Origin of the sequence: Scytonema hofmannii PCC 7110 (assembly GCF_000346485.2) — a bacterium.
Lineage (GTDB): Bacteria > Cyanobacteriota > Cyanobacteriia > Cyanobacteriales > Nostocaceae > Scytonema > Scytonema hofmannii.
Map to the genome: position 1 here is coordinate 3698433 of NZ_KQ976354.1, position 41402 is coordinate 3739834.

Annotated in this window: 15 protein-coding genes (1 of these 15 only partly in view); 13 read left to right on the forward strand and 2 right to left on the reverse strand. The window is 42.0% G+C overall.

The window, feature by feature from the left end; genetic code table 11:
- From WA1_RS15435 to WA1_RS15450, 4 genes are all read left to right on the forward strand, one after another.
- On the forward strand, positions 1-2017 hold the 3' portion of the coding sequence (locus WA1_RS15435) for a non-ribosomal peptide synthetase (protein ID WP_017742658.1). The gene continues 2330 nt to the left of window position 1, outside the view; the window shows 2017 of its 4347 coding nt (coding positions 2331-4347); its start codon lies beyond the left edge, outside the window; it ends in the stop codon at positions 2015-2017.
- Positions 2018-2109: 92 nt separating this feature from the next.
- Positions 2110-2898, forward strand: coding sequence for a class I SAM-dependent methyltransferase (locus tag WA1_RS15440; RefSeq protein ID WP_017742659.1), 789 nt, complete (start codon positions 2110-2112; stop codon positions 2896-2898).
- A 56-nt stretch (positions 2899-2954) separates the two neighbouring features.
- Positions 2955-3692, forward strand: coding sequence for an SDR family oxidoreductase (locus WA1_RS15445; protein ID WP_017742660.1), 738 nt, complete (start codon positions 2955-2957; stop codon positions 3690-3692).
- Between the two features lie 108 nt (positions 3693-3800).
- Positions 3801-5816 (forward strand): ABC transporter ATP-binding protein/permease, encoded by a 2016-nt coding sequence (locus tag WA1_RS15450; RefSeq protein WP_017742661.1) that lies wholly within the window; start codon positions 3801-3803, stop codon positions 5814-5816.
- A 159-nt stretch (positions 5817-5975) separates the two neighbouring features.
- Here the strand turns inward: WA1_RS15450 and WA1_RS15455 are convergent, their stop codons facing one another.
- Positions 5976-6779, reverse strand: coding sequence for a phytanoyl-CoA dioxygenase family protein (locus tag WA1_RS15455; RefSeq protein ID WP_017742662.1), 804 nt, complete (start codon positions 6777-6779; stop codon positions 5976-5978).
- Positions 6780-7539: 760 nt separating this feature from the next.
- Between WA1_RS15455 and WA1_RS15460 the strand changes: the two genes are divergently transcribed.
- The 6 genes from WA1_RS15460 to WA1_RS15485 all read left to right on the forward strand — a co-directional run bounded on the left by WA1_RS15460 (position 7540) and on the right by WA1_RS15485 (position 14072).
- Positions 7540-7731, forward strand: a complete 192-nt coding sequence (locus WA1_RS15460; protein ID WP_017742663.1) for a microviridin/marinostatin family tricyclic proteinase inhibitor — start codon at positions 7540-7542, stop codon at positions 7729-7731.
- A gap of 213 nt (positions 7732-7944) precedes the next feature.
- Positions 7945-8937 carry an MvdC family ATP-grasp ribosomal peptide maturase gene (locus WA1_RS15465; protein WP_017742664.1) on the forward strand — a complete coding sequence of 331 codons (993 nt, stop codon included), beginning with the start codon at positions 7945-7947 and terminating at the stop codon, positions 8935-8937.
- 36 nt (positions 8938-8973) lie between these two features.
- Positions 8974-9966, forward strand: coding sequence for an MvdD family ATP-grasp ribosomal peptide maturase (locus tag WA1_RS15470; RefSeq protein WP_017742665.1), 993 nt, complete (start codon positions 8974-8976; stop codon positions 9964-9966).
- 42 nt (positions 9967-10008) lie between these two features.
- The gene (locus tag WA1_RS15475; RefSeq protein WP_017742666.1) at positions 10009-11838 is read left to right on the forward strand and encodes an ABC transporter ATP-binding protein/permease; all 1830 of its coding nucleotides are present in this window, start codon (positions 10009-10011) and stop codon (positions 11836-11838) included.
- Positions 11839-11952: 114 nt separating this feature from the next.
- Positions 11953-13635, forward strand: coding sequence for a GUN4 domain-containing protein (locus WA1_RS15480; protein ID WP_017742667.1), 1683 nt, complete (start codon positions 11953-11955; stop codon positions 13633-13635).
- On the forward strand, positions 13632-14072 hold the full coding sequence (locus WA1_RS15485) for a hypothetical protein (protein WP_272819146.1): 441 nt from the start codon (positions 13632-13634) through the stop codon (positions 14070-14072). Before WA1_RS15480 ends, WA1_RS15485 begins: the two co-directional genes overlap by 4 nt.
- On the opposite strand, the gene WA1_RS15490 is transcribed toward WA1_RS15485, so the two are convergent.
- Positions 14069-16912 (reverse strand): hypothetical protein, encoded by a 2844-nt coding sequence (locus tag WA1_RS15490; RefSeq protein WP_201789096.1) that lies wholly within the window; start codon positions 16910-16912, stop codon positions 14069-14071. The two genes, WA1_RS15485 and WA1_RS15490, sit on opposite strands and share 4 nt — an antisense overlap.
- 741 nt (positions 16913-17653) lie before the next feature.
- Here WA1_RS15490 and WA1_RS15495 point away from each other — a divergent pair.
- The 3 genes from WA1_RS15495 to WA1_RS15505 form a co-directional block, all read left to right on the forward strand.
- Positions 17654-19801 carry an AMP-binding protein gene (locus WA1_RS15495; protein ID WP_017742670.1) on the forward strand — a complete coding sequence of 716 codons (2148 nt, stop codon included), beginning with the start codon at positions 17654-17656 and terminating at the stop codon, positions 19799-19801.
- Between the two features lie 74 nt (positions 19802-19875).
- Complete coding sequence (locus WA1_RS15500) at positions 19876-21300, forward strand: type I polyketide synthase (protein WP_017742671.1); 1425 nt, start codon at positions 19876-19878, stop codon at positions 21298-21300.
- Positions 21297-41402: non-ribosomal peptide synthase/polyketide synthase (locus WA1_RS15505; RefSeq protein ID WP_201789097.1), on the forward strand; the 20106-nt coding region annotated here is incomplete at its 3' end. The genes WA1_RS15500 and WA1_RS15505, both read left to right, overlap by 4 nt.

The window sequence follows — 41402 nt, forward strand, 5'->3', positions numbered from 1 at the left end:
TAACTCCATAATTGATGATGACGAAAAAGCTCTGTCAGGAATTAAACAGTTACTCATTGGTGGGGAAGCACTTTCAACTGCTCACGTTCAGAAAGCTTTAGCAGCTCTGCCATTGACGCAAATCATTAATGGATACGGACCGACAGAAAGCACAACTTTTACTTGTTGTCACCCTATCTCCAGACAGATTGAGGCAACTATAGAGTCAATCCCCATTGGTCGTCCCATTGCCAACACACAAGTCTACATCTTAGACGAATATCTGCAACCAGTTCCCGTTGGTGTACCAGGAGAATTGCACATTGGTGGTGCAGGATTGGCACGCGGGTATCTCAACCGACCAGAGTTGACACTTGAGAAATTCATCCCCAATCCGTTTAACGGGAGCAGGGAGCAGGGAGCAGGGGAGCAGAGGCGCAGAGGCGTAAAGGAGCAAGAGAGCCAGTGCCGGCGGGTTTCTCAACGTAAGGCGACTGGCGTGAGCACAGGAGAGACAGAAGACCAATTTTTTAATTCCGAGCGGCTTTATAAAACTGGGGATTTAGCACGCTATTTACCAGACGGTAACATTGAATACTTAGGACGACTTGACAATCAAGTAAAAATTCGGGGCTACCGCATTGAGTTGGGAGAAATTGAAACAGTACTGAGCCAACATGACAATGTGCAAGTATCTTGCGTCATTCTCCGTGAAGATACCCCAGGTGAGAAGCGGTTAGTTGCCTACGTGGTGCCGCAAAAACAAATGACACTCACAACAGGCGAACTGCGTCAGTTCCTTGCTAATAAACTGCCTCTCTACATGGTGCCCCAAGCTTTTGTCATCCTGGAGTCCCTACCTTTAACACAAAACGGTAAAGTAGACCACCGTGCATTAAGAGCAATTTCTCACACCAATAACTTAAAAAAATTTGTTGAACCCCGTAACCAATTAGAACTGCAACTCGTACAAATCTGGTCAAAAATTCTTAAGGTTGACTTGGTGGGAGTACAAGATAACTTTTTTGACCTTGGCGGTCATTCCCTTTTAGCTCCTTACTTAATGGCTCAAATTCAGCAGCAGTTTGGGAAAGATTTGCCCTTAACAACCCTTTTTCAAAATCCAACTATTGAACAGTTGGCGACAATTGTGGAAAACGACTCGGGTTACTCTGATTCGTCTTGTTTGGTAGCAATTCAGCCAAACGGTTCAAACTTACCTTTCTTCTGCGTTCCAGGCGCTGGTGGCAAACCTTTCTACTTCTATCACTTAGGGCGTTATTTAGGGATAGACCAACCGTTATATAGTTTTGAAAATAATCTATATGAATTAGAGCCAGCCCCCCGACTTGAAGATATAGCGAGTCATTACATTCAAGCAATGCAAGCTGTACAACCGCAAGGTCCATACTTTTTGGGAGGGCATTCTTATGGAGGTAACGTCGCTTATGAAATGGCGACTCAATTGGTTGAAAAGGGACATGAGGTTGCTCTACTGGTCATGATTGATGCATCTGCATCAACCTATAAAGACAAGCAATTCCTTGCTGATTATATTGATTGGGATGATGCTAGGTGGTTAGCTGAGGTGAGCAAACAAATAAAACTTTATTTAGAAAAAAACGTCGATGTTTCCTACGATACTCTCCAAACTTTGACTACGGAGGAGCAACTAAAATACGTTTTACACTATTTCAAAATGGCTAATATGTTGCCTCCTAATGCTCAAACTACGCAGCTTCAAAATATCGTACAAACTTATAAAACTAGCTGTTTATGTCTAGTTGATTATGTACCAAAACAGATTTATCCTGGTAAACTTACGCTTATACGAGCCAATGAAGATCTCTCGGAAGACCCTAATAGTCATTTAATTGCTGAGGATTCACAGGACTTATCCTTGGGCTGGAGCGAGTTTTGTACCGAACCAGTGGATATCCATTTTTTACTAGGCAATCATATCACGATTATGGCTGAACCCCATGTCCAGGTTTTAGCCGAACGGCTGAAAGCTTGCATTGAGGAAGTGAGGGAGTGAGGGAGTGAGGGAGTGAGGGAGTGAGGGAGTGAGGGCAAGAACGATACCCAATGACAAATGACAAATGACAAATGACAAATAAGTGAGTAAAAATGGATAAAATCGAATACATTAACCAATTTGACAGTTTAATTTTAAATCCGGAGACTAGAAAGATATACGGTCAAAAAGAGTTTTTCAATGTAGGTTATTGGCTCTCGGATACTCAGAATCAGGAGGAAGCCTGTTTTAACCTGATGGAAAAGCTTTTAGCATTTATTCCAGAAAAGAAGGGCACTATCCTTGATGTTGGCTGCGGTTTGGGAGCAACTACCGGTTATCTACTCAAGTATTACTCGCCCCCTGACGTTGTTGGCATTAATATTTCCACTAAGCAACTCGAAAGAAGTGCAGTTAACGCTCCCGGCTGTAACTTAATTTGCATGGATGCCGTGCAGATGGAATTTGAGGATAATTTTTTCGATAACATTATATGTGTTGAAGCAGCATTCTACTTTGATACCAGGGAGCAGTTTCTCAAAGAGGCAGCTCGTGTATTGAAGCCGGGGGGCAATCTGATTCTCTCTGATATCATCTTTGAAAATACACAGTATTTCGGTGATTGGATTGTGACTCCAAAAAATATTGTCAAAGATATTGAGGAGTATAAACATCTTTACCAACAGACAGGATTTCAACTCTTAGAATTTGTAGATTTAACAGATGAATGTTGGAAAAACCACTTCCGCTTTCTAAAATCTTGGTTTGTAAAAGAATTTGAAGTGGGAGATGTAGATGAAGAAACTTATCAGGTAAATGTGGGTGCTATAGATGGTTTGCTAAATACTTCATCTATAGGTTATTTGTTAGTTTCAGCAAAGAAGCCAGTAAAAGTTATTTGATACATAACGGTTTTCTTGATTGAAAAATAGATTGCATACTTTTAGGAGGCAAAACAATGTTTCAGTTGCTATCAGGCAAGAAAGTGGTGATTATTGGCATCAGTTCAGGAGTCGATCTGGCGATCGCCCAAAAAATGGTAGAAGTGGGGGCAAAAGTTATACTTTCCCACTCATCTCAAGAAAAATTAAATGAGGCGATGGCGTTGATTTCTGGAGAAATTGAGGGCAAAACTGTTAATGTGTTGAATGAGGATTCAGTCAATGCTTTTTTTGAGCAGATCGGAAATTTCGATCATTTGGTTGTAACGGCTATGGGAGACAGAAATATGCCGCGATCGCTTTTAGCAGAGATGACTACACAAACTGCTCAAGGTGGGATAGACAAATTCTGGGGAACGTTCTTTGCCGTGCGTGCATCGCTGAAAAATATAGCGACTGACGGCTCCATTACTTTAACATCCAGTGTCACTATGTTCAAATCTTCAAAAATGGGGGGGATTTCAGCGATCGCAGCCGCAAATGGAGCAGTTGCGGCGTTCGGGCGATCGCTGGCGTTAGAAATTTCACCAATTCGGGTCAATGTCATTGCCCCTGGAATAATAGAAGATACAAGTATCTGGAGCAGTCAAAGCGAGTCTGAACGCTCAGATCTAACCAAGTGGGCGATCGCAGCCTTACCTGTCCAGCATCTCGGGCAAGCAGAAGAAGTGGCGCAAGCAGTGTTAAGTTTAATGACGAATCCCTATGTCACAGGGGTTATTTTGCCTGTGGATGGCGGTGTAACCTTGTTGTGATCGCAGTTGGCTCAAATTATGAATTATGAAAAATAAATTTTCTGTAATTCAGCATTTAGGATACATAATTTATTTGATGATTAAGATATTTCAGTTGATTTTTCAAATATGCCTAGCCAAGTTCTTCAAGCTCAACCCTCAAAAAATGCTTTTTCAAGTTTTATTGAATTCTGGAAAGATGTCAAAGCGATCGCTGGTTCTTACTGGTATCCAACAACCCCAGGGGAAAGAGCATTTTCTGATGTGATTCGTTCATGGGGAATGCTGATTCTCCTGATATTACTAATAATCGCGCTTGTTACTACAACTGCTTTTGAAAGTTTTGTTGGTCGCTATTTGGTCGATAGTCTTATTCAAGAAAAAGATTATTCCAAGTTCACTAACACTTTAGCAGTCAATATTGTTGTGCTTGTCTTGGTAACGCTTTTAGTAGGATTTACTAAATTTGTCAGAAAACAAATCGCTCTTGATTGGTATAAATGGCTAAATCATCAAATTTTAGATAAATATTTAAGCAATCGTGCTTATTATAAAATTAACTTTAGAGCCGATGTTGAGAACCCAGATCAACGCATATCCCAAGAACTTGAACCTATTACCAGGAGTGCTCTGAGCTTTTCAGCTACTTTCCTAGAGAAAGTGCTGCAAATGATAACTTTTTTAATAATCATCTGGATAATTTCTCAACAGATCGCTGTTATTATGCTTATTTATACGATTCTAGGAAATTTAATCGCTACTTACCTGAATCAAAAATTGAATAATATTAATCAAGAGGAAATCGCATCTAAAGCTGATTACAATTATTCCTTGACTCACGTGCGGAATCACTCTGAATCGATAGCTTTTTTTCAAGGAGAAAAACAGGAATTAAATATAATTGAGCGCCGATTTAATAATTTTGCCAAAAATATCGACGACAAGATCGGTTGGGAGAGAGGGAGAGATATTTTTAGCAGAGGGTATCAATCTGTGATTCAAATATTCCCCTTTTTAGTACTCGCACCTTTATATATTAGAAATGAAATTGATTTTGGACAACTAGGACAAGCCGCTTTAGCTTGTAATATGTTTGCTATTGCTCTAGGAGAATTAATAACTGAATTTGGAACTTCCGGACAATTTTCTAGTTATGTTGAACGTTTATCTGAGTTTTCAGATGCTTTAGAAGCAGTGACTAAACAACCGGAAAAGGCCAGTACTATTAAAACAATAGAAGAAAACCATATCGCTTTTGAGAATGTCACCTTACAAACGCCCAACTATGAGCAGACAATTGTTGAAGATTTGTCCCTGTCTGTGCAAAAAGGAGAAGGTTTATTGATTGTTGGACCAAGTGGTCGAGGGAAAAGTTCTATCCTACGAGCGATCGCTGGTTTGTGGAATGCGGGAACTGGGCGTCTGGTGCGACCTCCTCTAGAAGAAATTTTATTCTTGCCTCAACGTCCTTACATAATCTTAGGGACTTTACGCGAACAGTTACTCTATCCGAACACGAATCGTCAAAGAACCGACACAGAACTTAAAGAAGTTTTGCAACAAGTCAACTTGCAAAACTTGCTGAGTCGAATCGATGGCTTCGATACAGAAGTTCCTTGGGAGAATATACTATCGTTGGGAGAACAACAACGCCTTGCTTTTGCAAGACTATTAATTACCCATCCAGGCTTTACTATATTAGATGAAGCAACCAGTGCTTTAGATCTGAACAACGAAGGCAATTTATATCAACAATTGCTATCGACGAAAACAACTTTTATCAGTGTTGGACATCGAGAGAGTTTATTTAATTATCATCAATGGGTTTTGGAACTAACACAAGATTCTAGCTGGCAGCTTTTGACTGTGCAAGATTATCGGCAGAAAAACGGCAAAGAAATTATTCCTAATCCTCCTAACAACCCTCAAATTACAATAGATGTTTCACCACAGAACCCATCTCTAAATCAACCAGAAACAAGCACAGTTTCAGGGCTTTCTCATAAAGAAATGCAGAAATTAACAGGCACTTCCATTAACACTATCAGAAGCAAGGCAAGCCTTGGCAAAACTATCACTACTAAGGACGGCTTTACCTACCGCTATAACAAAGATCCCAAGGTGTTGCAATGGGTTAGAGTTTAGAACCATTTAGAAGCGGTAAGCTGAGACGCACTTAAATTTTAAAGCTGAAAACCTTACAGCAAGACTTTCAAGCTCCAAAAAGTACAATTTAGATGCGCGACAGCTTATGAACTACTATGAGCAGAAATACCAAGCCCTGAATCATCTGAAGAAAAAGGCTTAGTCTAATAGAGGCTGTAGTGGTGTATGGTCGCGGCTCACTAAGAATTCTGGTCTGGGTTTCCCTTTAAAGCTTGGTATATTGTTGATGCTGTTATAAGTGATAATGAGAAGCCTGCGGTCGTAAGGAGAAATGTTGGGTGCCGATCCGTGTACTAAATTACAGTGAAAAAAAAGGACAGACCCTGAAGGACCTTTTGGTGCAACAAGACCTTTTTCATTAGCTAGTTTGGCGATCGTTTCTTTACCGAGGGAGTACTTGAGAGCCGCACTAACATTAGATTTCCAGTCATTTTTTTGACCATTAACTTCAGACGACTCTATTTGTCCCAAGTGAACAAGACTCTCTTTGTGAGAACCAGGAATAAAATACATAGGTCCGTTAAACTCATTAAATTCATCCAAAAAAACGGCTACATTCAATGCTTTAGGAGATGGCATACCATCTTCTCGATCCCAAAATACAAAGTCTTGATGCCACGGCCACAAATCTCCTCCAAAAGCTGCTTTAAAATTGATTTTAAATTGGTAAACATAGACATCACTATTGAGAATTTCGCAAGCAGATGTTAGGAGACTGGGGTGACGAACCAAGGAATCAAAAATTTCTGTTGTGGTGTGGCATCCGTGAAGAGCGCGAACTGTTTTGTTATCTTTTTCTAAAATCCGTCCTGGTGTATCTTTTACTATCAAATCCTCAACAGCAGCTTGCATTGCCGCGACTTCTTTTGTTGAGAAAAGCTCTAGGATAAATAGTAGACCATGTTCTCCATAATATTCTATTTGCTCTTGTGTTAATTTCATGGTTTTCTCCATTTGATTGGTATAGGACATACATAACTATTGTTTTGATGCTTCAAACCAACTCATCACTAATAAACACTTTAGTTGATTCATACTCTGTAAATTGCAAACCTTTTCTCAATGGCGATCGCTCTTTTTAAAAAAATCCTCTTGATAAGTTTTTGGCTCATACAACTTCGACGATGCCCGCTTATTCAAGCAACTATGTAGTGCATTTCAATCAAAACGTGGTGGCTTTTTCCAATCAAACGGTTCTGTAGTATCAAGAAGATTAATTTTTAATTAAACTCGTTTTTTAGAGAATACGCTTAACTTCGACCTAAAAATTATCTCTCCTTCATCAACAAAATGCAATACTAATTAAAAAATGTCAGGAGACAGTTAAGACAGTTAAGACAGTTAAGACAGTTAAGCAGATAATTAAAATATTTACAACATTCAATAAAGAATAATTACAAAATCTAAATTTATCTAATTTTTTTACGACTCTATTGCTGTTTAGGGGAGGGTAGGAACAATGGAATTTGGGCTAATTGCGCTCATGATTTGATGCGCTAATTCTCCATTGTATTCGATATAAATCTGCCACGAAAGAAGGTAAAATTCGTGGAGCGAGGACATTAAATATTTGATTTTTCTGCATACCTAGTTTTCAGTATCTAGTTCCCAGTATTATTACTTGATATTGTGTTTCTTGTGTTATTATTGAAGGAATGGTATAAATAAATCGCTCAAACAAAATTTTCAGGAGGAAATAAATATGTCTACAAAGACAGTAGAATCAGCAGGTATCGAAGCTGTACCATTTTTTGCACGCTTCTTGGAAGATCAATCTGTATTAGCGAAGTCAGAAGAGCCTCCTGCAGAGCCTCCTGCAGATCGTCCTCCAGTTCCTCCTTATCCTCCTCTTCCTTTCACCATCAAATATCCTTCTGATTGGGAAGATCGCTAGATCTAGTACAAAAAGGCTGACGTATGAAGGCTGAAATGAAAGTAGTGAGCCTATACTGCAAGCTGTATACAAATTTGCAATGGTAGTCTTATTTCTGCGGGCTATTACCACCTCGTTCCCAGGCTCCGCCTGGGAACGAGAGTTGGGGAGCTACCCATCAGAATTAATGTAGCTATCATAATTAAATCTTAACACTTGCTCAGAAAAGGTTTTATGCACCTGTCGCGTGATGTTGTTTTATTAATCACCCATAGCGGTGATTTCTTCACAATAGATAGAGTGGCAGAAGCTTTGTCAAAAAGAGGAGCGCAACCATTCCGCTTGGACACTGATAAGTTTCCTCTGGAAGTACAATTAACAGCGCACTTTGACAAGTCCAAAAGCTACCATAGGCTAGAACATGGTATCGACTCTATCAGCACAGAGCAGGTGCAAGCTGTTTGGATGCGTCGCATTTGGGAACCAGAATTAAGTCACGAATTAGCACCAAAGTTCCAAGCAGCCTGTGTTCGAGAATCACAGGCAACTTTAGATGGTTTTTGGGACAGTCTTAGGGAAGCTCATTGGGTAGATAATTTAGAGCGGATAAATTTTGCACACAATAAGCTGCGTCAACTGCGAGTCGCTTCTGAAGTAGGTTTTGTAACTCCTCGGACTCTTATCACTAATAAAGCTGAAGCAGTACGAGAGTTTTTTCAACACGTCAACGGAAGAATGGTGAGCAAACTGTTAACTGCTCTTTCCCGCAGTATGGAACCTACCTCGTTCTTCCTTTACACCAGTGTTGTTAAAGAGGAAGATTTGCATGATGCTGAGTCACTGCGCTATTGTCCAATGGTTTTTCAAGAACAAATTCCCAAGCAGTGGGAATTGCGGGTGGTGTATGTGAACGGCAATGTCTTTGTAGGGGCGCTAGATGCGTCTGTTTGTCCAGCATCACAAGTGGATTGGCGGATTCCTGGTGCTGAAATTGTTTCATGGCAACATCATCAGATCCCTGATGAAGTCGTTCGTCGTCTTAAAACCTTTATGGCTAGATTTGGGCTTTTGTTTGGAGCCTTTGATTTTATCCTCACACCATCAGGAGAATATGTGTTTTTGGAAATTAACCCCATAGGAGAGTGGGGAATGTTGGAACGAGATTTGGACTTGCCGATATCTCATGCGATCGCAGACACTTTACTCCAAAGGAAGGATAATGGCTAAAATTTCATAATTCATAATTCATAATTCATAATTTTTATGACAGTGTTAATAGTTACTTTTAGCCAAGACAACGAGAGCATTGCTCTAGTCACTAAAGCAATTGAGGCATTAGGAGAAAAAGCATTTCGTTTTGATACAGACAGATTTCCTATCGAAGTGCAGTTAGATATTTACCATGGTGAATCAGAGCGCGGAATTATTACTGATGGCGAACAGAAGCTAGATTTGAATGAGGTGTCCTCAGTTTGGTATCGGCGAATGCGCTATGGGGAAAAAATTCCCGACACGATGGACAAGCAATTTAGAGAAGCCTCTATTAAAGAATCTCGCGCTACTGTTAGGGGTTTGATTGCTAGCATCAAGGGATTCCACTTTGACAAAATGTCAAATGTGGATCTGACTAATAATAAGCAACTACAGCTGCAAGTCGCACGAGAGGTTGGTCTTTTAACTCCGCGTACCTTAACTTCAAATAATCCAGAAGCTGTGAAGCAATTTGCCTCTGAGTGTAAGGAGCAGGGTATAGTTACAAAGATGCTTTCTTCCTTTGCTATCTTTGGCGATAAGGGGGAAGAGTTTGTGGTTTTCACGAATCCAGTGACAGATGACGATTTGGAAAATCTTGAAGGATTGCGTTTTTGTCCGATGACGTTTCAAGAAAATGTGCCAAAGGCGCTAGAGTTGCGGACTACTATTGTGGGACAGCGTGTATTTACTGCTGCAGTAGACTCCCAACGTTTGCAGAGAGCTACTTACGACTGGCGCAAAGAGGGGAAAGCTTTATGCGAGAGTTGGCAACCTTACGACTTGCCTGAGAGTGTTGAGAAAAAGCTTCTTAAACTGATGGCTTATTTTGGTTTAAACTATGGAGCGATGGATATTATCGTTACACCCGATGGTCGGCATATCTTCCTTGAGGTTAACCCAGTTGGGGAATTTTTCTGGCTGGAGATGTTTTCACCACACTTCCCAATTTCTCAAGCAATTGCCGAAATTCTGCATACTGGTGTGGGCTTGTCAAGAAATTGAGAAGTTCGTCCGATGCTTTATTCAAAATTCTATTTTTGGAATATGCAAACTCAAGTTGCTCGCGATCGAGATATGACAAATCCTCTTTCAGGTTTTACTCAATTTTGGGAGGATGTCAGCGTAGTGGCTCAACCTTACTGGTATCCAACAGAACCTGGGGACAGAGCATTTTCAGACGTGATTCGCTCGTGGGGGATGCTTGCTCTCCTGATATTATTAATAATCTCGCTCGTGGGCGTAAGTGCTTTCAATAGCTTCTGGAATCGCCATGTGCTTGATATAGTTATCGAACAGAAAGACCTGTCTAAATATATTGATACGCTATGGATTTCTACCCTTGGTATTTTGGTAGTAACCCTCTTGGTAGCATTTTCTAGATATGTCAGAAAAAGAATCGCTCTTGATTGGTACACATGGCTGAATAACCACATTTTAGAACAATATTTGAGCAAGCAAGCCTATTATAAAATTAATTTTAAATCCGATATTGGTAACCCAGATCAACGCATATCTCAAGAAATTGAACCAATTACTAGCAGTGCTTTACTCTTTTCAGCAACTTTCCTAGAAAAAATGCTGGAAATGATAAGTTTTTTAGTCATTCTCTGGACAATTTCCTCACAAATTGCTATTTATCTAGTTATTTATACGATTGTCGGTAATTTGATAGCTGTTTACTTGACTCGAGAACTAAATAAAATTAATCAAGAAGAACTTGAGTTTAAAGCTGACTTTGCTTATTGTCTGACTCACGTTCGGAAACACGCTGAGTCGATAGCTTTTTTCCAAGGAGAAGAGAAAGAATTAAATATAATTAATCGAAGATTTAATAATGTTCTGAAAAATGCAGAACGCAGGCTGAACTGGGAAAGAGGTCAAGATATTTTTAACAGATCGTATCAGTCGGCTATCACTGTATTTTCAATGTTTATACTTACACCTTTATTTATTACAGGGAAAATTGATTATGGAGAAATTAACCAAGTCAGTTTTTGTTGCTTTCTGTTTTCTAACGCTTTGGGAGAATTAATAGCTCTATTTGGAAATTCAGGGCGGTTTTCTAGTTACGTTGAGCGCTTGGCTGAGTTTTCGGATGCGTTAGAAGTTGTTACTAAACAACCAGACAATGTCAGTACTATTAAAATCATAGAAGACAAGCGTTTGGCTTTTGAGAATGTCACCTTACAAACACCAAACTATGAACAGGCGATTGTCGAAAACTTGTCACTGTCTGTTCAATCAGGAGAAGGATTATTGATTGTTGGACCAAGTGGAAGAGGAAAAAGTTCTCTATTGAGAGCGATCGCTGGGTTATGGAATGCGGGGACTGGGCGTCTGATGCGACCTCCCCGAGAAGAAGTTTTATTTTTGCCCCAACGTCCTTATATAATTTTAGGAACTTTACGCGAACAGTTACTCTATCCTCATACAAGACAAATGAGCGACCCCGAACTTGAAGAAGTTTTGCGACAAGTTAATCTCCAAAATTTGCTTCCCCGTGTGGATGGCTTTGACACAGAAGTTCCTTGGGAAAATATATTGTCGTTAGGAGAACAGCAACGTCTTGCTTTTGCACGGTTATTAATTACTCACCCTAGCTTTACTATCTTAGATGAAGCAACGAGTGCTTTAGATTTAAACAATGAAGAGAATTTATATCAAAAATTACACCAAACGAAAACAACTTTTATCAGTGTTGGGCATAGGGAAAGTCTCTTGAATTATCATCAATGGGTTTTAGACCTTTCCGAAGGTTCTACTTGGCAACTTCTGACTGTAGAGGATTATCAATTACAAAAAGAAATTGTCGTAGCTCCACCCGGTAAAGGCTCAAATCACAAAAGACGGTCTATCGCTACTAAGAAGGCGTAACCGCTCGCTACAACGAACACTTAAAGGTGTTAAAATAAGAGATACATTAGTGAGGATGCCAACTACAGGTTCATTGGAACTTGGCGATCGCATAGTTCCATCATATCAACAGCAATGCTAATTCGAAACAAAAAAAAACTAATTACTTTTGAAACTATTAGAATTTATGAAAAAACTTATCAATTACCCATTCTAAAAAATCCTAAATTAAAAAAAATTCAAAAAAAAATTCAAGAATGTCAAATCTTACTGAAAGAAGGTATTAAATATCATTCTTACTTTTGGGACAAAATTAAACGAAAACAAGAAATAAGTCAAGGGCAAACTTTTATAGAAATTAAATCATTAATGAGAGATTATACTCAAATTATTGATTTTGTAGAGAATTATAAAGATAGTTATCAAGAGTTTTTGTTAAAACTTACAGATGACTGGAAAGATTTATGCAATCAAAAATCCCTTGAAATTAAAAAGATAAATGATGAAAGAAATAAATTAGAAATAAAAAATTATAAAAACGATCAAATTCTTGAGAAACTGAAATGGGAAAAACAAGAAAATTTAAAATCGATTTTACTATTAAGCAATACTAACTTTTTAATGTTAGAAAAAATTCAGTTATTGACTGAAGGAATTAAAAATATAGCAGAAGATACTAAAAAGCAAAAAGACACTATTCAGCAAATAGTTAAAGATTTGGAGGTGTATCAAGAGATTTATGAATACCAGATAAGAGCTACCAAAATTCGTCAAGAAATAGCAAAAATAGCTGAAACTGCAATCAATCTTGAAAATTTTTTACAAGATTACTTTAGTCCCTTTCAATCTTTAATAGATGAAGTGGTAAAATTAGATGCAGATTTTTACATAACTGTAGGGGAAATTAAAAATTTAGCAGATAGTGCTTTAAATTCTCCATTGAGTTTATTAAAACTACAAGAATCTAATATAATTTCTGAAAAACTTATCGATTTATTAGTGGCAAGTTATGAAAAAAAAGATAGATTAAAAGATGCTTTTAATAAGTCACAACTATTAGACGGACAATTTCAGAATTTTGAATTAAGTGATGATGTAATCAATTTAGATAAAGTTATTTACTTAATATCTAATTACACATCAGATCGACTTGTCGTACAAAGAAAATTGCTGGGAATAGAAGAGACAAATGTTGTCGATACAAATTCTATACTTTCTCTTGAAAAAATAGAATTGGTGGACACAAGCAATAATGATGTTACGTTGCTCGAAGAATTTAAAAGCAGTAAAAATATCGATTACAGTCAACTACAGAATCTCCTCGAACAGTACAAGTGGAAAGAAGCCGATATTGAAACTGCTAAATTAATGCTAAAAATTATGGGTAGGAATGATTGGAATGAAGTTTACAAAGAAGATATTAGTAACTTTTCTTGTAAAGCTCTTCATACCATCGATCGCCTTTGGCAACAATACAGCCGTGGTTATTTCGGCTTTAGTATTCAGCAAAGTATTTGGAACGAAATAGGTGGTCAAGTAGATTATGAAACAGAAAAGAGACTTGGCGATCGCCTTGGTTGGCGAAAGGAGGGAATCTGGTTAGAATATGACCAACTTACTTTTAATTTATCCCCCATGATACCCATGGGACATCTACCAGTCAAATGGTTACATTATGACCAGAATATTTTTGACCTATCCCTAAATTCATCTGCAGAACCCCTTTCAATGGGAGCTTGGCGGGTGGGGTCTTGGCTGGTGTGGCAGATGCACTTATTCTTTTCTCGTGTAAAAATTTGTAACGATACATTCTCATGACTAACGAGCGCTCAAAAATAGAGCTAATCAAGAATATGAATCTCTCTGATGTAGAAATAGAAATTTTACTTTTTGGAAAATGGCGTTTTAATACAGATTGGGAAAAATTTGCTATCTCATTTAAAGATGATATGACCTATGAGCAAACCAGAATTCAAACATTCTTTTTATCCAAACCTAAAGAATTGATAACAGGTAACAAATTTACTGGCGTGTGGCATATAAATGACAGAAAATTGTGTTTAATTGTTAAAACTGTTCCCAAGTCATTTTTCAATTTCCAGTTACCAATATTACCTAGAGTATATCTTGCGGATATGGTAGCTAGTGTCAGTTCTTTGCTGATAACAGAAGTGTATGAAATTATTCAAATCAATAGTTCTTACTTTCTAGCAAGGGATGTAGATAAATTTTTGGTAGGTACAAAGGTAAGTTAATTATTGTCGGCTTTTCCGATAATTTTTATGCCAAAAACTTTTAAACTTTTACCTCGCTCGCTAACAGCGATTGAAGTCAACTCTTTGCCCAACAAATAAAAACTACCTGCAATGCTGACAGAACTGTACAGTTCATTCTTGGCTTTGTTAATTGTTATGATTGCATTTTTCTTGTTGTTAGCTCCTTTGAGCATTAAAACACCAAAATTGAAGCTACCAGAAATAGTTAATCTGCTGCTATTAACGCCAGCAGTGACGTTAGCAAAATTATACCCTAGAAACTTGAGGTTTCCCGCAATACTAGCAGAGTTATCGATATTACCATTAGTCTTTTTGTTTAAAGTAACTGTAGCACCACTAAAAGCTAAAATGCCAAAATTGATATCACTCTTAGCCTGAAATCCACTTTGATTAAGGCTGATACCTGATGAGGTGAATTGTTTGCCAAGGAGAGTAATATCACCGATCCCAAAAATCTTTTTATTTGTCAAGTCAAGTTTGAAACTGGGAACATTCAGCTTTAAAATCTCTCCTAAACCAAGAGAAACCTTATCAAGGGTGACTTTCTGAGTATTAAATGATAAGATACCCCTCCCCAAAGATTGATTAAAAGCTGCGATATTTGCCTCTCCCGACGCACTCCGATTTGTCAAGCTAACCGTGAGAGTTGGAATATCGACAGTCAAGAAACCTGCTAAATTCAGCTTGGTGTTCTTCAGCGTCAGACTATCCTTGGTAACATTAAACGTGCAACCTGCTAAAGTATTACCCAACACTAAAATCGTGCCAGTACCACTCCCACAGCCAGATTTCAACTCGATACTTAGGGTATCAACATCGATCGCTACCAGATTAGCCAAACTCAGGTCAAAGTTTTTAAAGACGGCATTAGTAGGCGTAATCTGAAATTCAACATTTGCAATTTCATTGTCAAGAAGCTTAACATAACCATCCCCCATGAGATATTGCTGATTGGGCGTTACTTTCAAAGCTAAGTCTAAACTATTGTCATTCGTTCCCCCAATTTTTAGAAATCCTAAATCAATTTCAGGAACATTCAAAGAACCTTCAACTTTACTGAAAGTTTTGTCGCCTTGAAGGATTAAGGTTGCTTCATGTCCCCAAGCAGTCATCTTGCCATTAATTTCTAACCCTTCTGAGATCGGTTGACTCGCAATTGTCGTTGGGAAAAGAACATACTTTACTAAGGGATCGAGTTTTCCGTCTCCATGGCGATCGATGGATTCGATATTTAAGTCCAGAAAGGTATTTAAAAATTCTAATGTTTTGTTTACTAAACCGATTGAGGAACTTGCTTGCTTTAAAACACCAGAAGCGATTGGTCCTTGCCACAAATCTACTAAGTTAACTGGCTGATAGGTAGTTAAAATAAAAGCTAATTTCTTAGGATCGTTAGTGTCCAAGAGAAATGCTACCTCAAGGTCTATGTCTTGCCATTTTAAATCTCCAATGAAACCAAAGTTATCGAAGTAGGGAGGTAAATAAGTTCCACCTCCTTGAAAACCAATATTGCGAAGTTCAGTTCCCATCAAACCATAGGGATTATACCAAGAGTTTTGGCCTTCTTGAAAAAAGCATGCACTTATGGATTCAGGTTCGAGGACAAGTTTACCAGCAAGAAATAATACAGGTTCGCCGTTTTGCGTGGGATCGTAGCCTTGGATAGCCAAGTTTCCGGTTACTCCAAAACTTGGTTTTAAATCAGATCCAATATCTAGCCCTATAAGCAGATTACTAAACGTAGCATTAAAATCGTTTAGGGAATATAGCAGAATATTTCTTTGAATATTACCCGTTAAATTTACTAATCCTACCGGATTGAAACTAATATAAACCTTTAAACAACTAACTCCTAACTGACTGTGAAGAAAATTAGCAAAATTTGCATGGATATTGGCAAAATTAGTATCTCCAATAAAGTTAAAGCCTTCGCTTAAACTAATTCGACCTAACTCTGAATGTGTGAAACAATGGCTGAAATTGGTTATAATCAATTCTGGATTCATTAACTGCAAGCTTTTAAGGATAGGAATTCCACTTGTTAAGCAAGCAAAATCAATATCCTTAGATAATTTATAAGTTAATGTAGTTTCGTTTTCAAATTTCAAGTGAACCTTTTGGCAGTTTAATAATCCTTCTAAACTGAATTCGACTCCTCGTTCTTTTTTGAAAAAACCGATCTTTGGTTCAGATAGTTCAATTTCAGGTTTGTCAAAAATTCCGCTAATAATTCCATCAATTGCCATTTTCATGTATGGGACATTAGTATCAAAAATAAAAATATCCTCTAAATTGAAATTAAAATTATTGATAAATTTTAAGTAAATTCCTGTATTTGACAATATTAAAGCTACATTCTCTCTAGATTCAAGCTTTAATTTGAAAGCATCAGGTAAAGTCATTCCTCCTAAATGGTTGAATAACCTAATAATATTCTTTGGATTAACATCAGGGATAGTCACTTGATAGGACAAATTGCTTGTATCAAATCCCATAATATTTAGACTGGGATTCCAGACAGGAAAAACACTAAAGAGATCGTTATTTTTTTTGAAACCTAAGTTAACAGATAAGTTCTCCAACATTCCCCGAATATCAACTTCTCCCCAGAAGTTAAGGTTAAGAAAATCACTGCCAATTTGCAATTCAATATTAGTGTTCGTTGCTGCTAATAAGAAGTCATTAATATCTCTGGGCAATGGCTCAAAACTCTTCAACAATCTCATGATTTCTTCTTGGGATATCTGCTGTATTTGAGTATCAAAACTCGTATTTGTTGGTTGAAAATCTTTAAGAGTAATAACTGGATTGTTAATCATAGATAAATACTTAGAAATATTCATGGTCGAGAATGAACTTGGTAATCAAGTTAAATTAATTGTTAATATTGTGCTATTCAGTCTACTCTGAAAATAAATTTTTATCTATAGTCCTGTTCCAGTGTCTCTGGCTGTGAACTCTACCACAGAATGCAGAAAGCAAGCCTCTCTTTCGCTATACAGGAGGCTCCGCCTCACATAAGTCATTCCCAGGCTGAGCCTGGGAACGAGGTGACTGGTGGTTCGCCACATAAGTTTTGATGGGTAAGTGGACAGACCCCCCTCTCTTGTTCCCAGCTTCTCAAAGCAAGTGTGGTGGAGTAGTAGTTACAGAGAAGTTACAATTTGTCATGTTTATTTATAAAAGGTTTTAAATATCTTAACTATCTTCTTAAAGATCTTAACTGTCTCCTTAAACGTCTTAACTGTTTTAACTTTCTGCTTAACTATATACAGAACTTTCTTAACCGCTATTGCATTTGATTGAGAAAACTGAGAAGATCTGTTTGCTCAGTATGCAGAAAAATCAATAAGTAAAGAAAAATTGTATTCTAAATTAGGGTAAATGATAGGTTTTACTAATATTAGTAATGCTTAAGTCACAGTATAAAGTTTGAGGTTGATAAAATGAACAAAATTGTAGAACACTCATTGATATGAGTCTTCCAGGTGTAACTCTTGTCATTTAAACAGGTGCATTGTGTAGTAAGACGGGTGTTTAAAATATAAGTATGTTGGCTTATGACTGTTTGTTTGGCTAATTTCCAAAATCCTCTAGAGAAATTTTCAACTTTAGTAGAACTGTTAACCTACAGAGCGCAAAGTCAGCCAGATCGAAAGGCTTATACTTTTCTGCGAGATGGTGAAACTGAAGAAGTCAGCTTGACTTACTCTAAACTAGACCAGCAAGCACGAGCGATCGCTACCCATCTTCAGTCTCTAAAGGCTTCTGGCGAACGCGTTCTGCTATTGTATCCACCAGGTCTAGATTTCATCGCTGCCTTCTTCGGCTGTCTGTATGCCAATGTTGTAGCGGTTCCAGTTTATCCACCCAAGCGCAACCAAAGTTTATCTAGATTGCAGGCGATCGCATCCGATGCTCAAACAAGAATAGCGCTGACTGTTAGCTCTACTCTCACCCAGATCCAAAGTCAATTTGCTCAAGAGCCAGAGTTTGCCAATATGCAATTGTCGGCTACTGATAGCATTGCTGTCGAGCGAGCATCAGATTGGCAAGAAGTGCAAATAGATAGAAATACCTTAGCTTTTCTCCAGTACACTTCTGGGTCTACGGGAACTCCCAAGGGTGTAATGGTAAGTCACGGCAATCTGCTACAGAATTCTAAGTATACGCAACAGATATGGGAGTATAACTCACAAAGTGTTATGGTAACGTGGTTGCCTGTTTTCCATGACATGGGGTTAATCTATGGGGTTCTCCAACCACTGTATCAAGGTTTTCCTTGCTACATGATGGCTCCTGTATCCTTTATTCAAAAACCGATACGATGGCTTCAGGCAATTTCACGTTACAAAGCTACTCATAGTGGCGCTCCCAACTTCGCCTACGAACTTTGTCTCCTCAAAACCACTCCCGAAGAACGCGCCAGCCTCGATTTAAGTAGCTGGCACATGACTTTAAATGGTGCCGAACCAGTCAGAGCACACACTCTCAAACAATTTACCCAAGTTTTTCAGTCTTGTGGTTTTGACTTAGCAACTTTCTGTCCGGGCTACGGTTTAGCAGAAGCAACTTTAGTAGTGGCTGGAGTGCAAAACCAAAAAGTCCCAAGTTTTTACACAGTTCAAGCAGAAGCATTGGCACAAAATCAGGTAAGAGAGAGTAACACTGAGAAGAAACTACAAACCCTTGTAGGATGTGGATATCCGGGAATTGATACCAAAGTAATTATTGTTCATCCCGAATCATTAAGCCAATGTGCATCAGATGAAATTGGAGAAATTTGGGTTTCTGGCTCTACCGTCGCCCAAGGATATTGGCAGCGTACCGAAGAAACTATGCAAACCTTTGGTGCTTATTTAGAAGACACCAAAGAAGGTCCGTTTATGAGGACAGGGGATTTGGGATTCTTGAAAGATGGCGAGTTATTCATTACTGGTCGCCTCAAAGACCTAATTATCATTCGAGGTAGCAATCATTATCCTCAAGATATTGAACATACCGTAGAACAAAGCCACCCTGCACTGCGATCTGGTTTTGGTGCAGCATTTGCTATTGAAGCAGATGGCGTTGAACGATTGGCGATCACATACGAAGTAGAACGAAGTTACTTACGCAAGCTCGATATTAATGAAGTCATTGGAGCTATCCGAAAGGCTGTGTTCGAACAGCATCAACTGCAAGTTTATGCCGTGTTGCTACTTAAAACTGCCACTATTCCAAAAACTTCTAGTGGAAAAATTCAGCGCCGTGCTTGTCGCAATGAGTTTCTCAATAGGAGTCTGGATATAGTTGGTGAATGGACTGCAGTAAATCCTCAGCAACTTGATTTAGAGCAGTTACAAATAGAAGTGGAATCTTTATGGGAGGATGTGCGAGATTCCTTACAGTACAATCTTGAAGAGAAAGTGCAAGCGATCGGTAAAAATAATACCGAACTAGATAGCCCAATCACAAAAGAAAGGATTCAAGATTGGCTGATTTCTCATCTCAGTCGGAACTTACAAATACAGCCGAATGATATAGATATTCAAGAATCCTTCGCTTACTACGGTATGGATTCAACATTGGCAACTAGTACTATTTATGAATTGATGAAGTTGCTAAAATCCGATTTGGAACCAACCCTTCCGTGGGAATACCCAAATATTGAGTCTCTTGCCCAGCATCTATCAGAACAATACAGTCAGCTGCAAACAGTTTCTTAATTTCACACTTAATATAAAGTAATAGGAAAATAATAACTTATGGCATTTTTAAAACAAAGATAAGGATAAGCAGTATGGATAGAGAGCCGATTGCAATTATCGGTATAGGGTGTCGTTTCCCCAAAGCTGAGGATAAGAAAGCCTTCTGGCAACTTCTGCAAGATGGGGTGGATGCCATTACTGAATTGCCTGCGGGGCGTTGGGATATAGAATCCTTTGATAACTTTGATGCAACAACGTCAGATAAGATAAATATCCGTTGGGGAGGCTTTTTGGAGAATCTGGATCGATTCGATCCCCAATTTTTCAAGATTTCTCCACGGGAAGCTATGAGTATGGACCCTCAGCATCGTCTTTTGCTAGAGGTGGCTTGGGAAGCCTTAGAAGATGCAGGTCAGCCGCTAGAGCGTTTAACTGGCACGAGAACAGGTGTATTTATAGGTATCAATGGCTTTGATTACTACACGCAACTGATAAAAAATCCCGTCAACCTTGACGCTTATACAGGATCGGGCAACATTAACTGTATGGCGGCAAACCGCATTTCCTACTTTTTTAATTTCATCGGTCCCAGTCTCGGTATTGATACAGCTTGTTCTTCTTCTCTGGTCGCAGTTCACCTTGCTTGTCAAAGTATCTGGAACGAAGAATCTACTCTTGCCTTAGCTGGAGGGGTGCAGATTATCTTATCACCTTGGATGACCCTTAGCTTTGCCAAAGCAGGTTTCTTGGCTGCTGATGGTCGTTGCAAAACCTTTGATAGTCGGGCTGATGGTTATGTCCGCAGTGAGGGTGCTGGTGTTGTAGTCTTAAAGCCTCTTTCTCAAGCTTTAACTGATAAAGATCCGATTTATGCCGTTATTAGAGGTAGTGCGGTTAACCAGGATGGTTACAGTAATGGGTTGACAGCCCCAAATCCTCGGGCGCAGGAAGCTCTTTTGAGAGAAGCTTATCGTCAGGCAGGAGTTTCCCCAGGTCAAGTACAATATATTGAAGCTCATGGTACCGGGACAAAGCTGGGAGACCCAATAGAGATGAAGGCTTTAGGAAAAGTACTAACTGAGAATCGTCCGACCGGACACTACTGTGCTGTAGGTTCGGTCAAAACTAATATTGGACACCTCGAGGTAGCTGCTGGGATTGCAGGGCTGATTAAAGTGGCGCTATCCCTTAAATATGGGCAGATTCCACCAAGCCTGCATTTCCAGCAACCCAATCCGTACATTCCTTTTGACAAGCTATTGCTACGCGTGCAAAAAACTCTAGAACCATTGCCACAGACAGAGAATACGGCAATTGCTGGTGTAAGTGCATTCAGCTTTGGCGGTACCAATGCTCATGTTGTTTTGGAAGAAGCTCCTTTACAAGCGAGTCAAAAAGTAAAAGACATCAAGCAAAAAGGACAAGGAATTGAACCCCCACTCCACCTACTGACGCTCTCTGCAAAACGCGAGCAGTCTGTGTCCGAGCAAAACAATTATGTTGAAGGAGAATTATGAATTTAACAGAGCTGCTAAAAAATCTTTCAGCAAAGAATGTGGAACTGTGGGTTGAAGGGGACAAGTTGCGTTACCGAGGACCAGAAAACGCACTCAGCCCGGAGTTATTGGCTTCAATGAAGCAATACAAATCAGAAATTCTCCAAATTCTATCCCACAGGAGCGATCGCACGGCAACTTATCCCCTCTCTCACGGTCAAAGGGCGCTGTGGTTCTTGTATCAATTAGCACCAAAAAGTTCGGCGTACAACATTACATATGCAGCCAAATTAGTCACAAATTTAGAGATTCCAGCCCTGAAGCAGGCAGCACAAGCACTAGTTGAAAGGCACCCAGTTTTGAGGACAACCTTTACAACCATTGACGGCGAACCCGTGCAAACAGTTCACAAAAACCAACCAGTTGACTTAGAAGTCGAAAATGCTTTTGCTCTGAGTCCTGAGGACATCAACAACTGGCTATTACAAACCAGTGCTCGCCCTTTCAACTTAGAAGTCGGGCCATTATTGCGCTTCAGAGTGTTAGTTAACCACACTCCAACAAAAGAATATATTCTCTTAATAACGCAACATCATATAATAACGGATTTCTGGTCTTCAGAAATCATGCTAGGTGAACTGAGAGTCTTGTATTCAGCAATTGCTCGAGATAGAGAGCCATTACTCCCAGTACAAAAGTGTGAGTATCGCGATTACGTCAACTGGTCAGAGCAAATGCTCAGTGGGTCATTAGGGGAGAGATTGTGGAATTACTGGCAGCAACAACTCTGTGGAGAGTTACCAGTGCTCAATTTGCCATCCGATCGACCCAGACCTCAGAGCCAAAGCCATAATGGATCTGACCGGTTTTTTACTATTGAAGAAAAACTGCGGCAATCGCTGACTCAATTGGCGAAAAGAGAGCGTGCGTCGCTGTACATGGTTTTATTAACAGCATTACAAATATTATTACGACGTTATTCTAATCAAGAAGATATATTAATTGGCTCGCCAACTATCAATCGCAGCCGTCCAGAGTTTGAAAAGATTCTGGGTTATTTTACTAACCCTGTGGTTTTGCGAGCTGACCTATCAGGAAATCCCACCTTTCAAGAGTTGCTAGGGCGATCGCGCTTATGTGTGTTAGATGCGCTAGAGCATCAAGAGTATCCGTTTCCCCTACTGGTGGAGCGACTGCAACCTGTGAGAGACCCAAGCATTTCACCACTGTATCAGGTAGCGTTTGCCTGGGATCGACCTCACCAAAGCGATCGAGAAGAGTCACCCATGGAAAGCGATGGGTTGGTTGTAGAATCAATCGTGACAGGAGCGAAAGGGGCGGCATTTGATTTAACGTTAAGCATTCTTCACGCGTCAGATGCTCTCAAAGGGACATGGAATTACAACACGGATTTGTTTGAGAGCAGCACAATTGAGCGGATGACTGGGCATTATGTGACACTGCTGGAATCGATTGTGGCAAATCCCACCCAGAGAATTGACCAATTGCCGTTGTTGACAGCATCAGAGCAACAGCAGTTATTAGTAGAATGGAATGACACTCAAGTAGACTATTCCTTGGATAAGTGTATCCATCAGTTGTTTGAAGAGCAGGTAGAGCGTACACCCAATGCAGTAGCGGTAGTGTATGAAAATCAACAACTGACTTATGAGCAGTTGAATAGTCGTGCTAACCAATTGGCGCATTACTTGCAGTCTTTGGGAGTGGGAGCTGATGTATTGGTGGGGATTTGTGTGGAGCGCTCGCTTGAGATGGTGGTGGGACTGTTGGGCATTCTCAAAGCGGGTGGAGCGTATGTGCCACTTGACCCTGAGTATCCCACCGAGCGTTTAAGCTTTATGCTGGAAGATGCTCGAGTTTCCGTGTTGCTTACCCAACAGCAATTAGTAGAGTCTCTTCCTCAACATCAGGCGCGTGTCGTCTGCTTAGACAGCGACTGGTTAGTAATTTGTGAGTCTAGTCAGGAGAGTCCGATCGCTGGTGTGCAAGCTAGTAACTTAGCTTATGCGATCTATACATCAGGATCTACGGGTCAACCCAAAGGGGTAATGGTTTCTCACAGTAACCTTTGCAACCATATGTTCTGGATGCAAGCAACATTCTCCCTAACCGAAAAAGACAAAGTCCTGCAAAAAACGCCCTTTGGTTTTGATGCCTCAGTTTGGGAATTCTACGCTCCGCTGTTAGTAGGTGGACAGTTGTTAATAGCTCAACCAGGAGGTCATACTGACAGTGCTTATCTGTTAAAGTTAATTACCCAACAGCAGGTAACGACTGTTCAACTTGTTCCATCGTTGCTGCAAATGCTTTTAGAACAAGAAGGAATCGAAACCTGTCACTCCCTCAGACAAGTTTTTTGTGGAGGTGAAGTCTTACCGATTACTCTGCAAGAAGGCTTGTTAAGTAAGCTAAATGTAAATTTGTACAATCTCTACGGACCGACGGAAGCTTGCATAGATGCAACTTTCTGGAATTGTTTGCAGCAGAGGTATGGGCAATTGGTTCCCATTGGTCGCCCGATCGCTAATACTCAGATCTACATACTCGATCGAGACTTGCAACCAGTACCTATTGGTGTACCAGGAGAACTGCACATTGGCGGTGCGGGATTGGCAAGAGGCTACCTCAACCGCCCGGAGTTAACAGAAGAAAAATTTATTCCCAACCCCTTTAATAATTCACTAGTTAAAAGTCACTCGTCAAAATTGTATAAGACGGGGGATTTGGCACGCTATAGGCCAGATGGTAATATAGAATACCTGGGACGTATCGATAATCAGGTGAAAATCCGGGGGTTCCGTATTGAATTGGGCGAAATCGAGGCAGTACTGAGTCAACACGAGGATGTGCAAGCGTGTTGTGCGATAAGCCGGGTACGGCTTGCGCCAAGGGCGATCGCACGCGTTGATACGCCTGGGGATCAGCGCCTAGTCGCCTACATCGTACCGCAGCCACAGGTAAGACCCACACTCAGTGTTCTACGTAGCTTCCTTAGCGAAAAGCTACCCCCTTACATGGTGCCAAATGCAATTGTTATCCTGGAAGCCCTACCACTCACCCCCAATGGCAAAGTAGACCGTCGCGCTTTACTCACACCAGATATGGGTGGCGAACTCCAAGAGCAATATGTCGCGCCACGCACCCCAATTGAAGAAATCCTGGTGCAAATTTGGACACAAGTGCTGAAAGTCGAGCTTATAGGTGTCCACGATCGCTTCTTTGAACTGGGAGGACACTCGCTACTCGCAACGCAATTAGTATCGCGCATTCGCAACATTTTCAAAGTCGAACTCCCCTTGCGGAGTGTATTTGCCACACCAACAGTAGCCGAATTGGCGCGCTTGATACAGCAACGACAGCAAGAAAACGTAGAACTCACTCACACTCCGGTATTGCCAAGGGCAGAGAATGCGGAACTCCCACTGTCATTTGCACAACAGCGGTTATGGTTTTTAGACCAGTTAGAGCCGCTGAGTGCTTTGTACAATATTCCTTTCACTTTGCGTCTAGTCGGAAATCTCAATGTTGTCGCCTTAGAACAAAGTTTGTGTGAAATTATTCAACGTCACGAAGGATTACGCACCAACTTCATGACGGTAAACGGACAAGCATCACAAGTCATTCACACTTCCCCGAATTGGACAGTATCAATTGTAGACTTGCAGCATTTATCCACAAGTGAAAAAGAAATCACTTCACAGCAATTAGCGCGACTTCAAGCGATTGAACCATTTGACTTAGCCACTGTTGCATTAATCAGAGCCACATTAGTCGTGCTGTCAGAAACAGAACACGTGTTAAATGTATGTATGCACCATATTGTTTCGGATGGCTGGTCAATAGGTGTGTTGGTCTCAGAACTAGCAGCGCTGTACAATGCTTATGCTCAAGAGCAACCGTCACCGTTAGTCCCACTACCGATTCAGTACGCAGATTTTGCCCTTTGGCAAAGACAATGGTTGCTTGGTGATGTCCTGCAAAGTCAATTGAGTTATTGGCTTCAACAATTAGCCAACGCACCGACATTCTTGCCATTACCCACAGACCGACCCAGAGGAGCGGTGCAAACTTTCAACGGGGCATATCAAAACTTTACACTTTCAGTGGAACTGACGAATAAACTGACACTCCTGAGTCAGGAGCAAGGAGTGACGCTGTTCATGACTTTATTGGCGTCATTCAAGACATTACTGTACCGCTATACGGGTGTAGCAGACATTTTGGTGGGGTTGCCCATCGCCAACCGCCATCACAGTGAAATAGAATCTTTAATTGGCTTTTTTGTCAACACATTAGTTTTGCGTACAGATCTCTCAGGAAATCCCAGCTTTAACGAATTACTGTTGCGGACTCGGGCAATGGCGTTGTCGGCATATGCACATCAAGATCTACCATTTGAAATGCTCGTGGAAGCATTGCAGCCAGAAAGAGACCTGAGTCATACACCATTGTTCCAAGTGATGTTTGTCCTTCAGAATGCGCCCATCTCACAAGTGGAGTTGAGTGGGTTAGAAGTGAGTTTATTGCCCATAGAAACCGCCACGTCCAAGTTCGATCTTACCTTAGGAATGGAAAATACTGCCACAGGACTCGTGGGAGAGTGGGAGTACAACACGGACTTGTTTGATAGCAGAACGATTGAGCGGATGACTGGGCATTTAGTGACACTGCTCGAAGCAATTGTGGCAAATCCGACTGAGCGAATTTCCCAATTACCGCTGCTGACACAACCCGAACAACAACAGCTATTAGTTGAATGGAACGACACTCAAGCGGATTATTCTCAGGATAAGTGCATCCATCAGTTGTTTGAGGAGCAGGTAGAGCGTACCCCGAATGCAGTCGCAGTTGTTTTTGAAGACCAACAACTCACTTATCAGCAGTTAAACTCTCGTGTCAACCAATTAGCCCATTACTTGCACTCATTGGGTGTGGAAGCAGATATGCTAGTGGGTATTTGTGTAGAGCGCTCACTTGAAATGGTGGTGGGACTTTTGGGAATTCTCAAAGCGGGCGGAGCTTATGTGCCACTTGACCCAGACTATCCTACTGACCGTTTGGCATATATGCTCAATGATTCACAAGTATCAGTCCTGTTGACTCAAGAGAAATGCCTCACTAGTTTACCGGAACATACTGCCCGTGTCATCTGCTTAGATCGAGACTGGAAAGACATATCTACTGAAAGTAAAGACAATCCTGTTACTGGTTCTACAACCGACAACTTAGCTTATGTCATCTACACCTCAGGATCTACGGGTCAACCAAAGGGTACTTTAGTCACCCACTCAAATGTAGTGCGTCTATTTGCAGCCACAGACTCTTGGTATCACTTCAATCAAGATGATGTGTGGACGTTGTTCCACTCTTACGCCTTCGATTTCTCTGTTTGGGAAATTTGGGGCGCTTTGCTGTATGGTGGACGACTAGTCGTCGTACCCTACCTAGTGACGCGATCGCCAGAATTGTTCTATAAGTTATTGTGTCAAGAGCAAGTCACAATTCTCAATCAAACACCTTCCGCCTTCCGCCAGTTGATTCAAGCAGAACAGTCAATAGCAAAGAAGAGCGATTTGAACTTACGTTTGGTAATTTTTGGTGGAGAAGCCTTAGAAATCAAGAGTTTGCAGCCTTGGTTTGAACGTCACGGCGACCAACTGCCTCAATTAGTAAATATGTACGGGATTACGGAAACTACCGTACACGTTACTTATCGTCCTTTAAGTAAAACTGATTTGAATGGTACTGCCAGTGCGATTGGTCGTCCTATTCCTGACTTACAGGTGTATCTGCTAAATGAACATTTACAGCCAGTACCAATTGGGGTTACTGGCGAGATGTACGTTGGTGGTGCTGGAGTGACCCGTGGCTATCTCAATCGTCCTGAACTGACAGCACAAAGATTTATTTCTAATCCCTTTGACAATTTAAAATTATTATATAAAACAGGTGATTTAGCACGTTATTTGCCCAATGGCGAATTAGAGTATTTAGGACGAATTGACAACCAAGTAAAAATTCGCGGTTTCCGCATTGAGTTGGGAGAAATTGAGGCATTACTGGCTTCTCACCCAGATATTTGGGAGAGTGTGGTGGTGCTACGTTCAGATGAAACGGGAGACAAACGTTTAGTAGCTTACGTGGTATCGAAGACAGAACAATTTCTTTCATCCGCAGAACTGCGGCGCTTCCTCATCAACAAACTGCCAAGCTACATGGTGCCAAGTGCTTTTGTACAGTTAGAAGCTCTACCACTGACAGCAAATGGTAAAGTAGACCATCGCGCTTTGCCTGAACCTGACACTGCAAGACCAGAATTAGAAAATATTTTTGTCGCACCTATCACTCCAGAAGAAAAAACATTAGCTTCTATCTGGGCTAACGTTCTCGGTGTTGAGCAGGTAGGTATTTATGATAACTTCTTTGCTTTAGGTGGAGATTCTATCCGTAGTATTCAAGTCTTGTCTGGTGCTAAAGAACGAGGTTTGAGTTTCTCTGTACAACAGCTATTTCAACATCAAACAATTCACGAGCTAATTCAAGCTCTGAAAACACAAGAGAATGGCACGACAACAATAAAATTAACTCAACCGTTCAGTCTCATTTCTGAAGCAGACAAACAGCAAGTACCTTCAGGTATAGAAGATGCATATCCCGTTGCTATGCTGCAAATGGGAATGCTTTACCACAGTGAGTACAGCCAAGACAGTGCAATCTATCACGATATTTTTAGTTACCACCTCAAAACCTCTCTTAATGTTCAACTTTTACAGGTTGCTATTCAAAATTTAGTCAATCATCACCCTGTATTGCGGACTTCCTTTGACCTTATTAATTTCAGCATTCCGTTGCAACTGGTTCATCAGCAAGTTGAGATTCCCTTGCAGGTGGAAGATTGGTGTCATTTGAATTCTTCAGAGCAAGAAGATGCCTTAAATGTTTGGTTTGAAGCTGAAAAGAAACAGTATTTTGATTGGACTCATGCTCCTTTATTACGCTTTTTTGTTCATCGTCGCACAGAGGAGACATTTAATCTGACTGTGAGCTTCCACCATGCTATTTTGGATGGATGGAGCGTTGCTTCGATGATGAGTGAGTTGCTGAAGCGTTACTTGTCGCTATGTCACGAAGGAGCCGAATATGTATCGTCACAATTCAGTATTGTCTTCCGAGATTTCGTAGCTTTGGAACAACAAGCGATCGCCTCATTAAAAACTCAGCAATACTGGAGTGAAAAGTTAAATGACAGCACTTTCACCAAATTGCCTCGCTGGTCTTCTGCACCGAAAAATACCAATTTTCGAGAAATTAGTGTGCAAGAAGTAACTTTATCTCCTGAAATTTTTGCAGGCTTAAAACAACTGGCTCAGACAGCAGAAGTTCCTCTTAAGAATGTGCTGTTAGCTGCCCATTTACGAGTGTTAAATTTCCTGAGTGGTCAACAAGATGTAGTAACGGGTGTAGTCGCTAACGGACGACCCGAACAAAATGATGGTGAACGAGTCCTGGGACTATTCCTCAACACATTGCCATTTCGCCTGCAATTGTCTGGAGGCACTTGGATAGATTTAGTGCGAGCCGTGTTTGCAGCGGAAAGAGAAATGTTGCCACACCGTCGCTATCCTCTAGCGGAAATTCAGAAGAGTTTGGGTGGTAAATCTTTGTTTGAGACGGCGTTTAATTTCACCCATTTCCATGTCTATGAACAGGTAATGGGACTTGATAATTTGCAGCTGCTCGGTGGAAAGTTTTTCGATCAAACAAACTTTACTTTTCTTGCTCAATTCAGCGTCAGTCCGAAATCGTCTGAGATAGCGCTGAATTTGGAATACGATCTTTGTGAGTTATGCGCCGAACAAATCAACAGGATTAGTCATTATTACCACTCAGTTCTTTTGGCAATGGCGAACGCGCCACAAGAGTGTTATGAATTGCACTCTCCTATTTCATTAGAAGAGCGTCATCAACTTCTACTAGAGTGGAACCAAACAGCAGTAGACTATCCACAAGATAAATGTCTCCATCAGCTGTTTGAGGAACAAGTAGAGCGTACCCCAGACGCAGTGGCAGTGGAGTTCGGCAATCAACAACTGACCTACTACCAATTGAACTGTCGTGCCAACCAATTAGCGCATTACTTGCGTTCAGCGAAGCTGTCGCGTAGCGATTCGCTTGGAGTGGGAGCCGATGTGTTGGTGGGTATTTGTGTGGAACGTTCTTTGTCCATGGTGATAGGACTGTTAGGAATTCTCAAGGCAGGTGGGGCTTACGTACCACTAGACCCAGAGTATCCTAATCAACGCCTGAGTTTCATGGTTGAAGATGCTCGAGTTCAAGTACTGCTAACCCAACATTCACTATCTACGAAATTTCCTCAGTATCAAGGGAGACTTATATGTTTGGATACTGAGGCTGAGTTAGTTTCTCAGTTCAGTCAAGACAATGTTTTCTCTGGCGTGCAAGCGAATCATTTGGGTTACGTGATTTACACCAGTGGTTCTACAGGACAACCGAAAGGTGTAGCCATGAGTCAGCGTGCTCTTTGCAATTTAATCTTTTGGCATATAGAAAACCTGAAAGTTTCTTGTGGAGCAAAAACGCTGCAATTTTCTCCTATCAGCTTTGATGCCTCCTTTCATGAAATGTTCTCTAGTTGGCATTCTGGCGGTACATTAGTCTTAATTCCGGAAGAATTGCGCCGAGATGCAGTGGCTTTGTTAGGCTTGATGGAAGACAAAGCGATTGAGAGATTGTTTATTCCCTTCGTTGGCTTACAGCAACTTGCGGAAGTTGCTGTAGGCAATGGATTATTTACGACTCATTTGCGGGAAATTATTACTGCAGGCGAACAGTTGCAAATAACTCCCGCCATTTCTTATTGGTTAAGCAAACTCACTCATAATTGTACTTTGCACAATCATTACGGCCCATCGGAGAGTCATGTCGTCACCACTTTTACTTTGACTAATTCAGTCGAGACTTGGCCGCTACTACCTCCGATTGGTCGTCCGATTGCAAACACGCAAATTTATATCTTAGACGAATATCTACAACCAGTGCCTGTAGGTGTACCAGGAGAATTATACATTGGTGGTGTTGCTTTGGCGCGGGGCTACCTTAACAGACCAGAGTTAACACAACAAAGATTTATCCCCAATCCCTTTAGCACCGATCCGAACTCCCGTCTGTATAAAACTGGGGATTTAGCGCGTTATTTACCAGATGGAAACATTGAATTCTTAGGGCGCATTGACAATCAGGTGAAAATCCGGGGATTCCGCATTGAATTGGGAGAAGTTGAAGCAGTATTGAGCCAGCATCAGGATGTGGAGGGATGTTGTGTCATCGCACGCGAAGACACTCCTGGGGATAAACGCCTAGTCGCCTACTTGGTAGCACATCAGAACTGTACACTCACAAGCAGTCAACTTCGGCAATTCCTGAAAGCAAAGCTGCCAGAGTATATGGTACCTAATGCTTTTACGATATTGGAGTCCTTGCCACTCACTCCTAGCGACAAGGTAGATCGACGCGCTTTACCCATACCGGATTTACAAAGCGATCGCCAAGAAAAATATATTGCGCCACGTACCCCCGTAGAAGAAATGCTGGCACTCCTTTGGGCGCAAGTGCTGAAAGTAGAGCTGGTCGGTATCCAAGATAACTTTTTTACCTTGGGAGGACAATCGCTACTGGCAACGCAACTGGTTTCCCGCATCCGCAACATTTTTAAGGTAGAACTCCCATTGCGTGAGTTGTTTGTCAGATCTACAGTGAGCGAATTAGCACCCCTGATTGAGCAGTTACAGCAACAGGACTCAACTTCTGCACCGCCGATCTTACCAAGAGCCAAAAATTCCAACTTACCACTGTCTTATGCTCAACAGCGTCTGTGGTTTTTAGACCAGTTGGAGCCAAACAGTTCCTCATACAACATACCCATCGCTTTGCGTTTGGTAGGAAATCTCAATCGAGCTGCCTTAGAACAAAGCTTACAAAAAATTATCGCTCGCCACGAAACGTTACGTACCAATTTCGTCACAATTGATGGCACAGCTTCACAAATCATTCAAACACAAACGAATTGGACACTCTGTGTTCTTGATTGGCAAAATATGCCAAAGAGCGAACAAGAAATAGCCACAAAGAAATTAGTGCAACAACAAGCTATTCAACCGTTTGACCTGGCAAAAGGAATATTATTCAGAACGACATTAGTCGTGCTCAGTAATACAGAACACATACTATTAGCGTGCATGCACCATGTTGTCTCTGATGCTTGGTCAATGGGTGTGTTTGTTGAGGAACTGGCAGAATTGTACAATGCCGATCGTGAAGGTAAGCCCTCACCGTTATTACCACTACCGATACAGTACGCAGATTTCGCCCTTTGGCAAAGACAATGGTTGCAAGGTAATGTCCTGCAAAACCAATTGAGTTATTGGCAACAGCAACTGGCTGATGCACCGACATTCTTGCCATTACCCACGGACAGATCCAGAGGCGCAGTGCAAACATTCAACGGAGCTTATCTTGAGTTTGCACTTTCAGCAGAACTCACCTCTGGACTCACCAAACTCAGTCAGGAGAAGGGATGTACTCTCTTTATGACCCTGCTGGCTGCATTCAAGACGTTATTATATCGGTACACCGGACAATCAGATATTTTGGTAGGGTCACCCATCGCCAACCGCCATCGCAGTGAAATAGAATCTTTAATTGGCTTTTTTGTCAACACCTTAGTTTTGCGTACAGATCTTTCGGGAAATCCCAGTTTTGAAGAATTACTGTTGCAGACTCGCTCAATGGCGCTGTCAGCATACGCACATCAAGATCTACCGTTTGAAATGCTCGTTGAAGCATTGCAGCCAGAAAGAAACCTGAGTCATACACCATTGTTTCAGGTGATGTTTGTCCTTCAGAATACGCCCATTTCACAAGTGGAGTTGAGTGGGTTAGAGGTGAGTTTATTGCCCATAGAAACCGCCACAGCGAAATTCGATCTGACCTTGTCAATGGAAAATACTGCCACAGGACTTGTGGGCGGGTGGGAGTACAACAGTGATTTATTTGAGAGCAGTACGATTGAGCGGATGACTCAACACTATGTGACTTTACTTGAGGCGATTGTCGCAAATCCCGCTCACAAAATAGACCAATTGCCGTTGCTGACAGCATCCGAGCAACAGCAGTTATTCGTAGAATGGAATGAGACATATGCAGAATATCCCCACGATAAGTGCATCCACCAGTTGTTTGAGGAGCAGGTGGCGCGTACCCCGGATGCAGTCGCAGTTGTGTATGAACATCAACAATTGACCTATGGTGAATTGAACTGTCGTGCAAACCAATTGGCGCATCACTTGCAGTCTTTAGGAGTGAGAGCAGATGTGCGGGTAGGCATTTGTGTAGAGCGCTCGCTCTTCATGGTGGTAGGACTGTTGGGAATTCTCAAGGCGGGTGGTGCGTATGTACCCCTTGACCCGACTTATCCGACGCCACGATTAAGTTATATGTTGGCGAATGCGGGTGTTGAGGTGTTGTTAACGCAACAGCCCCTCGTATCCGGTTTACCCCAGCATGGGGCTGTTGTGTGTTTGGATACCGACTGGCATGAAATCGCCCAGCACGGCGAGCAAAACCCTATCGCCAACACGACACCTGACAACTTGGCGTACATCATCTACACTTCCGGCTCGACAGGTCAGCCAAAAGGTGCGGGTGTCTACCATCGTGGTTTTGTCAACTTGGTGAATTGGTTGATGAATGATTTCCAATTGACCTCAAAAGACAGCACGGCGCTGATTTCATCTCTGAGTTTTGACCTAACTCAAAAGAATATCTTTGCCCCTTTGGCGATCGGTGGCAAATTACATCTACTCCCTGACGGATTCGATCCCTTTGTTATTCTTAATGTGATATTCCAGCAGCGAGTCAGTTGGGTCAATTGTACACCGAGTACGTTCTACGCCATCTTGACATCGAGCCATGAAAGTTTTGCTCTCACCCAATCCCTGCGATATGTATTTCTGGGTGGTGAAGCGATTTCAATAGCGAGTTTGTTCAGTTGGCTCAACAGTGAGTCTTGTGGTGCCAAAATCGTCAACAGCTATGGACCGACAGAATGTACGGATGTGTGCGCGGCTTATCTCGTCCAGCGAGTGCATGAATTTTGCCACAAACCCGTACCCATAGGAAAACCTCTTCCTAATGTCAAGCTGCACATACTTGATGACAATTTGCAACCAGTCCCAGTAGGAGTCACGGGAGAGTTATGTATAACAGGAGTCGGAGTGGGGATGGGGTATGTGAATGACTCGGAGCGAACGGCGGAAAAATTTATCCCCAACCCATTCGGTGAAAGCAAATTAGAACGGCTCTATAAAACAGGCGACCTGGCAAGGTACTTAAGGGATGGAAATATAGAATACATGGGGCGGCGGGATAACCAAGTGAAGATACGCGGCTTCCGCATCGAACTTGGAGAAGTAGAAACAGTCCTCAACGCTCACCCGCAAGTACAACAAGCTGCGGTCATTGCTAGAGAAGATGTTCTTGGAGATAAACGCTTAGTCGCATATTTAGTTCCAACTGATAAATCACTCACTACCCAGCAACTCCGAGAATTCCTCAAGCAGAAGCTACCAGAATACATGGTGCCAAATGCGATGGTGATTCTGGAGTCCTTACCGCTAACTCCCAGTGGCAAAGTAGACCGTCGTGCTTTACCCACACCAGATATGGGTGGCGAACTCCAAGAGCAATATGTCGCGCCACGCACCCCGATAGAAGAAATCCTGGTGCAAATTTGGATACAAGTGCTGAAAGTCGAGCGTATAGGTGTGCGCGATCGCTTCTTTACCTTAGGAGGACACTCGCTACTCGCAACGCAACTGGTTTCGCGCATCCGCAACACTTTCAAAGTTGAACTCCCCTTGCGGAGTGTATTTGCCACACCAACAGTCGCCGAACTGGCGCTCTTGATACAGCAGTTGCAGCAAGAAAACGTAGAATTCACTTACGCTCCTATATTACCAAGGGCAGAGAATGCAGAACTACCCCTATCATATGCACAACAGCGTTTGTGGTTTTTAGACCAGTTAGAGCCACTGAGTCCTTTGTACAATATTCCTTTCACTTTGCGTCTAGTCGGAAATCTCAATGTTGTCGCTTTAGAACAAAGTTTTGTGGAAATTATTCATCGCCACGAAGCATTACGCACCAACTTCATCACGGTCGATGGCAAAGCAACTCAGATCGTTCACAATGTACTGAATTGGACAGTATCAATTGTAGATTTACAGCATTTATCCGCCACTGAAAAAGAAATCACTTTACAGCAATTAGTTCGACATCAAGCGATTGAACCATTTGATCTGTCAAGAGCCGCCCTACTGAGAGCCACATTAGTCGTGCTATCGGAAACAGAACACGCGTTATTAGCGTGCATACATCATACTGTCTCGGATGGCTGGTCAATAGATGTGTTGGTCTCAGAACTCGCAGCATTATACAATGCTTATTGTGAAGGTAAGCCGTCACCTTTAGCACCAATGTCAATTCAGTATGCAGATTTTGCAATCTGGCAAAGACAATGGTTGCAAGGGGATGTCCTACAAAGCCAATTGAGTTATTGGCTTCAACAATTAGCCAATGCACCGACATTCTTGCCATTACCCACAGACAGACCTAGAAGCGCGGTGCAAACCTTCAACGGGGCTTATCTTGAGTTTGCACTTTCAGCAGAACTTACTAGTAAACTCACCAAACTCAGTCAGGAGAAGGGATGTACTCTCTTTATGGCCCTGTTGGCTGCGTTCAAGACATTACTTTACCGCTACACGAGACAGTCTGATATTTTGGTAGGGTCACCCATTGCCAATCGCCATCATAGTGAAATAGAAGGGTTAATAGGCTTTTTTGTCAATACATTAGTTTTGCGTACAGATCTTTCGGGAAATCCCAGTTTTGAAGAATTACTGTTGCAGACTCGCTCGATGGCTCTGTCAGCATACGCACATCAAGATCTCCCATTTGAAATGCTCGTTGAAGCATTGCAGCTAGAAAGAGACTTGAGTCATACACCACTGTTCCAAGTGATGTTTGTCCTTCAGAATACACCTATTTCAGAAGTAGAGTTGAGTGGGTTAGAAGTAAGTTTATTGCCCGTAGAAATCGCGACAGCAAAATTTGACCTGACCTTATCAATGGAAAATATTGCCACAGAATTTGTGGGTGGGTGGGAGTACAACAGTGACTTGTTTGATAGGAGCACAATTGAGCGGATGACGGGTCATTTTGTGACACTGCTTGAAGCAATTGTCGCAGATCCCCAACAAAAAATTGACCAATTGCCATTGCTGACAGCAACCGAGCAACACCAGTTATTAGTAGAATGGAATGATACAGGGGTAGACTATCCTCACGATCGATGCATCCATCAGTTATTTGAAGAACAGGTGGCGCGTACCCCAGATGCGATTGCGCTAAGCGCACGCTTCGCGAACGCAGTTGTGTTTGAAGACCAACAACTGACATATAGTGAATTGAACTGTCGTGCAAACCAATTGGCGCACTACTTGCGGTCTTTAGGTGTGGGAGCGGATGTACTAGTTGGTCTGTGCGTGGAACGCTCGGTAGACATGATTGTGGGACTGTTGGGAATTCTCAAAGCGGGTGGTGCTTACGTGCCACTTGACCCGGAATATCCCCAAGAACGTCTGTCATTCATGCTAGAGGACACTCAAGTTTCGTTACTAGTGACCCAACAGCGACTCGTGGATCGACTACCCAAACATCAAGCAAAGCAAGTCCTGTTAGATCGAATCACAAAAGAAATCGTCCAAAACAACCAAAATAACCTGATTAATGAGGTAAAAGCTTTTCATCTAGCGAATGTAATTTACACGAGCGGCTCCACAGGTAAACCCAAAGGGGTCATGGTTGAGCATCAGGGATTGTGCAACCTAGCTCAAGCACAGATTCAGACTTTTGACTTGCATTCTGATAGTCGCGTGCTACAGTTTGCTTCCCTGAGTTTTGATGCTTGTATATGGGAAGTCTTGATGGCTTTTGGTTCAGGAGCAACACTTTACCTGGGAGCAAAAGAGTCTTTGATGCCTGGGATGCCCTTAATTCAGAGATTACGGGCCGATCGCATTACTCATATTACCCTACCACCATCGGCACTGGGAGTTCTACCACTGGAAAAACTTCCAGCACTGCAAACACTGATTATTGCTGGAGAAGCTTGTGCTGTTGAACTGATGCAGCAATGGTCTGCTGTTACCAACTTTTTCAACGCCTATGGACCGACGGAAGGCAGTGTCTGTACCACAATTGCAAAATGCACACCTTTCGATCAAAAAATCTCTATTGGGCGACCAATTGCCAACACACTCCTCTACATCTTAGACGAATCCTTGCAACCAGTACCTGTGGGTGTACCAGGAGAGTTGCACATTGGCGGTGTGGGATTGGCAAGAGGTTACCTCAACCGCCTCGACTTAACACAAGAGAAATTCATCCCCAACCCCTTTAGAAGAAGCAGGGGAGCAGGGGAGCAGGGGCGCAGGGGAGTCAAGGAAGACCAATCCTGTTCTGAACGCCTTTACAAAACAGGTGACTTAGTCCGCTTCTTAAGCGATGGCAACATCGAATACTTGGGTCGGATTGACAATCAAGTAAAAATTCGGGGATTCCGCATTGAGGTGGGCGAAATCGAAGCTGTACTGAGCCAACACGAGCACGTGCAATCAACCGTGGTCATCGCTCGTGAAGATACTCCCTCAAATAAACGCCTCGTGGCCTACATCGTACCGTATCCACAAGCAACACCAACGAGTAACGAAATACGGCAATTCCTGAAAACCAAGCTCCCAGAGTACATGGTACCCAGTGCCATTGTGCTTTTGGAGTCCCTACCACTAACCCCTAACGGCAAGGTAGACCGTCGCGCCTTACCAGCACCAGAGTCGCGTGCAGGAATAGAAGTGACTTTAGTCGCACCCCGTACCCCAATTGAAGAAAGACTTGCATCCATTTGGGCGCAAGTACTGAGAGTCGAGCCAGTGGGGATTCACGATAACTTCTTTGAACTCGGAGGCGATTCCATCCTCAGCATTCAAATTATCGCCAAAGCAAAACAAGCGGGAATAGAATTGACTCTCAAACAACTGTTTGCCAATCAAACTATCGCTCAATTAGCGACAGTCGCAGATACAACAACATCTCTTTCCATCGCACAAGGATTGGTCACGGGAACATTCCCATTAACACCTATTCAACAGTGGTTTTTTGATCAGCAATTTCCACAATTGCACCACTTTAATCAATCATTTCTACTCACAGTTCCATCTGACATTAATAGAGAAATATTAGAGCAAGTTTGGCAGGAATTACTCAAACATCACGATGCTTTGCGCTTGCGATTTACGCAAACACAGTCGAATTGGCAAGCCATTCATGCAGAACCAAGCTCGCGCCAGATCGTATCCTGTTTCGACTTAAGGACATTAACACACAGCGAGCAAACAACTGCTATTGAAAATACCGCTAATGCCTTACAAGCAAGTTTGAATTTATCAGACAATCTGGTATGTGTGGCACTGTTCCAACTAGGAAATAACAAACAAGCGCGATTACTGATTATAATTCATCACTTAGTCGTAGACGGAGTCTCCTGGCGGATTTTATTAGAAGATTTGCAAACAGGATACGCGCAACTGAGCGCAGGTCATGCCATTCAACTGTCAAACAAAACTACCGCCTTCAAAGATTGGGCGCAACGACTGAGAGAATACGCTGTGAGCGATCGCCTCACATCAGAACTGAGTTATTGGTTGAGTGCGTCAGACTCGGAGTTTGTGAGTATCCCCTTAGACCATATTAATGGAGAAAACACGGTAGCGTCTGCCGAGACAATATCGGTGTCATTAAACTCAAACGAAACTCAGTCGTTGTTGCAAGAAGTGCCGAAAGCTTATAAAACCCAGATTAACGATGTCTTGTTAACAGCATTAGCGCTGGTTGTCAGCAGATGGACTGACTCGAAGTCGGTGTTGTTTAACTTAGAAGGACATGGGCGGGAAGATCTGTTCGAGGGTGTGGATTTATCACGCACTGTGGGTTGGTTGACAGCGATGTTTCCAGTGGTTTTAAAACTTTCAGCAATAGAATTAGACAATCTTGGTCTGGTGTTAAAATCAGTCAAGGAACAATTACGAGCCATTCCCAACAAAGGCATTGGATATGGCTTATTGCGCTATTTGAATCAAGATGCCGAAATAAATGCCCAACTCGCCACCATTCCGACTCCAGAGATTAGTTTCAATTATCTCGGTCAATTTACGCAAGTTCTGAAAACCGGGTCTTTGATATCGCCAGCAAGCGAGTCGAGCGGACAATTCCAAAGTTTACAAGCTCAGCGTACAAATCTGCTAGATATTAATGCCGTCATTGCAGACGAACAGCTACAAATCAATTGGACATATAGCAGCAATATCCACAACCATACAACCATTGAAAAACTCGCCTCTGAATTTGTTGGCACTTTGCAAGATATTATTGCTCATTGTTTAGAACCGGAAAATACTGGTTTTACCCCCTCAGATTTCCCCTTAATCAAGCTCAACCAGTCGGAACTGGATCTGGTGTTAGCAAGAGTTGCACTGACATCGGAATTGGGTCAAAAGAACTGGCAAAATCTGGAAGATATCTATCCCCTATCGCCGATGCAAGCGGGGATGCTGTTTGAAAGTTTGTATGCGCCGGATTCCGGAGTTTATTTTGAGCAGATAACTTGCACCTTCATGGGATTGAATGTTCAAGCTTTTGAGCAAGCTTGGCAAATGGTGGTGGCGAGACATTCCATCTTCCGCACGGCTTTTGAGTGGGAGTCTTTGAGTACCCCCGTGCAAGTGGTGTATCGACAAGTTCAAGTAACTATCAACACCCTTGACTGGCGCAAGTTAACAAAAGTTGAGCAGCAAGCGCAATTAGAAACTTTTCTTTCTTCTGAGCGACAACAGGGACTGCAACTCTCCCAAGCACCATTGATGCGCTTACACCTGCTACATTTAGATGAGAATACTTATCAATTTGTTTGGTGTCATCATCATATACTACTGGATGGCTGGTCGTTACCGTTGGTTTTTCAAGATTTATTCAAGTACTATCAAGCACTTACTGATGGTGTAAGTTTAGCGTTACAGCCAACAAGAAGCTATCGCAACTACATTGCTTGGTTACAGCAGCAAGATTTAGATGCTGCCAAAGAATTTTGGCGACAAAAACTTCAAGGTTTTAGTGCTCCCACGCCGCTCACTGTCGATAAACCATTGTCAAACCAAGAGCACTCTGGTTACAGCGAACAACAAATTTACTTCACCTCAAATGTAACAGCACAAGCGGTAGATTTTGTCAAGCAGCATCAATTGACAATGAACAATCTGGTGCAGGTCGCCTGGGGATTGCTGTTGTCGCGCTACAGTTCCCAAACTGATGTGGTGTTTGGTGCGACGGTGTCCGGTCGTCCCCCCGGACTGTTCGGTGTCGAGTCGATGGTGGGGTTATTTATCAATACAGTGCCCGTTCGTTTGCAAATTGCCGAGACGGATTTATTGAGTTTGTTAAAAGAGTTACAAGCGCAACAGGTAGAATCAACACAATTTTCCTATTGCTCGTTGGTGGAAATTCAGGGATTGAGTGATGTGCCGAGGGGTATGTCATTGTTTGAGAGCATTGTCGTGTTTGAAAATTATCCAGTGGATACTGATGTTCTACAAGATAATAGCGATTTGACGGTTGAGAATTATTGCGGAATTGAACAAACAAATTATCCCCTGACGGTTGTCGTTATTCCAGGCGAGCAATTGTGCTTGAAGCTAAGCTACGATACATCTCGATTTGAGCAAGGAACGATTAACAGGATGTTGGGGCATTTTGTGACACTACTTGAGGCAATTGTGGCTAATCCCCAACAGAAAATTAACCAATTACCTTTGTTGACAGCGCCCGAGCAACAGCAGTTATTAGTGGAGTGGAATGAGACTTCTGTAGACTATCCCCAAGATAGGTGCATCCATCAGTTATTTGAAGAGCAGGTAGCGCTGACACCCAATGCTGTCGCGGTGGTGTGTGAAGACCAACAACTGACTTACCACCAGTTGAACTGTCGTGCTAACCAGTTGGCACACTACTTGCAATCTTTGGGAGTGGGAGAGGATGTACTGGTAGGCATTTGTGTAGAGCGCTCTATTGAGATGATTGTCGGACTGTTGGGTATTCTCAAAGCGGGTGGTGCTTATGTACCGCTCGACCCAGAATATCCCAGCGAGCGGTTAAACTTCATCTTAGAAGATGCGGGAGTTTCTGTACTGCTCACCCAACAGCACCTAGTGGAGAAATTCCCATCACTTCCAGCACAAGTTGTGTGTTTGGACAACTGGTCGTTGATAAGTCAGTCTCAATACAATCCCATCACTCTTGTACGCGCAACTCACTTGGCGTATGCGATTTACACGAGCGGTTCTACGGGAACACCCAAAGGAGTCGCGATCGCTCATGAAGGATTGTTAAATTTAGTGTTTTGGCATCAGCGAACTTTTGAAATTACCTCCTCCGACAAAGCCACCCAACTGGCGGGAACAGGATTTGACGCGGCTGTATGGGAAATTTGGCCTTACCTCACTGTAGGAGCCAGCATCTACTTAGTTAAATCCGAACTCGTGACTTCGCCAGTTCATCTGCAAGACTGGTTGATAGCGCACAAGATTACTATCAGTTTTGTACCCACACCAGTTGCACAGGAGTTATTGTCTTTGGAATGGAACGCTCAAATAGCATTGCGTTACCTACTGACAGGCGGCGATCGGCTTCAACGGTATCCATCAGCGTTACTTCCCTTCCAAGTTGTGAATAATTACGGGCCTACAGAGAACACCGTAGTCACAACTTCTGGGGTGGTTGCTCAACAGCTGTCCCAGATCTTACCGAGTATTGGACGAGCGATCGCCAACACACAACTTTACATTTTAGACCCACATTTGCAACCAGTACCGATTGGTGTGCCAGGAGAATTGCACATTGCAGGTGTTGGGTTG

What these genes read in the sequence shown, in the direction of transcription:
- WA1_RS15440 (WP_017742659.1), top strand. Translation starts at nt 2,110, where the DNA reads ATGGATAAAATCGAATACATTAACCAATTTGACAGTTTAATTTTAAAT.
- WA1_RS15445 (WP_017742660.1), top strand. Translation starts at nt 2,955, where the DNA reads ATGTTTCAGTTGCTATCAGGCAAGAAAGTGGTGATTATTGGCATCAGT.
- WA1_RS15450 (WP_017742661.1), top strand. Translation starts at nt 3,801, where the DNA reads ATGCCTAGCCAAGTTCTTCAAGCTCAACCCTCAAAAAATGCTTTTTCA.
- WA1_RS15455 (WP_017742662.1), bottom strand. Translation starts at nt 6,779, where the DNA reads ATGAAATTAACACAAGAGCAAATAGAATATTATGGAGAACATGGTCTA.
- WA1_RS15460 (WP_017742663.1), top strand. Translation starts at nt 7,540, where the DNA reads ATGTCTACAAAGACAGTAGAATCAGCAGGTATCGAAGCTGTACCATTT.
- WA1_RS15465 (WP_017742664.1), top strand. Translation starts at nt 7,945, where the DNA reads ATGCACCTGTCGCGTGATGTTGTTTTATTAATCACCCATAGCGGTGAT.
- WA1_RS15470 (WP_017742665.1), top strand. Translation starts at nt 8,974, where the DNA reads ATGACAGTGTTAATAGTTACTTTTAGCCAAGACAACGAGAGCATTGCT.
- WA1_RS15475 (WP_017742666.1), top strand. Translation starts at nt 10,009, where the DNA reads ATGCAAACTCAAGTTGCTCGCGATCGAGATATGACAAATCCTCTTTCA.
- WA1_RS15480 (WP_017742667.1), top strand. Translation starts at nt 11,953, where the DNA reads ATGCTAATTCGAAACAAAAAAAAACTAATTACTTTTGAAACTATTAGA.
- WA1_RS15485 (WP_272819146.1), top strand. Translation starts at nt 13,632, where the DNA reads ATGACTAACGAGCGCTCAAAAATAGAGCTAATCAAGAATATGAATCTC.
- WA1_RS15490 (WP_201789096.1), bottom strand. Translation starts at nt 16,912, where the DNA reads ATGATTAACAATCCAGTTATTACTCTTAAAGATTTTCAACCAACAAAT.
- WA1_RS15495 (WP_017742670.1), top strand. Translation starts at nt 17,654, where the DNA reads ATGACTGTTTGTTTGGCTAATTTCCAAAATCCTCTAGAGAAATTTTCA.
- WA1_RS15500 (WP_017742671.1), top strand. Translation starts at nt 19,876, where the DNA reads ATGGATAGAGAGCCGATTGCAATTATCGGTATAGGGTGTCGTTTCCCC.